Annotated in this window: 56 protein-coding genes and 1 pseudogene; 33 read left to right on the forward strand and 24 right to left on the reverse strand. The window is 60.8% G+C overall.

From position 1 onward, the window contains the following. Window positions 1–132 precede the first annotated feature (132 nt). From ACZ5YA_RS00005 to ACZ5YA_RS00035, 7 genes are all read left to right on the forward strand, one after another. On the forward strand, window positions 133–492 hold the full coding sequence (locus tag ACZ5YA_RS00005; RefSeq protein WP_079420805.1) for a single-stranded DNA-binding protein: 360 nt from the start codon (window positions 133–135) through the stop codon (window positions 490–492). A 3-nt stretch (window positions 493–495) separates the two neighbouring features. Continuing rightward, window positions 496–894, forward strand: coding sequence for a hypothetical protein (locus tag ACZ5YA_RS00010; RefSeq protein ID WP_079420803.1), 399 nt, complete (start codon window positions 496–498; stop codon window positions 892–894). Beyond that, window positions 891–1,682 carry a ParA family protein gene (locus ACZ5YA_RS00015; protein WP_412473092.1) on the forward strand — a complete coding sequence of 264 codons (792 nt, stop codon included), beginning with the start codon at window positions 891–893 and terminating at the stop codon, window positions 1,680–1,682. Before ACZ5YA_RS00010 ends, ACZ5YA_RS00015 begins: the two co-directional genes overlap by 4 nt. Continuing rightward, window positions 1,683–2,828, forward strand: a complete 1,146-nt coding sequence (locus ACZ5YA_RS00020; protein ID WP_173278883.1) for a ParB/RepB/Spo0J family partition protein — start codon at window positions 1,683–1,685, stop codon at window positions 2,826–2,828. It begins immediately after the preceding gene. 2 nt (window positions 2,829–2,830) lie between these two features. Further along, window positions 2,831–3,301 carry a DUF192 domain-containing protein gene (locus tag ACZ5YA_RS00025; protein WP_169836803.1) on the forward strand — a complete coding sequence of 157 codons (471 nt, stop codon included), beginning with the start codon at window positions 2,831–2,833 and terminating at the stop codon, window positions 3,299–3,301. Window positions 3,302–3,567: 266 nt separating this feature from the next. Next, the gene (locus ACZ5YA_RS00030) at window positions 3,568–4,107 is read left to right on the forward strand and encodes a plasmid mobilization relaxosome protein MobC (RefSeq protein ID WP_012274937.1); all 540 of its coding nucleotides are present in this window, start codon (window positions 3,568–3,570) and stop codon (window positions 4,105–4,107) included. Continuing rightward, on the forward strand, window positions 4,104–5,198 hold the full coding sequence (locus ACZ5YA_RS00035; protein ID WP_079420795.1) for a relaxase/mobilization nuclease domain-containing protein: 1,095 nt from the start codon (window positions 4,104–4,106) through the stop codon (window positions 5,196–5,198). The genes ACZ5YA_RS00030 and ACZ5YA_RS00035 overlap by 4 nt, the downstream gene beginning before the upstream one ends. A 54-nt stretch (window positions 5,199–5,252) precedes the next feature. On the opposite strand, the gene ACZ5YA_RS00040 is transcribed toward ACZ5YA_RS00035, so the two are convergent. From ACZ5YA_RS00040 to ACZ5YA_RS00145, 22 genes are all read right to left on the reverse strand, one after another. Continuing rightward, window positions 5,253–5,732: a hypothetical protein gene (locus tag ACZ5YA_RS00040; RefSeq protein WP_169836802.1), complete on the reverse strand. Its 480-nt coding sequence runs from the start codon at window positions 5,730–5,732 to the stop codon at window positions 5,253–5,255. 88 nt (window positions 5,733–5,820) lie between these two features. Further along, window positions 5,821–6,399, reverse strand: a complete 579-nt coding sequence (locus ACZ5YA_RS00045; RefSeq protein WP_079420793.1) for a TrbM/KikA/MpfK family conjugal transfer protein — start codon at window positions 6,397–6,399, stop codon at window positions 5,821–5,823. A gap of 13 nt (window positions 6,400–6,412) precedes the next feature. Beyond that, a complete protein-coding gene (locus ACZ5YA_RS00050) occupies window positions 6,413–6,973 on the reverse strand; it encodes an OmpA family protein (protein WP_169836801.1) in 561 nt (186 codons plus the stop codon). Between the two features lie 391 nt (window positions 6,974–7,364). Continuing rightward, entirely contained in the window at window positions 7,365–7,775 is a 411-nt protein-coding gene (locus tag ACZ5YA_RS00055) for a KfrB domain-containing protein (RefSeq protein ID WP_154048557.1), read from the reverse strand. After that, window positions 7,772–9,964 carry an LPD7 domain-containing protein gene (locus tag ACZ5YA_RS00060; RefSeq protein ID WP_173278882.1) on the reverse strand — a complete coding sequence of 731 codons (2,193 nt, stop codon included), beginning with the start codon at window positions 9,962–9,964 and terminating at the stop codon, window positions 7,772–7,774. The genes ACZ5YA_RS00055 and ACZ5YA_RS00060 overlap by 4 nt, the downstream gene beginning before the upstream one ends. A gap of 11 nt (window positions 9,965–9,975) precedes the next feature. Beyond that, entirely contained in the window at window positions 9,976–10,671 is a 696-nt protein-coding gene (locus ACZ5YA_RS00065) for a KfrB domain-containing protein (RefSeq protein ID WP_173278881.1), read from the reverse strand. A gap of 101 nt (window positions 10,672–10,772) precedes the next feature. Further along, the gene (locus ACZ5YA_RS00070) at window positions 10,773–13,277 is read right to left on the reverse strand and encodes a type IV secretory system conjugative DNA transfer family protein (RefSeq protein WP_154048556.1); all 2,505 of its coding nucleotides are present in this window, start codon (window positions 13,275–13,277) and stop codon (window positions 10,773–10,775) included. A gap of 547 nt (window positions 13,278–13,824) precedes the next feature. Continuing rightward, the gene (gene virB11, locus ACZ5YA_RS00075) at window positions 13,825–14,892 is read right to left on the reverse strand and encodes a P-type DNA transfer ATPase VirB11 (RefSeq protein ID WP_464090930.1); all 1,068 of its coding nucleotides are present in this window, start codon (window positions 14,890–14,892) and stop codon (window positions 13,825–13,827) included. After that, window positions 14,876–16,036 (reverse strand): type IV secretion system protein VirB10, encoded by a 1,161-nt coding sequence (virB10, locus tag ACZ5YA_RS00080; RefSeq protein WP_079420781.1) that lies wholly within the window; start codon window positions 16,034–16,036, stop codon window positions 14,876–14,878. The genes virB11 and virB10 overlap by 17 nt, the downstream gene beginning before the upstream one ends. Beyond that, a complete protein-coding gene (virB9, locus tag ACZ5YA_RS00085) occupies window positions 16,036–16,908 on the reverse strand; it encodes a P-type conjugative transfer protein VirB9 (RefSeq protein ID WP_311230477.1) in 873 nt (290 codons plus the stop codon). The genes virB10 and virB9 overlap by 1 nt, the downstream gene beginning before the upstream one ends. After that, on the reverse strand, window positions 16,905–17,615 hold the full coding sequence (locus tag ACZ5YA_RS00090; protein WP_173278879.1) for a VirB8 family type IV secretion system protein: 711 nt from the start codon (window positions 17,613–17,615) through the stop codon (window positions 16,905–16,907). Before ACZ5YA_RS00090 ends, virB9 begins: the two co-directional genes overlap by 4 nt. Before the next feature lie 5 nt (window positions 17,616–17,620). Then, window positions 17,621–17,785 (reverse strand): conjugal transfer protein TraI, encoded by a 165-nt coding sequence (locus ACZ5YA_RS00095; RefSeq protein ID WP_154048555.1) that lies wholly within the window; start codon window positions 17,783–17,785, stop codon window positions 17,621–17,623. A gap of 136 nt (window positions 17,786–17,921) precedes the next feature. After that, window positions 17,922–19,004 (reverse strand): TrbL/VirB6 family protein, encoded by a 1,083-nt coding sequence (locus tag ACZ5YA_RS00100; RefSeq protein WP_311230478.1) that lies wholly within the window; start codon window positions 19,002–19,004, stop codon window positions 17,922–17,924. 3 nt (window positions 19,005–19,007) lie between these two features. Beyond that, on the reverse strand, window positions 19,008–19,289 hold the full coding sequence (locus tag ACZ5YA_RS00105) for a type IV secretion system protein (protein ID WP_464090931.1): 282 nt from the start codon (window positions 19,287–19,289) through the stop codon (window positions 19,008–19,010). Window positions 19,290–19,299: 10 nt separating this feature from the next. After that, entirely contained in the window at window positions 19,300–19,596 is a 297-nt protein-coding gene (locus ACZ5YA_RS00110) for an EexN family lipoprotein (RefSeq protein ID WP_464090932.1), read from the reverse strand. Window positions 19,597–19,699: 103 nt separating this feature from the next. Then, entirely contained in the window at window positions 19,700–20,416 is a 717-nt protein-coding gene (gene virB5 / locus ACZ5YA_RS00115) for a P-type DNA transfer protein VirB5 (RefSeq protein ID WP_079420769.1), read from the reverse strand. 11 nt (window positions 20,417–20,427) lie between these two features. After that, complete coding sequence (locus ACZ5YA_RS00120; protein WP_464090933.1) at window positions 20,428–22,908, reverse strand: VirB4 family type IV secretion/conjugal transfer ATPase; 2,481 nt, start codon at window positions 22,906–22,908, stop codon at window positions 20,428–20,430. A 6-nt stretch (window positions 22,909–22,914) separates the two neighbouring features. After that, window positions 22,915–23,226, reverse strand: coding sequence for a VirB3 family type IV secretion system protein (locus ACZ5YA_RS00125; RefSeq protein ID WP_238824245.1), 312 nt, complete (start codon window positions 23,224–23,226; stop codon window positions 22,915–22,917). Window positions 23,227–23,247: 21 nt separating this feature from the next. Next, window positions 23,248–23,556 carry a TrbC/VirB2 family protein gene (locus tag ACZ5YA_RS00130; protein ID WP_079420765.1) on the reverse strand — a complete coding sequence of 103 codons (309 nt, stop codon included), beginning with the start codon at window positions 23,554–23,556 and terminating at the stop codon, window positions 23,248–23,250. 164 nt (window positions 23,557–23,720) lie between these two features. Continuing rightward, complete coding sequence (topA, locus tag ACZ5YA_RS00135) at window positions 23,721–26,036, reverse strand: type I DNA topoisomerase (RefSeq protein ID WP_464090923.1); 2,316 nt, start codon at window positions 26,034–26,036, stop codon at window positions 23,721–23,723. A 9-nt stretch (window positions 26,037–26,045) separates the two neighbouring features. Continuing rightward, window positions 26,046–26,807, reverse strand: coding sequence for a lytic transglycosylase domain-containing protein (locus tag ACZ5YA_RS00140; RefSeq protein WP_464090924.1), 762 nt, complete (start codon window positions 26,805–26,807; stop codon window positions 26,046–26,048). 57 nt (window positions 26,808–26,864) lie between these two features. Continuing rightward, a complete protein-coding gene (locus ACZ5YA_RS00145) occupies window positions 26,865–27,260 on the reverse strand; it encodes a hypothetical protein (RefSeq protein ID WP_311230482.1) in 396 nt (131 codons plus the stop codon). 1,089 nt (window positions 27,261–28,349) lie between these two features. Between ACZ5YA_RS00145 and ACZ5YA_RS00150 the strand changes: the two genes are divergently transcribed. The 12 genes from ACZ5YA_RS00150 (at window position 28,350) to ACZ5YA_RS00205 (ending at window position 32,144) form a co-directional block, all read left to right on the forward strand. Beyond that, on the forward strand, window positions 28,350–28,652 hold the full coding sequence (locus tag ACZ5YA_RS00150) for a hypothetical protein (RefSeq protein ID WP_079420757.1): 303 nt from the start codon (window positions 28,350–28,352) through the stop codon (window positions 28,650–28,652). Window positions 28,653–28,672: 20 nt separating this feature from the next. After that, the gene (locus ACZ5YA_RS00155; RefSeq protein WP_079420755.1) at window positions 28,673–29,221 is read left to right on the forward strand and encodes a hypothetical protein; all 549 of its coding nucleotides are present in this window, start codon (window positions 28,673–28,675) and stop codon (window positions 29,219–29,221) included. A gap of 108 nt (window positions 29,222–29,329) precedes the next feature. Continuing rightward, window positions 29,330–29,596: a hypothetical protein gene (locus ACZ5YA_RS00160; protein ID WP_173278878.1), complete on the forward strand. Its 267-nt coding sequence runs from the start codon at window positions 29,330–29,332 to the stop codon at window positions 29,594–29,596. An 87-nt stretch (window positions 29,597–29,683) separates the two neighbouring features. Beyond that, entirely contained in the window at window positions 29,684–29,824 is a 141-nt protein-coding gene (locus tag ACZ5YA_RS00165; RefSeq protein WP_012274961.1) for a hypothetical protein, read from the forward strand. Between the two features lie 23 nt (window positions 29,825–29,847). After that, entirely contained in the window at window positions 29,848–30,117 is a 270-nt protein-coding gene (locus ACZ5YA_RS00170) for a hypothetical protein (protein WP_464090925.1), read from the forward strand. Between the two features lie 9 nt (window positions 30,118–30,126). Continuing rightward, window positions 30,127–30,555: a hypothetical protein gene (locus tag ACZ5YA_RS00175; RefSeq protein WP_079420748.1), complete on the forward strand. Its 429-nt coding sequence runs from the start codon at window positions 30,127–30,129 to the stop codon at window positions 30,553–30,555. Beyond that, window positions 30,552–30,689: a hypothetical protein gene (locus ACZ5YA_RS00180; protein ID WP_010991815.1), complete on the forward strand. Its 138-nt coding sequence runs from the start codon at window positions 30,552–30,554 to the stop codon at window positions 30,687–30,689. The genes ACZ5YA_RS00175 and ACZ5YA_RS00180 overlap by 4 nt, the downstream gene beginning before the upstream one ends. 20 nt (window positions 30,690–30,709) lie before the next feature. Next, window positions 30,710–30,976 carry a hypothetical protein gene (locus ACZ5YA_RS00185; RefSeq protein ID WP_079420746.1) on the forward strand — a complete coding sequence of 89 codons (267 nt, stop codon included), beginning with the start codon at window positions 30,710–30,712 and terminating at the stop codon, window positions 30,974–30,976. A gap of 8 nt (window positions 30,977–30,984) precedes the next feature. After that, window positions 30,985–31,248 carry a hypothetical protein gene (locus ACZ5YA_RS00190; RefSeq protein WP_464090926.1) on the forward strand — a complete coding sequence of 88 codons (264 nt, stop codon included), beginning with the start codon at window positions 30,985–30,987 and terminating at the stop codon, window positions 31,246–31,248. 18 nt (window positions 31,249–31,266) lie between these two features. Next, complete coding sequence (locus ACZ5YA_RS00195; protein WP_010991818.1) at window positions 31,267–31,491, forward strand: hypothetical protein; 225 nt, start codon at window positions 31,267–31,269, stop codon at window positions 31,489–31,491. A gap of 10 nt (window positions 31,492–31,501) precedes the next feature. Next, on the forward strand, window positions 31,502–31,879 hold the full coding sequence (locus tag ACZ5YA_RS00200; protein WP_464090927.1) for a hypothetical protein: 378 nt from the start codon (window positions 31,502–31,504) through the stop codon (window positions 31,877–31,879). A 25-nt stretch (window positions 31,880–31,904) separates the two neighbouring features. Beyond that, complete coding sequence (locus ACZ5YA_RS00205; RefSeq protein WP_311230491.1) at window positions 31,905–32,144, forward strand: hypothetical protein; 240 nt, start codon at window positions 31,905–31,907, stop codon at window positions 32,142–32,144. Window positions 32,145–32,220: 76 nt separating this feature from the next. On the opposite strand, the gene ACZ5YA_RS00210 is transcribed toward ACZ5YA_RS00205, so the two are convergent. After that, window positions 32,221–32,901: a recombinase family protein gene (locus ACZ5YA_RS00210; RefSeq protein ID WP_154048551.1), complete on the reverse strand. Its 681-nt coding sequence runs from the start codon at window positions 32,899–32,901 to the stop codon at window positions 32,221–32,223. 109 nt (window positions 32,902–33,010) lie between these two features. Then, a complete protein-coding gene (locus tag ACZ5YA_RS00215) occupies window positions 33,011–33,577 on the reverse strand; it encodes a recombinase family protein (RefSeq protein WP_003159185.1) in 567 nt (188 codons plus the stop codon). Window positions 33,578–33,758: 181 nt separating this feature from the next. On the opposite strand from ACZ5YA_RS00215, the gene ACZ5YA_RS00220 reads away from it, so the two are divergent. The 14 genes and pseudogenes from ACZ5YA_RS00220 to ACZ5YA_RS00285 all read left to right on the forward strand — a co-directional run bounded on the left by ACZ5YA_RS00220 (window position 33,759) and on the right by ACZ5YA_RS00285 (window position 43,061). Beyond that, a complete protein-coding gene (locus ACZ5YA_RS00220) occupies window positions 33,759–34,010 on the forward strand; it encodes an AbrB/MazE/SpoVT family DNA-binding domain-containing protein (protein WP_003108276.1) in 252 nt (83 codons plus the stop codon). After that, window positions 34,007–34,402, forward strand: a complete 396-nt coding sequence (locus tag ACZ5YA_RS00225; RefSeq protein ID WP_003159186.1) for a type II toxin-antitoxin system VapC family toxin — start codon at window positions 34,007–34,009, stop codon at window positions 34,400–34,402. The genes ACZ5YA_RS00220 and ACZ5YA_RS00225 overlap by 4 nt, the downstream gene beginning before the upstream one ends. An 11-nt stretch (window positions 34,403–34,413) precedes the next feature. Beyond that, a complete protein-coding gene (locus ACZ5YA_RS00230; RefSeq protein ID WP_003159187.1) occupies window positions 34,414–34,950 on the forward strand; it encodes a hypothetical protein in 537 nt (178 codons plus the stop codon). A gap of 321 nt (window positions 34,951–35,271) precedes the next feature. Beyond that, window positions 35,272–35,607, forward strand: coding sequence for a hypothetical protein (locus tag ACZ5YA_RS00235; protein WP_464090928.1), 336 nt, complete (start codon window positions 35,272–35,274; stop codon window positions 35,605–35,607). Further along, complete coding sequence (locus ACZ5YA_RS00240) at window positions 35,582–36,562, forward strand: Fic family protein (protein WP_181362718.1); 981 nt, start codon at window positions 35,582–35,584, stop codon at window positions 36,560–36,562. Before ACZ5YA_RS00235 ends, ACZ5YA_RS00240 begins: the two co-directional genes overlap by 26 nt. Before the next feature lie 35 nt (window positions 36,563–36,597). Next, window positions 36,598–36,858, forward strand: coding sequence for a hypothetical protein (locus tag ACZ5YA_RS00245; protein WP_311230488.1), 261 nt, complete (start codon window positions 36,598–36,600; stop codon window positions 36,856–36,858). 70 nt (window positions 36,859–36,928) lie between these two features. Next, window positions 36,929–38,329, forward strand: a complete 1,401-nt coding sequence (locus ACZ5YA_RS00250; RefSeq protein ID WP_464090929.1) for a replication protein RepA — start codon at window positions 36,929–36,931, stop codon at window positions 38,327–38,329. Further along, entirely contained in the window at window positions 38,329–38,793 is a 465-nt protein-coding gene (locus ACZ5YA_RS00255; RefSeq protein ID WP_311230486.1) for a thermonuclease family protein, read from the forward strand. Before ACZ5YA_RS00250 ends, ACZ5YA_RS00255 begins: the two co-directional genes overlap by 1 nt. A gap of 966 nt (window positions 38,794–39,759) precedes the next feature. Beyond that, window positions 39,760–39,924, forward strand: a pseudogene (locus tag ACZ5YA_RS00260) (ArdC-like ssDNA-binding domain-containing protein); the annotation flags it as partial. 195 nt (window positions 39,925–40,119) lie between these two features. Continuing rightward, window positions 40,120–40,926, forward strand: coding sequence for a DUF3560 domain-containing protein (locus ACZ5YA_RS00265; RefSeq protein ID WP_464090934.1), 807 nt, complete (start codon window positions 40,120–40,122; stop codon window positions 40,924–40,926). An 81-nt stretch (window positions 40,927–41,007) separates the two neighbouring features. Beyond that, window positions 41,008–41,190: a hypothetical protein gene (locus ACZ5YA_RS00270; RefSeq protein WP_012274929.1), complete on the forward strand. Its 183-nt coding sequence runs from the start codon at window positions 41,008–41,010 to the stop codon at window positions 41,188–41,190. Window positions 41,191–41,193: 3 nt separating this feature from the next. After that, window positions 41,194–41,586: a class III extradiol ring-cleavage dioxygenase family protein gene (locus ACZ5YA_RS00275; RefSeq protein WP_012274930.1), complete on the forward strand. Its 393-nt coding sequence runs from the start codon at window positions 41,194–41,196 to the stop codon at window positions 41,584–41,586. 41 nt (window positions 41,587–41,627) lie between these two features. Continuing rightward, window positions 41,628–41,924 (forward strand): hypothetical protein, encoded by a 297-nt coding sequence (locus ACZ5YA_RS00280; RefSeq protein WP_412473091.1) that lies wholly within the window; start codon window positions 41,628–41,630, stop codon window positions 41,922–41,924. A gap of 102 nt (window positions 41,925–42,026) precedes the next feature. After that, complete coding sequence (locus tag ACZ5YA_RS00285; protein ID WP_079420807.1) at window positions 42,027–43,061, forward strand: DNA-binding protein; 1,035 nt, start codon at window positions 42,027–42,029, stop codon at window positions 43,059–43,061. Window positions 43,062–44,496: the final 1,435 nt, after the last annotated feature.

The raw sequence follows: 44,496 nt of genomic DNA on the forward strand, positions 1-44,496 counted from the left end.
CTAGGGGTTTCCCTGCCCTTTGCGGTTTCTCATTTGTTTTATTCTGTTTTATCGTTGTTGCATCGGTTGTTTTATGGGTGTTATAATGTGCTTACGGTCAATCCTGGCCGCGCGAACCGAAGGAGCTACACCATGCAGAAGAATGTTTTTGTCGGCAACCTTGCCCGGCCGGCCACCGTAACCGGCACTGGCGACCGCGCCGTGGCGCGTTTCACCTTGATTGCGAACGAGTACGCAGGCAAGGACAAGGACACCGGCCAGACCCGCGAACGTGCCGTTGCGATCCAGTTCACCGCCTTCCGCGCGAAGGCCGAGGCCATCGCAAAGAACGCCTTGAAGGGCGATCAACTCATCATTGACTACCGCGTCGAAAACAACGACTACGAGAAGAACGGCGAAACCGTGTACGGCTACAACTTCATCGTGGAAGACTTCGCATTCGGTGCGCCGGGCAAAGAGAAGCGCGACCAGTTCAGCCGGGCGGGTGAATAACTCATGACATCCCCTGCCCCAAGGATGGATGCCGCGCAATTTGAGCGCGTGGCGTCCAAATGCAAAAGATGGTCAGAGCGTTCCTTGGGCGTTGCAAAGGCGTTGATCGTTGAAGGTGTGTCGCTGTCCGAGGCGGCAGCGGCACACACGATGTCACCGCAGCAAGCGAACGTGATTCGTGGCCGTTTTCTCGCCAAGGCCGAAGACCTGCGCATTGAAGAATTCATGAGCCGGGAAAAACCCAAATTGGCGAGTTCAGCACTTGAGCCGTATTCCGCGCAGATGCAGACCCTTCGGGACAAGGGTTACACGGTTGACCAGATCGTGGCGTTTCTCAAAGAAAACGGCGTATCCACTTCACCGACAACAGTTCGGACTTTTTTAAGGAGCATTCGGGCATGAAAACTACAGTTCTCGCAAACCAAAAGGGCGGCGTGGGCAAGTCGGCCGTGGCCGTCCAGTTGGCCTACTTTTTTCACCTCATCATGGGCAAGCGCGTTTTGGTGATCGACTTCGACCACCAACGCAACAGCTCGAAGGCGATCAAGACCGGAGGCATTGCCACCGTGTCGCAGATGCCGGCCAGCCGCCTTTTGACTCACAAGGTCGGCGGCGTGGAAGACGCTGAATTTGTCTTGGTGGCGGCGGATAACGCCGAGCTGCTGAAAATGGAAAAGCAGGCCGACAGGCACAACAGCTTCGCGTCGAACCTGCAATCGTTTCTGCAAGCCGTGCATAACGACTTCGACGTTTGCATCATCGACACCAACCCGAACCCGGACATTCGACAGCTTTCGTCGCTGGTGGTCAGCGACTACGTTCTGTCGCCGCTGCAATTGAACCAGGAAGCCATCGACGGTATCGGCGACTTGCTCAATCACGACACCATCGGCATTCGCAAGATCAAGGCCGCGATCAATCCCAAGTTGGAATTGATTGGCATCCTGCCGAATCTGGTGGAGCCGACGCCCTTCCAGCGCGATAACTTCCGCGAGCTTTCGACGCACTTCGCCAAGCTGCTGATCCCGATGGATGCAGGCTTTGCCGCGATCAAGAAGACTACGGCCGTGCCCGAAGCCCAGGCCGCAGGCGTGCCAGTTTGGAAACTCGGCAAGACCAGCGGCCGCGATGCGTGGGCGCAGATCAAGCCGGTATTTGAAAAAATCGCTTCAATCATGGAGGTTCAATAAATGGCACTCGACCTTTCCGCACTGGAAGAAAAGCCCACTGCCCCGGCCGTGGCCGGGGCGGCGCAGCCGACCGGCAAGCCGCTGGACATTCCCCTTGCCGACATCGAGGAAGACCCCGACCAGCCGCGCAAGGAGTTCACGCCCGAAGCCATGCAGGAAATGACCGACAGCGTTCGGGCGCGAGGCGTGAAGACGCCGGTATCGGTTCGCACCCATCCGAGCAAGCCCGGCAAGTGGATGTTGAACTTTGGCGCGCGCCGCTATCGTGGTTCGCTTGCGGCTGGACGGGCGACCATCCCGGCATTCGTTGACGAAGCGCACGATGACTACGATCAAGTCATTGAGAACATCCAGCGCGACGACTTGAAGCCGATGGAGCTTGCGCTTTTCATCAAGAAGCGTTTGGACGCTGGCGACCAGAAGAAGGCCATCGCAAAGAACCTGGGCAAAGACGGCGCGATCATCACCCAGCACCTTGCCTTGATCGACCCGCCCGCGTGCATCGAAGACGCATACAGCAACGGCAAATGCACGTCGCCTAAAACCCTGTACGAGCTGCGCGGCTTGCATGAGAAGTTCCCCGAGCAAGTCGAAGCATGGTGCGCCGATGCAGTGGAGATTACGCGCAAGACCGTTGCCGATCTGGCCGACGAGTTGAAGGGCAAGAAGAAGCCCGCCCCGGCTCCCGCTGCTGGCGAAGGCCAGCAAAGCGGCGAGCAGGCGGGTAACGGTGAAGCCTCGAAATTTGGTCATGACCAAATTCCGGGCGGCGCTGGCGAAGGCCAGGGCGGCAACGGTGGCGGCGCTGGTGAAGCCGAAGGCGAAGGCAGCAAGACCAAGCCGGCCGGCAAGAAGGGCGGCGAAAACGACCAGGGCGAAGGTGCAGGCGCTGGCGAGGAAGGCGACGGCGGGCGTGATACCGGCGAGCTGACAAGCTGGCCCAAGGGCCGGGCCGTGTCCGATCCCGACCGCATGAGCAAGCCGCTTTTGCTGGTGGAGTTCGACGGGCGTTCGGCGGCCGTTTTGCTGAATCGTCGCCCTACCACTGCCGGCCTGATTCACATTCGCTTCGAGGACGGCGGCGGCGATCAAGAGGTAGATGCGGGCGCTTGCAAAATCAACCTGCTGACCGAAGCCGAGAAATGACCATGAAACCGGCGATCCTGAAAGGCGCTGCCGGCTTGATCGTGGCCGGTGCGTTGCTTGCGTTTGCTGCCAGCAGGCAGCAAGCGCAAGCCGCCGACGTGGCCGAAGTATGCGACCTGTCTTTTACCGGGAACGTCCAGCTTCGCGGCGTTCCCGTTGCACGAACGAAGGCCCAGCAGGCGAAAGGACTTTCCAACCGCGACGATGCCGGGCCGGGAATGTTGTTCGCCTTTGACCCACCGGGCAAGCTGGCCTTCTGGATGCGAGACACCCGAATTCCGTTATCTATCGCGTTCGTTTCCGAGGATGGAACTTTGTTTGCCATCGAGGACATGACGCCCCATTCCGACGAATACCATTTGTCGATGAAGCCCGCCAAGTACGCGCTTGAACTCGCACAGGGCCAGTTCCAGCGTAGAGGGCTTGCAGTCGGTTCCCGGCTGCTGAAAGAGGAATGCCGGCCTACGGAGTAGGCCGCATTAGACGTGACCGATACCGCCAAGTTTTGGCGGTTTTTTTTTGCCCGAGAACAATCCGTGCCTGAAATCCCGCACAGATGGTTCTATCGGGCGCTTTCAAGACCACGTTATCAATCCCAAGAGCAAAAAACGCTTGGTCATGACCAAAAGTGTGGGGGGGTGTGGGCTATTGCAGGATAGGCTAATCGCCGGTATAGTACGCGCGTAGTCCGCGCTTTGTTCCCCCCCACTTTTGTTGTCATTGACCTTGGAAGCCCGTTATGGAGAAAGAGAACCCTTATCTGAACCTGTACCTGGGTGCGTTGAAGAAACCGTGGTCGGACTATTGCGAAGCCCTGGGGAAAAAGCCCGGCGCAGCTCTGAAAGAGGCCATCGAGCAGCAGTTAGCGAAGGCGGCCAAGAATCCACCGCCGCCCTTGCGTCAGACGGGCGAAGCGCCCGACGACGAACCCAAGGTGCGGTTTGAAATCCTCATGACCAAATCCGAAAAGGCGGCCGTGCAGGAGCGCGCCAACCTTGAGCGTTGTTCACAACGTCGGTGGATCATCGACGCGATCCGGGCGGGCCTCACGCGCGAACCACAGTTCGGCATGAAGGAAATCGACGCGCTGGGCGAGTCGAACTATCAGTTGCTTGCCATCGGGCGCAACCTCAACCAAGTAGCCAAGGCCATGAACGAGGGGCGGCGCGATTCCGTCACGATTGAATCAATCGAACGGCTGCGCGGAATCATCGACGCGCATACGGAGAAAGTCAGCACCGCCATTCGTGCCAGCCTTGAACGGTGGAACATCGAATGAGCAAGACCGTAATCGACGGCATCATCAAGGATTGGGGCGAGCGCCTTCACTATTCGCCGGTCAAGGGGTCGAAGGGCCGCAACATCCGCAGCGGGGGCACCACCAGGGCCGCGAAGCCTTCGCCACCGAGCGGGCCAGCCACGAAAGAGAAGGTAGCCAGGACGGCCAAGAAGACGGCCGAAGTCATGGTGAAAATCTCGGGCGGCGGCAAGAACATGAAGCACATCAAAGCGCACATGGACTACATATCGCGCAATGGCGAGGTGGAGATAGAGGACGAAAACGGCGACATCCACCAGGGCATGGAGGCCGTGCGCGACGTGCGCGACTCATGGGCAAAGGGAAAAATCGGCATTCCCTACGAAGGCGAGAAGCGCAAGGAAGCCTTCAACATCGTTTTGTCGATGCCGCCCGGCACCGACCGGCAGGCCGTCAAGGACGCCGCGCGAGAGTTCGCCAAGCAGGAGTTCGGCAACCACCAGTATGTTTTCGCCGCCCATGACGACGAGAAGCACCCGCATGTTCACCTTGCCGTCAAGGCCGTTGGCAATGACGGCATCCGTTTGAACCCGAGGAAGGGCGACTTGCAGTATTGGCGAGAACAGTTCGCCGAGAAATTGCGCGACCAGGGCATAGAAGCGAATGCGACACCGCGCCGGGCGCGGGGTGTGGTGCAGAAGGCCGAGAAACAGGCCGTGCGTCACATTGACGCCGAATTCCAGCAGGGCAAGCGCCAGGAGCCGGCCCGCGTCACCAGGGCGAGAAAGCAGGACGCCGAAGCCGAGGTGAAGACAGGCAAAAAGCGCGCCAACCCAGCGCAAGACAATATCAGCGCGGCCCGGAAGGACACGCAGAAGGCATACGGCCAGATCGCGCGGGCGCTGGCGACCGGCGAGCCAGAGGACAAGCAAATTGCCCTCAACATCGTTCGACTGGTGCAGACCATGCCGCCAGTCGTGACGAAGCATGACGCGCTTGTGCAGAGCCTGCGCGGCACTGGCGGCCAGACCGCCGAGCGCGAGACGGAGCCAAAGCAGCCGCAACGCCAGGAGCAGGGCAGGGCGAATCCGGGCGACGAGCAGACCCGGTAAGCAGGCGAAAAAAAACGCGGATCATCCGCGTTTCTTTTTTGCGTTTCTCCCTTTTCAGCGGTACGAATCGCCCAATCTGGCCCGGTGGACTTCGTTGATATGGGCGACAGCGTTGCGGCCGTCCCTCACGTTCGCAATTGTTAGTTCGCTGGCCTTCGTGAAGCGATGGCCGACGCGGATCGAATAGGAGTTGAAAGCCCAGCTCACAAAGCCGGTGAAGAAAACGGCGTCCTCGATGTCCCGCCATTTCACGCCGATGATGCCTTTGTTCCAGGGCAGGACACCGCGAAAGAGCCAAACGCCGTCATCGTTGGTGAACAGGATCATGCTACGCAGGTACAGCACCTGATAGGCGAATATCGCCAGTGCTGCCAGGACGGCAACGACGCTCAAAGACTGATTCAGCGCGCCCAGGGCGACGGCCAGGGCCGAGAGGAAGAAGAACACCACCACGGCCCGGACGTATGCCACCCACGACAGCCGATATTGATTGAACGGTATGCCGCCCGATGTTTCGTTATCTGCTGATTCCATAGTTAGCCCATCCTAAAAAAACAGGGGAGAGCGGTTGCCCGCTTTCCCCTTGGGTTGTCGGCCCGCGAGCTGGGCCAGTCACGGAGGTTCAGGAGCCGCCGCCGCCGTAGTCGTTCGCGCGCCGTGCTGCGTCTTCGGCTGCAATGCGCTGGTTGTATTCCGCAAGGGCTGCGTCGTACTTGTCGGCCTCGACCCAATAGCCGCCGCGCTCAGGCACGCCGACATAGCGCGGTGCCTTGATGTCGGTGTAGGCGTTGCCGTTGTAGGCCGTGCAGTACGAAGGCAGGGCATTGCTGATGTAGCCCGCGCCGTCTTCGTAGCTGTTCCACACGCGCAGAGTCGAATTCAGCGAGGCGTAATCGCAACGGCCTGCGCCGTTGGTGATCGCGTCCACCAGGGCGACCATTTTCGCGTCTTGCGTTGCGGCCGGGCAGAGGTTCAAGAAGCTCTTGCGCTTCTTGATCGTGTCCGACAGCTTCTTTGCCGTGATGCTGAAATACTTCTGAATCGACGGCGTGCATTCGCTGGGCCGGGTTCCCGACGACAGGCAAAGCACGGCTTCGCAAGCGAGCCGCACGTCACCCGTGAAAAGGCCATCATCGGCATGCGCGGGCGCTGCCGTGATGAACATCGCGGCGAGCGCGGATGTGATGGCGAGACGTTTCATGAAAATCTTCCTCCTACTGGTTAAAAACTTCGATGTCCACGCGGCGATTCAGCGAGCGTCCGACCGCTGAAAAGTTATCCGCAACGTAATCACCGGCCGACACGTAGTTGACCGAAATGATGGCCGGTGAAACTCCTTGCCCGATCAAGAACCGTTGCGCAGCCAGGGCGCGATTCAGGGCTATTTTTTCGTCCGCAGTGCTGGGGCGTTGGCCGTCCGTGCGTCCGCGAACCTCGATCCGGCGCGCTTTGGCGAGCAGCGGCAGCAGTTGCGCGCTGTCGTCGGCGCTCAGATTGAAATTCGTGCCGTTGTAGGGGAAATGCACGCTGAACGTGCGAGAGCGTGCAGGCGGCGGCGGGGCAGGCTGCAAAACGGCCGGTGAAATCACCGGCCGGGCCTGTTCAACGCGAAGTTTTTCTTCTGCCTGCGCGAGCTTTGCACGAAGTGCAATCGTTTCGGCTGTCTCGGGAGTGTTGACGGCGTGACGATTTGACCCGTCCACCACTGGCGGCTTTGGCGGCGATGAACACGCGGCCAAAGCTAGGATGCTGGAAAGAACGACCAATTTGCGCATTGTGTGACTCCGATATGTGGCTTGTTGTAGAACCAAGATTATATATCTTGGCAAGCACTTTGTAATCATAAGGCGCGCTGAAACTGTCTTGCGCATCCGTGGTGTGCATTCCCAGCCACGGCGCAAATGACTTGCGCAGAGCATTGGCGACAACCCGGGCCGACCAGGGCGCGGGTTTTGTCACCAAGGAAGGCGGGCAGGGCGGGCGGTGCGGATTGGTGACAACAGATCCGCCGGCGCCGGCGGGATCTGTCACCATCGAGAAGGCCGCCAGGAATGGCGACAAAAGCGAGCTGGCCAGGTTGCCGCGGTGTCACCACGGCGCAGACCGCACAAAAGAAAAACGCCTTGTGTGACAAGGCGCTTTTCGATTTTCAAGACAGATTCAGCGTCAGCGTTCCAGCGTTTGCTCCCGGCCGACGACCTGCCCAGCGCCGCGCACATAGTCAACCTTCGTCATCGTGCCGATGGCGGGCGGTGCCTTGTACAACGCAAGATCATGCCGAACCATGTTCGACTTGCCTTTGTCGTTGGATTGGAGCTGATACACATGCTTTTTATCAACGTGCAGCACGTTGCCTTCAAAGGACTTTGTGGCCCCTGTCTTGCCCGGCCGTTCCGCGCCGGTCAAGTCATACAAGCCTTTGGGAAGGCCGCCGCGCGAGCCGATGTAATTCGACTGCCAAGCGCCGTCCACCACCTTATCGAGCAAGCGCGATTCGTTGGCGATCAAAAGCAGTTCGTGGCCTTCGGGCTTCAATTCCCTGCGGCCGTCCACTGGTGCCGTCGTCGGGCCGCTCATCGGGTGCGCTCCGCGTTGCGTTCGACCACTGGCCCGGTGCGTTCCGGCTGCTGCGACTTGGCAGGCGCTGCCTTGTCGTACACGGGCACGGCTGGCACCTTGTTGGCCTTTTCACGTTCGGCCATGCGAGCGCCGACAGCGGCTTTCAGGGCTTCACGTTGCGCAGGGTCTTTCACCTTGGAGTCGATGAAGGCCGAGGCGACGGCTTCGGCGACCTTTGCTTTGTCCGACTTTTGCACGTCCCACTGATTGCGGTTCGTCGTGATTTCCTCTTTGCCGATGACGTTGCCGGCCTTGTCCCGTTTCAGAGCTTCCACGGTGACAGGCGTATTGCCGCGATATTCCAGCTTCACATCGTCGCCGGCCTTCACCTTGCCTTCGGACATGGCGCGTTTCAGATCGACGCCCCAAACCGTTTTTTCGCCCTGGTCGGTTGCCAGCTTCACGAAGTAGTTCGGCTTTTCCTTCGGGTCATGGTTGAAGTTCGCCGCGCCGTGTTCAAGAACCCGGCCAGCGTAGGCCCGCAATGCCACCTTGGCGGCCGTTTCGACCGCCTGCCCTGCCAACCCCTTGCCTTCGGCCTTGTCGGCCGCTACGGGGCGTTCCTGGCGCGCTGAATCTGTCTTGCGGCCGGCGTCTTGGCGCTGCTGTTCCGGCTTGCGCTCGCGGGCCGTCTGGTCACGCTCAACGGTGTTGTGCATGGCTCGTTCGCGCTTGTCTTCGAGCAGCTTCAAATCCTGTTCCGTGGGCTTGTAGCCGCGCGCCTCGATGCCGCGCAAGCTGGCTTCCATCCAGACTTCCCGCTGAAAGTCGGGATGGCCGGAAACCTTGATGGTTTTCCAGCCCTTGGCTTCGGCCATCGTAGCCATAGCCTTTGCCACGCGGTCATCGTTGGAGGCCGACACCATGCGTTCGCCCTTGTCCTTCATGGCGAGCTTGCCCGGCTGATCCTTGAAGTAGAACTTCGCCCCGGCAACGCGGAATTGGCTATGAACCTGTTCCATCAATTCCACTTGCCGGTTTTTCTCGCGTTCTGTGAACTGCTGCGAATCCCGGTCAGTGGTGCCACCAGTCCGTTCGGCGATGTCGTTCGCGTCGTCCTGTTCCAGCGCCTTTTCGGACAGGTTTTCAACGTCGATGCGCTTGCCTTCGGCCTTGATGCCGAGGGCTTCTTGTTCGCGGGCCAGTTGCTCGCGTTCCCGTTGGCGAAGCAGGTTCGCGCGGGCGACGGCTTCCTTGCCGTCGATCACTTCGAGTTCTTTTTCCTTGACCGGCTCCACCATGTTTTTTTCGTCGGCCGCGTCAGGTTCGAGCTGTTCGAGCTGGATCAACTCGACGGCCTTGCGGGCTTCCTTCATGGCCGCGCGCCGGGCGCTTTCTTCCGGCGTCATGCCGTATTCGTTCATCAGGGCTTCGCCCTTCAACGATCCCTTGGCTTCGCCATGCTCCATGATGGCCTTGGCGTTCTTGTCGCCCACCGAGTCGGCCAGCGTGTCGGCGTCAATGTCCTTGAGCTTGCCCACGGTCTTGTTGCCCATATGGAACGAGACGTTGAACGCCTGTTCGCCGTCCTTTTCGCTGCGCTCGAAGCGGATCGACGTAACCGTTTTGTCGTTCAAGGTCATGACGCCATAAGCCGGGCCGCGTTCAGACGCATCCAGCACGGCCGCAATCTGCTTCGCTTCATCGTTCTGACGCTTCCATTCACGATCAACGAAGGTAGGGCCGGTAGTGCCCTTCGGCGCGTGTTCTTCCCAAGCCTTGGCGGCTTTCTCGAAATCGTTCTTCGAGAGCTGTTCCAGATCGTCATAAAGGCGGGGATCGAGCTTCGGTGCTGCCGACTGGTGCGCCGGCTTCGCGGCTTCCCAATCGGCCGCCTTGAGGCGTTCATTCACCGACTTGTCCAGGGCTTCGACATAGCCCGCGCGAAAGTCCTTATCGGCTTCCTTGTCGGAGTAGGGCAAGCCCTTCACGTAGCGCTTGCTGCCGTCTTCGTACTCGCCATGCACGGCGGTTTCGGCCATGAAACGGCCGCTACCACCAGGGCCAGTACCGGGGCCAGCCGGCATGCCATGAATAACGCCAGGGCGTTGCGTAATGTCGGCCTCGAAAAAGGCCGCGCCGGCTTCTTTGGCGCTCGCGTATCGCGTTTTGTTTGCGCCTACAACCACATCAAAAGTGTCTGCCATGATCCCGCTCCTTATCGTTCGATGCCGGTATCGGCTTGTTTAGCCTGCACAGGCGCGGGCGTGGATTTGGTGGCTTCCGGCTGCTTGTTGAAAGCCTGTTCGGTGACGTTGCCCAGGTGCTTCAAGAACGCCTCACGCTGGTTCGTGTTCTTGATGTTTTCCTTGGCGTAGTCGGCGGCCTGCTTCATGAAGTCTTCGGCCTTCATGGCTTCCTTCACAGGCGCTTGCTGGGGTGCTTTCTCTGGCGCGTCCTTGGCAGGATCGGCCGCTTGCTTGCTCTTGTCCGACCAGTGATAAGCCTTCGCCTTATCCCCGGTGTAGTGGACTTGAACATTGGTGCCGTTCATCGTCTTCTTGGCATCCAGCAGGGCAAGCGAAGCGCCTTGCAGAGCCACGTCGTCTTTGTGATGAACCACGGCCGAGAGCCGTTCTTTGCCGACCGCTTGAACAAGGAATTTTTCATTGTTCAGGATGACGGGGCCGTAGTAGCTGCCGTTTTCCTTTGCGGTGGAAATGCGGGCGGTGATGTTGTTGCCCTGGGCGTCTTTGATGCGTTCCCCGGCAGCATCAACCGGGTTTAGCTTGTTGATTGCGTAGTCCCGAACTTCCTTCGGCACTTCTTCAATCTTGTGCAAGTAGCCGCCGACAACTTTGGTGTTGCTGGCAGTACGTTGAACAGCCGGAGAACCGGCAGTGCGTTCATTCATGATTGGCTCCTAACGATAAAAAAATGTGACTCTCGATAAAGTCACTCTTGGGCTGCGCCCGCATTAGTCGCCGCTTAAAAAGCGACGACCAAATTCAATGCCTATTCCGCATTTTTGATTGAAGGAAGGGGCTTGTCAAGCACGCTCAAATCGAGTATTGGCGCGTCATTTTCGGCTTCCTCGACATACTCCGGCACCGCTTCCATTTCATCCAGTGCGGCCAGCATGTCGGCTTCATCCATCATCCCGTCATCGGGTGGCGTGAAGTCTTCCATCATTGCGGCAAGGTCTTCGTCCGTAGGCCCGTCCGGCTCAATGTCGGCTTGGTCATGACCAAGGCCGTGATCCGGTTCGGGTTCAGGTTCCGCGTGCGTTTCAGGCTTGGCGACAGAAGCGCCGCCAGGCCTCGATGCACTTGTCACCAATTCGTCGGCCGGTTCATCGTCGGCCGGCTCAATGCTATTCACCGCGACTTCCTGCCCGTCGTCGTCGGCCGCCTGCGCATCCAGTGCCGCAAGTTCGTCATCGCTTGGGCGTTCGCTGGCCCCGTCTTCATCCACTTCCGGCGCTTCGCTGTCGTCGTAGCTGTTTGTCGCGTCCAGGGCGTCAAAGAAGCCGTCAACGAACGCTTCCACCTGTTCCGGCTCGATGCCTGCACCTTCGGGCAATGGCACCTTGGAGAAGTCCAGGGCCAGCGTGCGAAGGTCGATGCCCTTCGCCACGTCGGCCGGCTTCAGTTCGCGCGTGCGGGCCTGCACGACCGCTTCATGTAGATCAAGGTTCAGGTATGGCACATCGACGGCGCATTCACCGGAACCCCAAGAGTCTTCAAGCTGCTTTTTCGTCGGCAGTTTCTTGCCGAGCTTTGCCAGCGACGGCGCAACCGACTTGAGGCGGTCGATAAAGACGTGATCCTGAAAGTAGGCGATCTTTTCGCACTTGATGGGCTTGGTGTTTTCAAGGTTGATGATCTGTTGCCGCTGACTCATTTCCTTGAGTTCTTGCGGCATGAGCAACGCCCGCTTTTGATCCGACTCGGATTCGCTTCGACCACCGGCCGCCTTGCCGCCGAGCTGGCGACTTAGACCCTTGGCCTTGAACGTGTAGGTGCCGAGCATTTCCGAATACTCGTTCGCGTCCTTTTGCTCGCGTGGCGTGTAGATGATCTGGCAAGCGTGGTTCGTTATCAGCGTGCGCGCGCTTTCACGACCATAGCCCTTGCGCGGTTCGGCCTCGATCTGGCCGGGCGACTGGATGATGGTCAGCAGCCGCAGACCGTAGCCGGCCATGTAGGCGTTTGCCTTGTCGATGATGCCGATCCGGCCGGGCGCGGCAAACTCATCCATGAGCAGCAGGCAGGAATATTTCAGCTCAGGTTTCGAGTGCAGCAGATCGTCGGTGTTGAGGTTAATCAACTGCGAGAAGAACAGGTTAATCAGCAACTCGGCTTCGGCCAGCTTGTTTGCCGGAATGCCGATGTAGATCGTCATGCGCTTCTTGCGCACGTCCCGAACGTCGAAGTCGTTCGCGGCCGTAGCGGCATCGACCAGCGGGCTAACCCAAATGGTCAACGGCACGTTGAACGATGCCAGGATGCTCGACAAGGTGTTGTCCGACGTGGACGTGAAGCGGTTCAGTGCGTCAACGCATTCCATCGACAGCGGCGGCAAGCCTTCGCCGTCCCATTGCTCAATCGGAACCAGCGTCACGACTTCTTCGCCGTCGTCGTCAATGGTGGTTTCTTCCCTGAAATTCCGGGCGGTAATCAGGTCTTGCAGATACTTTTTGATGGGCTGGCCCTTGCCCGAGGACTGGCGCAGCAGCTCGCCGATGGTGCGCGGCAATGCCGGCGTTTCGCAAAGGTAGAGGCACAGGCCCAGGAACAGGTTTCGAGCCGCATCGTCAAAGAAGGTGTCTTTGCCGCCGCCCGGATACAGGGCATAGCCGATTGCCAAGATTTCCGTCACGCGCTGGCGTGGATCGTCGCTGATGTAGCCCAGCGGGTTGTAGCGATGCGTTTGCCCATCCTTGGAAAACGGATTGAACAAAAACACTTCCTGGCCGTGCTTGGCCCGGAACTTCGACGTGATGAGAAAGTTTTCCAGCTTCACATCAAGGACGACGGCCGATTCGCTGTAGTTGAGCAGGTTCGGCACCACGATTCCGACGCCCTTGCCCGAGCGAGTCGGCGCGGCCAGCAAGACGAACTGCATGCCCGCGAACATCAAGAAGCGGTTTTTCAGCTTGCCGATGATGATGCCGGTATTGCCGAACAGCCCGGCCTTTTCAATCTCGCCGGCATTGGCGAAGCGGGCTTCACCATGCAGCGAACGCACTTCGCGCATAGCGGCAATCAGTGCCACGATGGGGGCACCGTAGGCCACCACGGCGGCCACGATGCCCGACACCTTGAGGCGCTTCGCAATCACCGGGTCAGCTTGGTAAAACTGCCAGTACGTCCACCACGTCGAGAAGTCGGTTTTGCCGAACGGGTTCGTCTTGCTGAAAGCGAAGAAGAAGAAGCCGGCCAGCCAGACAGCGCCGACCGTGGCGGCGATGAACACCACCACGCCCAACACCCATTTAAGCCACTTTGGCATTTCCATAAGTTGAGTCCTTATCGCGCATTGGTGACGGGCCACGCCACCAGGTTGCAGAGAGTTGTCGCCAATGGCGAGGATTGCCGGTCAGTTGATTGGTGACGATGCGACGACCTGGCCAGCTCGCGGCCGTCACCAAACCGACCCGGCCAGCGTGCCGGGTTTTTCGTTCCCGTCCACGTCGGGGCCGTGGCCGTGTCCTGGCTGGAATCGGCGTCAAGGGCGACACCGGAGGCCGCACGCGGAGCGCAGCCCGCAGGGCGAGCACCGAACGGGTGAGGATGGCGGGCGAAGCCTTCACCCTTGATGCTGATGGAGGCCATAGAGCCTATCGGCAAGGGGGTAGGACAAGGGCAACGCCCGCAGCGCCTGCCCCCGCAGACAGTCGGGCAAGAACCGACGCGGGATGCAACCGAAGCGGTTGCCCAAGCGAAGCGCGGAGGGTTCCCGATGGCGACAGAATCGCGCGATCGAGGAAGATCCGTTGTCACCAACGCAAACAGCGCGCACAAGGCGCGCTGATCCTGGCTGATGGCCTTCGCCCGCATGCCCCTTAGTCCTTCGGAGCCGGTGCGCGCTTCATCATCGGGTCATACCAGAGTTCGGTAATGTGCCGGCCTGCACCGCCTGTTAGATCGTTGTGGACATGCACCACGACATCCACCACCAGATACAGCAGCCGGCGAATCACCGGGTAAGGCAGTGTGCGGCCCTGGCGGTTCTGCAAGACCATCAAGGCCAGCCGTTCAAACGTCAGGTCGCACGATCCGGCATGGCAGCTTGTGATGCTGCCACCGTGGCCCGAGGCGGCCACGTTGATGAAGTCGAATGTCTCGCCGCTGCGCAGCTCGGCAAGCAAGATGCGCGTGGGTTTCATCCGCAGGCAGCTTTTCAGAAGCGCGGCGGCCGTGACCGGCGCGTTATCTTCTTCCTTCGCTTCGCTGGGATAGAACAGGTGGACGTGATTCGGATGGCTGGGCAAGAACAGTTCGGGCACGTCCTCAATCGTGATGATGCGCTGGTCAGCAGGAATTTCCTGCATCAAGGCTTTCATGAAGGTGGTCTTGCCCGAGCCGGTTTCGCCGGCCACCACGATGACCTTTTCGAGCTGGACGGCCCGGCGCAGGAAGTCGATGTAGTTCCCGTCTTCCTTGAGTCGCACCAGTTCCGTTTCTTGCTCCGTCAAGTCGCCAGTCAGCGGCTTGATGTGCTTGAAAAAGCCTTGCTTGTCGTAGTCGCCCAGGGTGCGAACATTGAATGACGGCTTACGGATCGTGACCGACACCGTTCCATGCTCGCAAGCAGGCGGCAGCACGATTTGCACGCGCTCACCGCCCGGCATGATGGCCGAGAGAATCGGCCGGTTTTCCGAAACGTCGTTGCTCGAAAACTTGGCCGTGGCCGTAGCCAGCGACAGCAAGTGATCTTGCGTCAGGCCCGGCACTTCGTGCCGTTCCCATACGTTTTGCCGCTCGCAGAAAACCTCAAACGGCCGGTTCACGCAGATTTCCGTGATGGTCGGGTCTTCCATCCATTCCTTGGCAAATTCAAGGTGGTAATTGACCGAGGCGGCCCGGTCAACGGAAGCGATGTATTCGTTGCTGTTATTGCGCTGCGACATCGTAAACACTCGAAAAGTCCAAGTCGCGGGCAACGTAGATACCGACTTGCTCGCCTTGGTTTTTGTAGAGGGTTGGCGGAATGTTGATGGTGTTCTTCAACGCTTCCGCCGCCATGTTTTGGGTGGCATCGCCAGTGCTGTTGAAATTGAACTGACTGTTGCCGCCGCTGCCGGTGTTGGAGGTCAGACCGCGTGCCACGTCATCAACCAAACTCAGCATGAGCGCACCGCCGAAGCGTTGCCAAAAGTGGTTGTCGATGTAGCCGGGAACACCACCGCCGCCGAGCTGGTCGGTGCCGGGCGAGTCCAGGGGAATGACGACACCGTTCGGCGTCTTGATGCGGCTCCACAGCACGAAGATGCGGGCCATGCCTTGGCGCATGTTGGCCTTGTATTCGCCCGTCACGGTCGAACCGCGTTCGATCAACAGCACCTTGCCGTTGTCGCTGTAGATGTTGCGCGTGATGACGCACGCAGTCATGCCGGGCACCGTGGAATCCAGGCGCGTTTGCAAGGCGCAGTCGATGAAGCTGCCCTTCGCCAAGATGAAGTTGCGGTTGCCGAGCATGCCGGCCTTGCGCGTACCCGTCCGCGTCGAAGTCAGCATTTCAGCCATGCCGCCCGAAGCGCCCAGGTCGCCGCCGCTGCCGGCACCTGCACCCGCGCCCGGTTGCCCGCCTTCACTGCCGCCCGCGTTCGTCTTGCTTGCAACGGCCATGAGAGAGGAACCCGACTTGTCCAGGGGCGGAACAGGCTTGCCATTGGACGCTACGGGGCCGCCAGACGCGCCAGGAAGGGCCGGAGCTACCCCGATAGGGGCCGCACCCGATGGGGCCGGCACAACGGGCGCAGCGCCCGGCAGAGGCGGTGCCTCTTTCGGCGCGGGCGGCTCTTGGAACGTGCGAGCCGGTACGGCGCTGGAGAGCTGCAAATTCTTTTGCGCCGCCGACTCGCTGGCTTTGGCCGCGTTCTTCTTGTACTTCCAGTAGCCGACGCCACCGGCCGCGCACAGGATCAACAGAATGACGATGACGATCAAGCCGCGCTTCGCGGTCGATGGCCCGGTTTCGTTGACGCTGGGCATGCCGCGTTCTTCGCCCGGCAGCGAATCAACGGCCTGTTCAGGATTGTTTTGATTGCTCATTAGTTGATCTCCCCGGCTTTGATGACGCGCTTCACGCCCGGAACCGTCGTGCCCTGATTGGCTGGCACGCCGTCAGGGTCGAAGCTGTCGTTGTAGATACCCACGACCGCGTTACCGAGGCGCAGAACCATTTCCTTCGACACACGTTGCAGAACCAACGTGTCCGGCACGGCCGGGTCGATATGGCTGTTCACAAGGCTTTCCGTCTTGTCAGCAGCCACCAAGAACGCCGAAGGGAAGTCCCGGTTGTTCGGGAACTTCAAGTAGGTGAAACGGCCGTCGTCATAGGCCATCGTCGGCGCGATGTTCTCCGAGGCGTCCCCGATCTGCATCGAGTAGTTCCAGTTCCGAGGTTCGGGCTTGGCATCGAGCTTCGCTTGCGCGCGATGCTTTTCAGCCAGCGCCTTTGCCGCCGCCAGTTCATCGGCCGGATACCTGTATTCGACGCGGTACGCGACACGGTTCGCAGGCGCTTTGCCGCTGTTGTTGCTCGGCAGCAGATGCAAGTCGATGTCGTACATGCGGAGGTTCGTTGTCACCATCAAGTTGGTGTCCCACTTGCCCGCTTCCGGTGCCATCGCCGGCACGCCCTGGCCGACGACGACCGACTTCGGTTTGATGTAGAGAATGTTCCGGCGATCCGAGAATTCCCAGCCTTGGGTAAAGCCCGAGGCGACATCCAGAATCGTTTCGCCAGGAGCGAAGACAACGCGGGCACCGAGGCCGGCCACCGCACGCACTACAACCACGTCGCCGGGGTTGTAGTTCACGTACTGGATGCGGTTGTCGAACTTCGAGCCTTGCGGCACGTCGGCCGCGTGGGCGGCACCAAAGGCCGCCGAGAGCGCAAGAATCAAGGCGAGTCGTTTCATTGGACGCTCCCCACCATTTCAGGGTCAACGCGGTAGGTCAGCACTTGAAAGCCGAAGGGGTTCACCAGTCGGGCGCTTTCCTTGATAAGCGCCGTGCTGCGGTACTCATAGGCCACCGTGGCGACCCACTTCGTCACCGTGCCCGGTGCGCCTTCCTGATCGACGCGCTTCGTCGTCTTGATGAAGCGAACGGTTCCGGTGTTCTTGCCGGTCGGAACCACGCTCAGGATTTCAACTGTCGCGCGAACCGTCTTGCCGTAGGTCTTGTCCAGGGCGTCTTTGCCTTCAAAGAGCTGGGCGTAGCCCTGGCCGACGTTCGCCGAGGACAGCAGGCCGACCGTGTTGTAGTCGCGTTGCAGCGTGTACCAGTCGTAGGTTTCGCGGGCGCGCACGTATTGGGCGAGCCAGTATTTATCCATGACCTCATCGCCCGTCACCGCCTTGTCGGTGATAGCCGTCACGATGTCAGGAACGCCTGTCGTGTTGTCCACGCGGATGACGTAGGGCACCGACTCTTTGAGCGGCATCATCATGGCGATGGCGGCAATCGCCAGGACAGCAACACCGACCGAAGCGAAGGCAACGCGCCATGCCCGGCGTTCGGATTTTTCAACGGAGAGCACCCGCGAGGACTCCCAATTGATCGCCTGCTCGAAGACAGGTTTTTCGTCAGTGGGCGTTTCCACCCCAGGTTTCTTTCCGAACATGCTTGTTACTCCCCTTTGGTTTCGTTGGTGACTGGTGCAGGAGCCGCAGGAACGGGCGCTTGCTGGTTGATCTTGACGCGGGGCTTGCCTTCGAGAGAAGGCAAGACCGCTTTGTTAGTCGCGCAGCCCGCGAGGGCGACGACCAACAAGACGACAAATGCTTGCTTCATGAGCGGAGTCCTTCATTGATGTTGACAGGTGCAGGCCAGATTATACTATCTTTGCGGCCAAAGTGCCCTATCTTGGTTATCGTCGGGCGAAAAAAAGCCGCCCTGTTTTTGGTAAAACAGGACGGCCTTTTTGCTCTTATTGCTTGACAGAACCGCCAGTGGCTTTGCCCCAGTTCTTGCCCATGTTCTGCATGACGTGCTGCCGATAGGCCGGGTTCCACATCGTGTTCCCCGCGACCAGATGGTTTGCCCGGCGAGCCGTGACCATCATCCCCGATTGCATGTCGCGCCGCGTGGTCATCGGGTTGGCGATGTTGCCCGCCGTCTTCGCGGCGTTCAGGCCGCCCGAAACCGGCGACATCAAGTGACGGATGCCCATAGCAGCCATCGAGACGCCACCGGCCAGCCCGGAGGCCATGCCGCCCGCTTGCAGGATGATCCAGCAGAGAACGCCCGTCAGCGCCCCGATTTGCAGAGCTGCAAACATCGGGTTGCTGTCACCATCGCCGGAGAAGTCAGCGCCGGCAATGAATGCGTCGTATGCCTTCATGGCGAAGGTCATCACGATTGCCATGATGACGATGGTCAGCACGTAGTTCATGACCTGGGAGAACCAGCTATCGAAGAACCGGGCCGTGGCCGGGAACATCAAGGCCACGATGAACAGCGGCCCAAGCGCGAACATCACCGCAAGCGAGAACTTCGCCACGATGACGACCGCGCCGCCGAGCATGGCGACCAACACCGTGCCAGCGGCCACCACGATACCGGCGATGGCCCAGCCCAACACAGAGCCGAAATTCCAGCCGGCTTCGTCGGCCCGCTGGAAGCAGATGCCGACCAGCTCGAAGCCCTTGCCCATCGACTGATCCAGCACTTGATAGATGTTCATCGGAGTGCCGCCGCTTGAGTTCATCGCCTGCGACAAGCCGCCTTCCAGGCCATTGATGGCACTCATCACGCCGCTGATGTAGCCGTCAGCGGTCAGGGCGAAGAAGGCAATGATGATGATCTTCAAGCACTGCTTTACGAACGTCCAAAACGGCGATTCGACGGCACCCGTCGAAATCGCATAGCCGGTCATGGTGATGTAGAGCGTTACCCCTGTCAGCACGACCATTTGCAGGGCGAACATGAGGCTGGACGCGGCCGGTTGCACGAACGCATCCGTCGCGTTCTTGACCGTCTCGCCAATGAATTGAAAAACCATCGGGTCCATAGTTCAACTCCCTGACTTATGTTGTGGTTGGATGCGAGATAGAGCGCGAACAACCTTCGTCGCCCAGCCGATGGATGTAATGACCTTGACCGCTTCGAGGCACAAGAACAGGAAGACGATTGCCTTGAAGGAGGCAAGAACGAACGACCAAAAGGGCGCGTCGATAGCGCCCGTTGACAACGCATAGCCCGTCAATGCGATATAGAGCGTGACGCCTGTAGCGAATAGGAATTTCATCGCCAAAAACAGCTCAAGAGCGACGGGCTGGATACTCATAAATTCCATGATTCCCCGCCTATTTTTTGTTGATGTCGTCAGCCGTCAATGGCTTGACCGGGCTGACGCCGCCGCCCTTCGCGCTCCATGTGGAGGACGAATCGGCGCGGCTGGCGTTCACGCAATTGGGCGTGGCGGCCAGCTCGCCGGGGTTCGCTTTGCACTTCGCCAGGACTTCGGCGCGTTCGGCCTTGTGGGCCTTGTACCAGTCCACGGTTTGAACGACTTCGGCCGGCGCTGCCGGCTTGTCTTCCTTGCACCCGGCCAACATCGACAGCGTGCCCGCTACAACCAGCAAAACGGTCAGTTTTTTCATTCGGTGAATCTCCTATTTGGGGACAGCGGGCGTGCTGCCCATCGTCATCGGGTTATGGTGACAGAAGCCGCACCAGGTGGCGCGGCTTCTGTCGCCAACTGGCTTAGTTGCTGAACGACAGCGGCTGCACCTGAATGGGCTTCTTTGCCGCCCAGGTCTTGGCCTGAATCTCGCGTTGCCGCTGGGCCTGCACCTTTTCTTCGGCCTGCGCGACCATCGCGTAGAGCTGCAACTTCGTTTGCTCGTTCTGGATGTTCGCCTGTTCGGCCGCGATCCGGCCTTGCAGTTCGGCGATGGCCTTCGGGTCGGACGTGTCGTTGATCTTGGCCATGAGCTGGTCAATCTGGTTGATCCGGCCCTTGGCCTTGTCGTAGGCGTCCAGGGCAAAGCCCTTGTCCTGCGATGCCTTCACGGCCCGCGCTTCGCACGCCTTGCGCTGATCGCCTGCACTGACGCGCTCGCAGCTATCGAAAATCTTGTTCGCGTCGTACACGGCCTTGGCCGTGCCGCTCAGACCGTCATAGCCGCCGTTTTTCACGGCGTCATAGACACCCTGCCAGTCGTTCGGCAGGTAATCCCGCAGCGCGGGATTGTTCATGATCGTGCCCAAGCCGCGCGAGCCAGTCAGCGATTCATATTGCTGCTTGGCCTGTTCGATCTGGCTCATCATTTGGTCATACTGCATCTTCCACTTCGCAATCGTTTCGACCTGCTGGGCGATGCTTTGCGCGATGGATGCGCCGTCAGTGACGGGAATTTGCGCGAACGCTGCCGAAGACATCAGCGCCGACAGCGTGACGCCGAGAAGAACCTTTTTCATTTTCATGCTGATTACCTCACCACTTGGAGTTTTGAAGACGCCACGCGAGCCTTGCGGCGCTCGTGGAACACTGGAAGCCAGTTGTCGGGGTTGTCGCCAACCTCGGCAATGACTTCATCCAGCAGTTCGTTGTTATCGAGACTGCCCGACAAAATAGCCAGCTCATCATCAAAGCCGCCAAGATCAAGACGCCCAATCATGGACGTGTGGCCTTGCTTGATAAGGAACATCCGGCTTTCCTCGCCCATGCTGCGGATGATTTCAAACTCCGCGACCGAGCATTTGAACCCTTCGGTGTATTCGATGAAGTCGGCCTTCGGATTAGGAAGGTAGATTTCAGTCGCCACCTGTTGCACCAGGGACGATGCGATTTTCGACTTCAACAAGCTGCTGGGCATTTGTGTCGCAAACACGCCCAGGCCGTTTTGCTTGCGGATGGTCAATTGCTTGTTGCCGGCGAACTCCGAGAACGCTTCGTCATCGACCCACTTCCACGCCTCATCCATGAAGTACATGAAGCGGCGGCCGTCGATGATCGTGTCCATGCGATGGAGCAGGTACATCGAAATGGGCGTGCGAACGTCGGCGTTATCGAGAAAGTCGGTGCCGTCGAAGCCGTAGTTGTTATGCGTGGTGAAGTCGATTTCATCGTTCGGGCAATCCAGCACCCACGCGAGCGGGCCTTGCTTGCCCCGGCCGTCGTCGTAGCACCACCGCGACAGGCGCTTTGCCACGCTGTTTTCGCGGTCTTCCTTGTCCGTGCCTTCGGTCATGTTTTGCAGCACGGTAGAGAGCCGGCGAAGCTGGCGAGGCATCCGCATGACGGTTCGCACCGCATGGCTGATGCGATGTTCATCCGTCGTGGTGACGCGGTTGTGTTCGCCGGACACCAGAACCTTAATCAGCTTTTCGAGGAAAAGGATGTTGGATTCGGTCGGCTCCATTTGCATTGGCTGGAAGCCGGTCGGCTTGCCGTTCTTCACGGACAGATACTTGCCGCCGATAGCCTTGATACACAGCTTCGCGCCTTCGTCCTTGTCGAAGAAAACCGTCGTGAAGCCCATCGGCGCATTGGTCTTGAACTTCTGCGACTCGACCAGCAGCGCGTTCAGCATCACGGTTTTACCCGCGCCGGACTGGCCGATCATGCGGGTATTGCCGAGCAGCTTTTTGTCGTAGGCGTCTTCGTCGCCCTTCGAGTAGTGAAAATTGAAGTACAGCGGCTGGCCCGAAGGCGTCTTGAACAGCGTCACGGCATCGCCCCAAGGGTTGCCGTCACGCTTGCCGGCCGTGAAGTTGTGGAACGACGAGAGGCCCGCAAAATTCTTGCTGGTCAGGCCCGCGATGCGAGGCCGGTACGACCAATTGCAAGGCAGTTGGGCATAGAACGCGGAATCGGTGGCCGTGGCGACCAGGGCGGCCAAAAAGCCGCGATCCTGAATGATCGTCATGGCCGACGTGGTGTTGCGGCGCACCTTTTCCACCGAGTCGCCAAAGATCATGAGCGAATAGTGATATTCGCCCATCGTGAACTCGCCCTGAATCAGTTGGTCGATGGCGGTCTTCATCTGCTGAATCTGCGTCGCGCTGCCGTCTTCGGCGTTCTGGAGCTGCTTCATTTGCTTTTCCAGAAACTCTTTGCCCTGGCGCTTCGCCATGAAGCTGTAGGACTGCGTGACGACGTACTCGTAATCCTCGTACATCAAGCCATTGAGAATCCCCGGCTCCGTGTGCGCGGTGTAGTCCTTGAAGTCCACACACTGCGCATAGCGGGTTTTGGTCGGCGAGCGAATTTCAATTGTCTCGGTGCCGACGAACACCCAGGCCGTGCCCAGGTATTCATTCAGCGGTGCCGATGGCACGCGCACTTTCTGCCATTCGCCAGAAATGAGGAAGTTCAAGAAGGTCAAAGCGTGCGAGCAAAGCACGCCGTTTTCATCTTCGTAGGTGGTCAGTTCTTCCAGCCCATAGCGGCGCATGCTGGATTCGATCTGATAGGCCACTTCGTCCAGCTTGCGGATTGCCGCGCGCTGATCGTTCATGATTTCAGCGTGCGAGCGGCGGGCCGTCTTCGCCATCGCCTTGTCCATGCGCGACGGCATGGGGCGATAAACGACCGTCAAATACAGCTCGTTTGCCATCATGCGATAGCCGGCAAAGCTGTCGAAATACTTCTTGTCGAAGTCGCGGCAGAAATTGTTCTCAAACGTCGATTTGAGCCTGTCCGAAGTCTGGCGGCGAACGCTATGCGACCACAGCGCGACGTGGTTCGACCCGATGGAGCGAAACAACGTGTTCAGTTGATCCTTGCGCAGAAGCATGTCTTCCGCGTCGGCCGTCTCGAAACTGATGCCGCTCAGTTTCCAGATACGCATGAAGTCACCGTCTTTGGTGACGATGGTGTTCGGCGAAACGTGGCTGCTGTACGGCACAAAGGGCGCGACCGCCCTTTCATTGCTTACTTGCTTGAGATATTTAGGTTGTGCAGACATATCGCCTCACTTGCGTTTTTTGAACGCGAAGGGGCTGTAGGCCGATGCCTTCCAGAACTTCGCGTTGTGGTTGTAGTTGACGCCGCGAAACAGCAGTTTCAGGCCCAAGAGCCTGAACTGCTGATCGTCCGACTTGGCGATTTGTCGCATCGTCAAGATGATGGGAACGAGCGTGGCCGCGAAAAACACCGTCGTCCAAACGCTCAGGAGGATCACCACGACCGAGACGGCGGCCAGCGGCACCAATGGCACGCCGAACATCATCGCCGGCCGCGTGCAACCCTTAAACAGCGGGTCGCGCGGATCGAATTCTTCCATTGGTGCCGACATACCCGCCCCTTAACCCAGCAGGTAGCCGGCCAGCTCGGCCGCGCCACCAATCAGCAGACCACCGGCCAAAATCTTGCCGCACTCGGCCATGTCGGCGTGCTTGAACAGGAACTTGTAGCCGGCCCACATGATGGCGATGGTGACGACACCAATCGAGATACCGCGCAGGACGACCAGCACGTTTTCGACGAAGGTATTCACCTTGTCCAAGCCGCCTTGCGCGAACGCAGGTTCGGCGGCCATGAGAGCGAGGCCCAGGAACACGGCCATGATGGAAAGCGCCTTGGCGGTGCTGTTGTTGTTGATCGTTGCTTGCATGTGAAAACTCCAAAAGTTGTTAGTCAGTGTCGGCGGGTTGTCCGGCCCGCCTATCCGGTTTGAAAGTTGTAGCCGCGTCATTGCATGGTCGATAGCTCCCCCTGATTGCGTTCCCCACATTATACGATAACCAACGCCAAAATATACCATCTTGGCAGGCAAATTTAGGCTTTCTTGGTGACGGCTTTCTTGGGCGCTCGCTTGACGGGCTTGCCCTTGTCGTCATCCATGATGTTCTTGCAGCCTTCCTTGAAGCCGCTGCAACCCCACCAGTAGCCGTACTGCCCTTTGCGCCGATACATCGGCTTCGAGCAGAGCGGGCAAGGTGCCGTTTTCACGGCGACAGGCTTGCCCTTTTCGTCGTCCAAGAAGGTCTTGCAGTCTTCGCCAGTGCAGAACCAGCCGAAGCCGCCCTTCGGCTTGCCGGTTTCCTTGTCCTTCTTCTGGTAGCGCCGCAAGGGTGCCGCCTTGCACTTCGGGCAGGTATGCACCGTGGGTTCGACGGGCTTGCCCTTGTCGTCGTCCATGAAGTGCTTGCAATCCTCAGTGGAGCAGGCCCACAGGAAGCCGCCGCCCGTCTTGCGCTTGAACCGGCGCATGGTGCCGGTGCCGCACTTCGTGCAGGCGTAGGTCTTGCGTTCAGCGGGCTTGTTGTCCACGTCATCCATGAAGGTCTTGCACTCGGCGTTCGTGCAGCACCAGAAAGGCGTCTTCCCGGCCGGCGAATAGCGCCGTAGGCCGCTTTCGCACTTCGGGCAAGGGAAGCGTGGCTTCATGGCCCCGCTGCTGCCTACGGCCTCAATATCGGCCTGCAACTGGACGAACGCGGGTTCGACCACCTCGACATAGCCGCAATTGCCATCGGCAATCACGTCAAGTTCTTCTTCCAGGCCGCGCGTGAAGGCCAGTTCGATGAAGGCAAATTCGGCCTTCACCAACTGATCGACCAGCAGCACGCCGGTTTCCGTGGGTTCAAGGAACCGCTTCACTTCGCCCAAGTAGCCCTTGCCCATGATGTTCTGCATGATGGCCGGGTAGGTGGACGGCCGCCCTACGCCTTCGGCTTCGAGCTTGGCAATCAAGCTGGCCTTGGTGAAGCGCGCGGGCGGCTTCGTCTCCTTGCGCAGCAGCTTGCCGGAATCGGCTTGCTTGGCCGATCCGACATCGAGCAAGGGCACCTTGCCGCCGCTGGCGTCGTCTTCGTCGCCGTCGCCGGCTTCCTCATCCTTCACCGCGTCCTTGGCGGTCAGCACGCGCCAACCCTGTTCAACGAGTACGCGGCCTTTGGCCTTGAACTCGAAGGTTTCCGCTCCGTCCGTGGCTTCCAGCGTGACGGTGTTCACCTTGTACCTGGCATCGGCCAGTTGCGAGGCAACCGACCGTTGCCAGATCAGCCGGTAAAGGGCGCGTTGCTTGTCGTCTTCCCCGGCTTCTTCCACGTCGATATGCGTCGGCCGGATGGCTTCGTGCGCCTCTTGCGCGTCACCCTTCGCCTTGAACTTGCGCGGCTTGTCCGGCAGCGCCCAGCCCTTGCCCTGGGCGAAGGTGCGAATCTCCGCGTTCGCTTCGTCGCTGAAATTCACGCTGTCGGTGCGGATGTAGGTAATCACGCCCTGTTCAAACAGCTTTTGCGCGAGCTTCGCCGTCACTTCCGGGTCAAGTTTCAGGCTCACGCTTGCCGCTTGCAGCAGCAAGGAAGTGGAGAACGGCGACGGCGGCGATTGCTTCGCCGGGCCGCTGTCCGCGTCCGTTACCCGGAACTGGCGGCAAGCCGCTGCACGGTTTGCCAGGGCTTCATCGAGCACATAGGGCTTGTCTTCGCTGACGAACGGCTTCGTGTTCCATTCGGCTTGCCAGGACTCGCCATCGAAGGCCACGACCGCGCCGAAATGGCTTGTCTTCTTGAACGCCTTGATGCGGCGTTCCTGATCGACCACAAGGCGCACGGCCGGGCTTTGCACGCGGCCGGCCGACAACGACATGCCCAGCATGTCGGAGAGCAGCGGCGACACCAGATAGCCGTACATGCGATCCAGGGCGCGGCGCGCTTCCTGGGCGTGCACAAGGTCATAGTCGATCTTGCGGGCCTTGTTCAAGGCCGCCTTAATCACGTCGGGCGTGATGGCGTCGAAGGTGACGCGCATGTACTCGGATTCGTCCAGGCCGAGCGTTTCTTTCAGGTGCCACGCGATGGCTTCGCCTTCACGATCCGGGTCGCTGGCGAGGTACACCATTTCGGCGTTTCTCGCTTCCTTGCGGATGCGTGCAACCCGTTCTTCACCACCCGGAAAGGTGCGGCCCTGCACCGTCGCGGGCGGGATGAATTCATAGTTGAGCGTGAAGCCCGGTTGCTCGATCCCCAGGTCATTGCGCGGCAAGTCGCGGATGTGGCCCACGCTTGCCATGACCTTCCAATCGCTGCCGAGAATGGATTCCAGCTTTTTGATTTTGTTCGGGCTTTCAACGACCATCAATTTCATAAATCCCCCTTAGAAAACAATGGCCGAGCTGGCCGGCGCGGGCTTGTCGGCCGGCGCTTCATTGGCGACACCTTCGGGCTGGCCAGGAGCTGCACCAGTCGCCAACGGTTGCAGCTTCGCCGCCCCGCTGTCGGCAGTTTTCGGACGAAGCAAAACCGGCGCATTGTCCGAAGGCAATGCAGCCGGTTGCGTGGGTTGAGCTTTGAGAGCAGCCGGGGCCGCTGCGCCGGCCGCCTTGTCAAACTGCGGCTTGGGGCCGCTGCCCGTCTGGATCGACGGGACTACGGGGATTGCCTGCGGCTGCACCCCGGCGCTGGCAAGCACCTTTTGCACATAGCTGGGCTTGCCGGCCACGTCGGGCTTGAAGCCGCGAGTGAAGTTCCCCGAGTAGTAGCAGGAGAAAGCCGCGTGCAACGCGGCTTGAGGCTCAGGCGTGCGCTTGGAGGCGCGAACGTAGCAGTCTTCGAGAATTTTCGAGCCGACTCGAAGACTGGTGCAAGCGTCGAACGCTTGCTCATAGGTGATTTGGTACTTCGGCAGGTTGTAGCGATTGACCTGCGCAACGCCCAGCGAAAAATTCCAACCATCCGATTCGAGCTGCTGCGCCGTGGCTACGGCTTCTTCGCGGCTCTTGGGTTGCCGAGCGAGTCGCCCGCCGACAACGCCGATTGCGTAGGGGTTATAGCTCGACTCGACATTGACGACGGCCGCCATAGTCTGCGGCGCTACCGTCGGGGCGCACTCTTGCGCGAGTGCCAGAAATTCCAACATGGTTCCGTCTCCAATTCGTCACATCTTGACGGGAACCATAATAGCATATCTTGGTAATCATAGATCACCTTTTTTGGTCGTCTTCTTGGCCTTCTTTTCCGGTTGTGGTACGGCGGTCACAGGGGCCGGTGGTTCGCCTGCTGGCGGTAACTGTTGGTTTCTCAAAATCTCTACGCTGTCCGTTGGATAAGCCATTTTCAGGTGATCGTTCAGGCGCTTTAAGTCCTTGAAAAGCCTGGGTTGATCGCGTTCGCGGCGAGTAGTCAGATACCACTCTTTGTTTCCCGCCCATTTCAATTGAGCTACGACATAGAACCCGTCCGGTGTTTCAGCAATGGTCAGTTTTTTCAACGTCTGCTGTTGCACGGCCAGTTCTAGATCGCCCTCCAAAATGCTGTTGGCGGGACTACATGGGGTTCGATTCATGTGTGTCCTGTCGTTGGGTGCGGTCATGTCTGAAAGCATCCTATTTTAAAGCCAAAACGATGTATTTTGGTAGTCGTTCATAAGTAATCCGGTCGAAAAATTGTTGCAAGTCTCAAGTAGCATGCTCGCCCCGGCCTTGCCGGGTACGGGCTTTCGTGCTGCGCATCGAGCCTTGTTCCAAGTCTCGACCCCTTCGGGCTTCAATCCCTCTCGGTTGCGCGACTCCGCGCGCTGGGCGGCACCTTGGCGACAGCCCTGCCGCCCTGGTTGCCCCTTCCTGTCGCCAAATTATAGCGTTTTGGCGACCAAAAGACGACAAGAAAGCCGTTTCTGTCACCAAAGCCGGCACCATTTCCTTGACACCGGCCTGACGCGCCGGTCTTCGGTTTTTTGCCTTGGAAAACTATAAAAAATAGTAGTTGCGGCTTGTGGAGCTTGTGGGCAACGGGCGACCTGTTGGCAGGGTGTGGGCAACCGCTTGCGGTTGTCCATCGCCCTGTCACCAGGGAACCGCGTAGCGGTTAGCACGGAATCCGGCCGCGCCGGATTGTCCATAAATCCACATGCTCTGACTCCCGCCCACGTCATCGACTTGGAGACACCGCGGCGACCTGGCCAGCTCCTTTTTGTCGCCAAAGACCCAGGCCCGCCGCCTTGGTGACAGATCCCGCCGGCGCCGGCGGATCTGTTGTCACCATCACCGGGCTTTGCCCTTCCAGGCACGCCGCGATGAATCGCCGCGTTCCAGGGGCACCGGCAGACTCGTTCCGAGACTGCCACCGGGCTTACGCCCTTGAACACCCCAAGGCGGGCGCTGCCCGCCTGTTACAGCGGTTCCCGCTGAATTAGGCCGTGGTCACGTCCAGGCCGCCTTGCTGCGGGTTGTGCGGCTTCGCTGAATACCTTTCGCCTGCCCTAAACGGTAGTCCGGCCATGCCATCGCTCCAAGGGCCGGGCTGCGCCCTGAAATCCTCACCCGTTCGCACTCGCTGCGCTCCCTTGCGCTGCGGCTTCCGGTTTCTCCCTTTCCGCGCTGTCCTGTCCGGCCCACCTACGGGCTTCACGGCGAAAGGCACTCAGCGAAGCAAGTTCACACAACGAAAGGCGGACACCGACATGACACACCAATCACAAATTCAAAAGCAAAACACCCCGGCTCAAGCATCTAGCAAAGCAAGTGTTGAAGCCCAAAACCTCAAGAGCTACCGCATCGAGGCCAGTGTCACGAACCCGGAAAACACCGCCGAGCGCGGCAACCTGCACGACTACCACGTCGCCATTGATCGCACGAAGGCCAACGGGCACGCGCGGAATTTCTGGCGTCAAGGCTATTGGGTGGAGGTGTACGACAACGAAACCAACGAGCTGATGGCCGGGCCTATCGACCCCGATGCCGCCCTGCCCTCTTACATCGTTTGATCGCCAAAGGAGCCTAGACCATGACCCGTTTCATTCCAGCCAACGCCGAAACCCGCGAATTCCCCGCCGCTGCCGTCGTCGCCTACTGCTACCAGAGCGACCGAGGCCCGGCATTTGTGGCCTACAAGGGCCGCCAGAGCAAGCCGGCCCGGTTCTATGCCTTCCCGAGCGAAGAACGCCGGGACGCGAACCTTGCCGACTTCGTGAAGCAGCAAACCGAGGCGGAAGACTGGAAGCGCGCCCGTCGTGAAACCGGGCATGGCTTGGCCGTGGGCGACATCGTTTATTCGTGCTGGGGCTACGAGCAAACCAACGTCGATTTTTTCGAGGTTGTCCGCGTGCCGTCTGGCCGGTCGGCCGTCGTGCGCCAGATCGAAAAGGAAGTCACCGAGAGCGGAGCGGGCAGCATGAGCGGCCGAGCCATTGCGAAGCCGGGCCAGTTCCAGGCGACCGCCAAGGAGGCCACGCACCGCGCGGCCGGCCTGCACTGCCTCACTGGTGGCAAGACGGCCCCTGGCAGTCTCAGCAAGTGGGATGGTCGGCCGCTTAGTGTGTCGTGGTACGCCTAACCGGCCACCACGTTTAGGCAGAAATAAAGCCGCGTTTGTGTGTTTTCATCTACCAAGATGGTATATAATGGAATCACACAACGGGCAATTTGGTAAGGAGCTACAGCCATGAACAACGAGCGCCGCAAGCAGATCGAGAACATCAAGGGCCGCATTGCCGCCCTGCTGTCCGAAGCCGAGAACATCAAGACCGACGTGGAGGCGATCCGCGACGACGAACAGGAGTACCGCGACAACATGCCGGAATCGTTCGGCGAGGGCGAGAAAGGCGAGAAGGCAGACGCCGCGATTGCCGCGCTTGAACAGGTCATTGAAGACCTTGAAAGCCTGATCGAAAACGACTTCGACGGCCAGCTCGACACCGCCGCCGAGTAAGCCCAGGACGCAGAAACAAGATTCCCCGGCATGGCTGCAACCATCCGGGGAGTGACCGCCAACCACCAGTTCTAAGGAAGTGAAGCGATGCCGGATATTAACAAGATTGCCGAACAGATTCGACTTGCCTTTGCGACGGGCAAGCCCTGCAAGGTGCCGTTGATGACCATGCGCGACTTCGGCCGGTTGCTTGACCTGCTGGAAGACGACGAGCGCGCAGCCGCCTAAGCGCAGCGCCGCGAAATTTGTCCATGACCAAATCGAACCACACCGGAGAAGCCGCCATGAGCCAGACCCCGAACACCATCGACATAACCCCGACGTGGGGCGAGTGGGCCAACATTTACCGCCGTCTGGCCGAGACGGGCGAAACCAAGGCCGTGCGCGAGCTGCGCGCCGACTTCGCCAAGGCGATGGCCGCCGCTGCTGCGCTGAATGCGATCCGCTCGACCTTCACCGACGCGCAGGCCGAAATCGTGAGCAAGACCGTCACGGCCGAGCTGTCGAAACAGGGCTACTAAGGGGCCGCCATGCGCTACGCAGACACCACCGAAGCAAAGGCCGTGCGGGCACGCCGGCAGGCATTGCGGCGCGGCCAGGGCATCGACCTTCTGGCCGAGCGGGCGCGACTGGTGGCGTTCTGGCGCAAGTGCGCCGAGACGAACCCGGCCTATCGCCCGCATAACGGCGCGTGGTGGTCGGTGTTCACTTGGAACCCCTGTTTTCGCCGCTTGCTCTTGCCGACGCTGCGCGCCCGGCAGGATGCACGCGACCGCGCGCACCGCGAGCAGTACGCCGCCGAGCTGCGCGAGTCGTCGCGCAAGTGGGAACAGCAGAAGGCCGAGCGCAAGGCCGCCAAAGCCCGCGCGAAGCTGCCCCAGCTCGATCTACTCGACTTGGCGACAGAAACGCCGCCAGGCCTCGATGCACCAGTCACCAAAGCAAGGGCAATGCAATGAAGGAATGGAATGTGTACGTGGACGGCCGCTATGTCGGCACCGTCAACGAAGAAACCGAAGCACTGGCGCGGCTCGCCGCGTTCAGCAAGTACGACGTACCGGACGACGCGGAATTGTCCGTGTCGCGCCGCTAACCCACTCAGGAGGCAAGACGATGGAAACCTATCAGCAGATACACGACTTCACCCCGACCGGCGCGGAGCGTTTCGCCGCGTTCCTGGCCGCCCAGGCCCGGCCCGACGTGAACGCCGAGGCGTGCCGCATGGAATGCCTTGGCGTCATGGAAGACAACTTGAACGGCAGCACCGCCGCGCCCCTGTCGTGGGAGCTGGGAGCCTTCGAGAGCGCCACCGGCAAGCCCGCGACCTTCACCGCCGAGCTGGCGGATTTGATCGTTGAAACCGTGAACCCGACCGAGTGAACCGCGCCATGCAGTCGATGACCCTTGAACAGCTTCGCACGACGTTTCACGCGGGCGGCTTGGCCGCCGCGCGAGTCGTGGCGACCGGCAAACGCTTTCATGCCGTGGCCGATACGAAGGGCGGCGACCGGGTTGTTTTGGTGCGCCATTCGGACACCACGGCCCGCGCTTTCAGTGACCCCGGCACCGCCCTTAAATTGCTGCGCGACATCGGCTTTCGGGTTGTCACCGTCGATATGACGGATTGGCAGCCAAGCCAAGGCGCGCTTTAGCTCAGGAGAGCCAACACCATGAAGACCCTGCGCATGATCGCCCTGCCCTTGCTGCTGGCCGTTCTCAGTGGCTGCGCCACGAACGGCGGCCCGTACTACTACGGCGGCACCGGCTACCGCATGCACAACATTGGCGGCCTGCCCGTGTCCGGTTCGCTGGGCGTCAATGTCACCCCGCGCGGCCTGATGTTCAATCCGAACATCGTGATTCGCCCCTCTTACGTCGATTGGAAGAAGAAGTGAGGTTTCGCCCATGTTCAAACTGATTTTGGTTGTCCTGGCCTTCGTCGCGGTTGCCGCGCTGGTTGACCTTGGCGGGTCGGACGAGCGCGCCGAGCAGGCCCGCTATGCAGCGCAGCGCATCGAGAGCCAGGACGCCATCTTGACCGGCCTACAGGCCATGAATGACGCCGCCGTGAGCGAGTTCGCCAGCGACTGGCGAAAGGCGTTCCCGGAGCCGTCGCCGGCCAAGCTGTCCGAGCTGCGCGACATCGAGCAGCGCATCAAGAACGACAAGGCCGCCGCCGTAAAAATGACGCGCGCCTACAAGATGAAGAACAGCCCGTTTTGCAATGGCGAGGTGAAGGCGGTTGTCTCGCTGTCGTCGCCAGATTGCCCGCCCGGTCTTTGACCCACCAACCACAGGAGAACCACCAATGAGCAATGAAAACTGGATTGCGCACGCCTACCCCTTGCAGCAAGTGACGATCAAGCTACAGGGCACGCGGCACAGCGACAAAGCCGCCATCGTCGCCCAGCTTGAAACCGTGCTTGCACGACTCAAGGCGGGCGACACGTCCGGGCAAGATCATGACGACGATTTCGGCTATGCCTTCGAGTACGTCCAGGCCGTGCCCGGCCCTTCGTTCTTCGATGCCCCGGCCGGCTCCGAGTGACCGCAGAATGCCGATGTCTTGCCCGGTTCGACCGGGCTTTTTTTCGCGCTGAAACTGTCTTGCGATGGTGACAGCCTCACGTCCTGGCCAGCTCGCCTTTGTCGCCAGCGTGCGCCCGCAGCAGCGCGCACACGCGCTTGACTTGGCTTTGACTGCATCCGGCCAGCTTCGCGGTTTCCGCGATGCTGTTGCCGCCCGCTCGCAGTGCCGCGATGCGTTCGTGCATGGCCGTGTCAGGCGTGCGGCCGGCGTAGCGGCCCGCAGCCTTCGCCAATTCGATGCCCTGGCGCTGGCGTTCGCGCCGGTCTTCGTAGTCGTCATGCGCCATTTGCAAGGCCAGCTTCAAGAGCATGTCTTGCACCGACTCAAGGACGATGCGGGCCACGCCCTGCGTGCCGGCCGCCAGTTCGCCCAGGTCGATGATGCCGGGCACCGCCAGACGTGCGCCCTTCGCGCGGATCGAGGCCACCAACTTTTCGGCGTCTTCCAGGGGCAAGCGGCTGATGCGGTCGATTTTCTCCGCAACCACGGCTTCACCGGGTTGCAGATCATCAATCATGCGCAGCAGCTCGACGCGATCCGCGCGAGCGCCCGACGCCTTTTCGCGGTAGATGCCGGCGACGTAGTAGCCCGCCGCCCTGGCCGACGTGGCGATGGCCTCTTGCCGGGCCAAGTCCTGCGCGTCAGTGCTGACCCGCATGTAGATGCGGGCCACCTTGACCGGCGCGGCCGGGGTGTCTGCTTTCTTTGTCGCCATCGTCTTAGCCTTTTTGGGTATACCCAAAATGACCAGGAGGCCCGCATGAAAGTCGCACGCATCTACCTGCGCGTGAGCTGTCATTTTCAGAAGACGACTGCACGGAATATCAGGAGTCGGCTGCACTGGTGGATTGCAGCGCGGTGTACAGGGCCGTCTTGCTCACCTTGAGCCGTGTAGCGGCCTCTCGGACATTAAGCCCGTTGGCGATGTGCTCCCGCGCTCGCTGCAACTTGTCGGCGGTGACAACCGGCTTTCGCCCGCCCTTCCTCCCACGAGCGGCGGCGGCAGTCAACCCGGCCTTGGTGCGCTCGCGGATCAAGTCGCGCTCGAACTGGCCCAGCGCGCCGAACACGTGGAAGATGAGCCGCCCGCCTGGCGTGGTGGTGTCGATGGCTTCCGTCAGAGAACGGAAGCCGACGCCTCGCGCTTCCAGCGCGCCTATCGTTTCGATTAGGTGCGGCATAGAGCGCCCGAGCCGATCCAGCCGCCAGACGGCCAGCACGTCGCCGTCGCGCAGGTAGGCCAGCGCATCAGCCAAGCCGGGGCGGTCGGCCTTGGCCCCGGAAGCCGTGTCCTCGAAAACGCGCTCGCAGCCTGCCTTGCGTAGCGCATCCGTCTGCAAGGCGGTGTCCTGTTCCGCCGTCGATACCCGCGCATAGCCGATCAGTGCCATTTGCCGCCTCTCTTGTCCGTCATTCCGTCCGCCTATCTTAATGTCCGACAACCCGTTGTGCAATAACTTTGCTGGACAGTGTCCGGCATGGCCGACTAATGATCGTTTGACGGACATTGACGGTAAGGCATTTTTGCATTACTATGTGAAGCATCAACCTTGATTGCGAGGGCAAACCACCATGACCACATTGACCGTTACCGCACGGGGACAAGTGACGTTTCGGAAGGACGTACTGCAACACCTCGGCATCAGGCCAGGCGACAAGATCGAGCTGGACTTGTTGCCAGACGGTCGGGGCGTGCTCAAGGCGGCACGGCCCGCAGGGACGATAGCCAGCTTTGTCGGCCTGCTCGCGGGCAAGACGCAGAAGGTTGCCACCATCGAAGAAATCAACGAGGCGGCGGCGCAAGGCTGGGCAGGTAAGCAATGAAGGTCGCAGTCGATACCAACGTCCTTGTGCGTGCGGTTGTGCGTGACGATCCCGCACAAGCGGACGTTGCCGCCGCAGTCTTGACCGACGCCGAGTTGATCGCGGTCGCGCTGCCGTGCCTATGCGAATTTGTTTGGGTGCTGCTGCGTGTCTACGGCTTCCAGCAAGCCGACGCGGCCAGCGCGATCCGGGCACTACTGGCCGCCGCGAATGTGGAAGTGAACCGGCCTGCCGTGGAGGCTGGCTTGCTGGTGCTCGACGCGGGCGGAGACTTTGCCGATGGCGTCATTGCCTACGAAGGCAACTGGCTTGGCGGGGAAACCTTCGTTTCCTTCGATAAGAAGGCGGTGGCACTTCTCACGGCGCAAGGGCAATCAACGCGCCTTTTGTGACGGACATGAGCATGAACGAATTCCGCCGACTGGCCGCGAAGATCGACCAACACATGCAGCAGCTTGCCGCCCAGGGTGTCAGCGAGGCCCATGCCATCATCAATCGCATGATGGGGTACGGGCCTGACCTGCACAGGATTTGGGTCGGCACATCCGATCAGCAGCTCATGGCGCTGTCCCGCGAGTTCCCAGGGTTCTACCGCTACGCCCGCATCATGGAAGAGGCATCCGAAGCCGAGCGCCGCAAGGCTTCGCGGCCCTATGACGGCATGGCCGAGTTCTCCGAACAGCACAAGCAAATGGGCGCGCAACTGCTGACCACGGCGGCCACGCTTGAGCGTGGCTACCAGGCGTTTCGTGCGAGCGGCAGTCTCCAAGACTTCCGGCCTCAGCTCGACGAGCTGGGCCGCCTGCATCGGCAATGGCTGTCCGACCTGGAAGCCTTCAAAGACTCGCTGCGCACGCAGGGCGCAGAACCCAAGGTGCTGGAATACGTGAACGAGGCTTTCGGCCGCCTGGCCGAGCGCATCAAGCAGCTTGCCGGTTGATCGCCGGAATTTTCGGCGGTTCCGGCTTTGTCGCGCCGTGCACAAGAGTTCTGAGCAATTCCGATCTCTCGCGGCGCTTCGTGCATAGAACTTCTGACCGTTCCCGGTCAGAAGTTCTATGCACACACGGCGGCCAGCCCAGTGAACTGGTGCAGTCGCCTTCTGAAAACGACACTAAATTGGCTACCCTGTTGTTAGCCACCCTAAATAGCCATGTATGTGCATTGACGATGCAATGCCCATACATTAAAATAGAGGCTGGCTTATAAGCCAATTTGCCAAATTTTGAAAGAGGTACACGCCATGTCCAAAGAAGTGCAAATGACGTTCCGCGTTGAGCCGGAATTGCGCGCCGAGTTTTCCGACGCCGCTTTGCTGGAAGACCGCCCCGCCGCCCAGGTGCTGCGCGAATTCATGCGGGCCTATGTCAACCAATCGCGCGAGCGCGGCCACAGCCCGGCCAACGATGTGATTTCCCCGGCAGAGAGCCGCCGCCGCGAAGCCGCCGTGAACTTCGCCCGTTCGTCCGTGGGTTTGGAAGGCTTCAAGCCTTCCAAAGCCGCCGAGACGGGCGCACGCCAATTCATCAAGGGCGACATCCAGCTTGCCGATTTTGTTCAGGTGAAGCCCGATGCAGAACAAGCCCACAGCCGCTAATGCGTTGACGGCCGAGCAGCGGCAGCAGCTCGAAGCCGATTACACGTTCAAGCGGGTTGTCGAGCTTGAGCTAGACCCGGTGCGCGGCAACTTCGACGCCGCCCACTTGAAGGAAGTCAATCGCCGCATCTTCCAGGACTTGCCGGGCGCTGGCTTCGATGACGTGACGCCGGGCGAGTTTCGCAAGCCGGTTGCCGATGGCTTGGACTGGATGAAACAGCGCGGCCTATCGACCGTGGACGGCCCGTTTTATGTCGCGTATTCGCGCATGGACGATGCCGCCACGGCCCGACTCGACAAGGCGCTTGAAGCGGCCAAGCCCGACGAGCTGCGCGGCTTGAAGACGCCGGAATTCACGGCGCGGCTCGCCAAGATTTACACCGAGCTGGACTATGTTCACCCGTTCAGTGACGGCAACAGCCGCACGCTTCGCACCTTCACCAAACAGCTTGCCAAGGAAGCGGGCTATGAAGTCGATTGGGAGCGGTTCGGCCGTAGCGATGTCGGCCGCGATCTGCTGTATATCGCCCGCGACCGCAGCGTGAACGAACTGGCGAAGCCGCACGTTCAACACGAAAACACCATGCGGAAAATCCTGCACACGCAGGACAGGCTAGAGGGCAACCGCGCCTTGCCCGATCTGCTGCGCGATGCAGTACGGCCGAGCCGCGCCGTTGCCTTCGAGCAGTTGAGCGAACGCGAAGCGTTGAAAGAGCATCCCGAGCTGCAAGAGGCATACAAGACGATGCACACGGCGGCGACCTACTTCGCATCAAAGATGCCGGGCAAGACCGAGGCCCAGGAGGCCGGCATTCAGTCGGTCATGAACCACGTTCAGAACCGCTTGAACGCTGGGGAGACGGCTAATTTTTCCCAGGGCCGCGAGTCGGCTCAGACTCAAAAAGAGGTTGCGCAGCCGGAGCGCCCCGCGCCTGACGCTGGCCGTGACCGATGAAGCAACGCAGTTTTCCCAACGTCAAAGGAGTTTCTATGTCTCGCATTTACGCAATCTGGAAAGCCTACGCCATGCTGGTGATCGAGGCGGTTTCGGCCTACTGCCGAAAGACCGAGGATTTGCCCGTCGTGGTGTCGCTGGGCCTGCTGCTGGTGCCCATGTTCGCGGCCGATTGGTTCTTGCCCCGCTGGGCTTCGCTGTCGCTGTATGCGGCCATCGGCTTGCCGCTGGCGTGGTTCCTTGGAACCCTGTTTTGGGTGTTCTTCACCCACGAATCGCAGCGGGCGAGCCGCTGAAAAGAAAAAAGCCAGCAGATGGGCGAATCTGCCGGCTTTTGCCATCAAACCACTTAAAGGGACGGGCCTAATGACTTCGGCTAAGACTACCACATTCGATGAAGTCGCGTACAGGGAAGACCTAGTGCGCGCGGGGCTTGACCCCGAAGACGCCGCCATTCTGGCGGCCAAGACGGCCGCCATTCGGCAGGCGGCCGTCGAAGGCGCAACGATGAAGCAGAGCTTGATAAAGGGCGGCATGCAGCCCGAGAAGGCAAAGCGCATGGCTGACGCGCATGTTCGCTGGCATCCAAGCAAGCCGAACATCATCGTGCGGGAGCCAGAGCCGCCGACCGTGCGCGTTGAAGGCTTCCAGTCGATGGGCGACATTTTCGGCCCGATCCAGGCGAAGGCACAGGCCGCCATGAAAACCCAGCCAGCGCCGCCAGAGGCGGCGAAGCCAGCCGCCGCCCCGGCAGTACCTGCCGAACCAGAAAAGCCCGCCACGGCCCGCAAAACGGCCCGGCGCGGCACCAAACGCGACGAACTCGGTTCGTCGGGCGCGATGGTTCCCATGTCGGCAGTCTTCGACTACCGAAACAGCGAGATACCGGAGCGCGTGCGCGAGCTGATCGAAACGCACCTTGCCATCGAGGCCCAGGACGCGAAAAGCGCCGGCTCCCTTGGGTTCATGACCCGTTCGCTTGCCATTGCCACCTTGCCGCACCGCAAGAGCGCCGATTTCCGGTTCGTGCGCCGCAACGGCGACTTCACCTTGACCATGATGACCGCGCATCCGCAGGGGCTGCCATACGGCACCCTGCCCCGGCTGCTGCTGACATGGGTTTGCACCGAGGTTGCACAGAAGCGCGAGCGCGTTCTATCGCTTGGCAACAATCTGGCCGCCTATCTGGCCGAGCTGGGCTTGCACAACACTGGCGGCAAACGCGGCGACATCACGCGCTTGAAGCACGCCATGACGACCCTGTTCAGTTCCGTCATTTCATGCCACTACGAGGGCAAAGATTCCTTCGTGCTGCAAAACGTGTTGCTGGCCGACAAGGTGGATTGGTGGACGCCGCAGAACCCGGAAGAAGCCGGGCAATGGCAATCGTCGCTGATGCTGTCAGAGCCGTTTTTCAAAGAGTGCATCGAACACGTTTTGCCGTTCGACATGCGGGCCGTGCGTGGCCTTCGCCAGTCCCCGCTTGCCCTCGATATTTATGTCTGGCTGACCTACCGCATGAGCTACCTATCGAAGCGCACAACGATTCCTTGGGTTGCCCTGGCCGGGCAATTCGGTTCCGGCTATGCCATGACCGAGCAGGGCTTGCGCGACTTCAAGCGCGCCTTCCTGCGCGAGCTGAAACACGTTCTTGTTATCTACCCGCAAGCCAAGGTTTCCGATGGCGTCAACGGACTGGTGATGTACCCCAGCCCGCCGCACGTTGCCTACAAATCGACGCCGATTCAAAAGGGGCTTGGCTTCTGATGCGCGCCCTTCGCTCCCTGTTTGCGTGCGCCCTGCTGGCTGTCTGTTCGGCCGCGTGGGCTGATTTTTCCGGCTCAGTCGTCGGCGTGATCGACGGCGACACCATCGACGTGCTTGTAGAGAACCGCCCGGTTCGCGTCCGCTTGGCGCAGATCGACGCCCCGGAGCGCGCGCAAGCCTTTGGAACCCGTTCGCGGCAAGCACTTTCCGCGATGGTCTTTCGGCAGGCCGTCACCGTGGCCGAGGCCGGCCCGGATCGCTACGGCCGCACGCTGGGCACCGTCTTTGTCGCTGGCGTGAACGTGAACGCGGCCATGATCGACCAGGGCATGGCGTGGGCCTACCGTCAGTACGTCACCGACCGTTCGTTGATCCAGTTGGAAGCACAGGCCCGCGCCGCACGTCGTGGCCTTTGGGCTGATCCTGCGCCGGTTGAACCCTGGCTTTTCCGCAGAACCAAATAGCCATGCTCGCCCCGGCCGTGCCGGGTACGGGCTTTCGTGCTGCGCATCGAGCCTTGTTCCAAGTCTCGACCCCTTCGGGCTTCAATCCCTCTCGTTGCGCCGTCCCGGCGCTAGTCCCCTGACCACATACCCACCGCCGCGACGGTCTTAGTAGTGACCTTTGCGCCCGTGGATATGTGGACAGCGGTTCATGCGGCCACTTGGTGACGCTGCGCCGCACCAGGTGGCCAACATTTGTCACCATCGGCAGGCCGGCCGCTTGGAGACACCGCGGCGACCTGGCCAGCTCCTTTTTGTCGCCAAAGACCCAGGCCCGCCGCCTTGGTGACAGATCCCGCCGGCGCCGGCGGATCTGTTGTCACCATCACCGGGCTTTGCCCTTCCAGGCACGCCGCGATGAATCGCCGCGTTCCAGGGGCACCGGCAGACTCGTTCCGAGACTGCCACCGGGCTTACGCCCTTGAACACCCCAAGGCGGGCGCTGCCCGCCTGTTACAGCGGTTCCCGCTGAATTAGGCCGTGGTCACGTCCAGGCCGCCTTGCTGCGGGTTGTGCGGCTTCGCTGAATACCTTTCGCCTGCCCTAAACGGTAGTCCGGCCATGCCATCGCTCCAAGGGCCGGGCTGCGCCCTGAAATCCTCACCCGTTCGCACTCGCTGCGCTCCCTTGCGCTGCGGCTTCCGGTTTCTCCCTTTCCGCGCTGTCCTGTCCGGCCCACCTACGGGCTTCACGGCGAAAGGCACTCAGCGAAGCAAGTTCACACAACGAAAGGCGGACACCGACATGACACACCAATCACAAATTCAAAAGCAAAACACCCCGGCTCAAGCATCTAGCAAAGCAAGGTTCAACAGCCAAAAACCAAAGGCCGAGCTGCAACAGAAAGCCCTTGAAAATGCCGTGTCTGGTGAAAGCCTTGCGAACTATCAAGCGATCTTCGACGGGTTCGCCGCGATGGGCATCGACATGGCAGACGTTGAACCGCGCGTGAACGTGTTTACCTTCAATGCGTGGAAGGCGCTGGGCCGCGTGGTGAAGAAGGGACAGCATGGCGTCAAGATTGTGACCGTGATCCCTTGCACCAAGAAAGACCGCGAGACGGGCGACGAAGTGCCGGTGAAGAAGGTCAAGACCACGACCGTTTTTCACGTATCGCAGACCGAGGAAATCGGAGGCGAACCGACCGACGAGAAGGCCAGCGCCGACGCCGTGACCGAGGAAGCCGAAGCGCCAGAAGCAGCGCCGGAGGCCGCCGAGCAGGCAGCAGCGCAAGCCGTGGCCGTGATCGAGCAGGCCGAGCCGGCAGCGGCCGACGAACCGCGCGAATTGAACGCCTACGAGGCACGCATTGAGGCCAAGCGCGAACGGTACGAAGCGCGTGCAGGCAAGGCCCAGGACGAAAGCCGGGCACTGTATAGCCGGGCGCGTGGTATGGCCGAGGTGATCCCCTTCGGGCAACCGATCCTTGTCGGGCACCACAGCGAAGGCCGCGACCGCAACTATCGCAACCGGATTCACAACACCTTCGGCAAAGCCTTTGCCGCCCAGGACAAGGCAGCGCACTACGCACAGAAGGCCGCGAGCGTGGGCACTGGTGGCATTTCCAGCGATGACCCGGACGCCATCAAGAAGCTGCGCGCCGAGCTGGCAAGCGCCGAGAAGTCGCAAGAGATGATGAAGGCCGCGAACAAGGCCATTCGTGCGAACAAAACACCGGAAACGCAGACCGCCGCCCTTGTGGCCCTTGGCTTCACCGAAGCCCAGGCGGCCGAGGCGATCAAGCCGGACTTTGCCCGCCGTGTCGGTTTCCCGTCCTATGCCTTGTCGAACAACAACGCCAACATGAACCGCATCAAGGGCCGCATTGCCGAGCTGGAGAAGCGCAGCCAGCGGGCCGACGTGGAGAAGGCCGGCGACGGCTACACCTACCGCGAGGACACCACCGAAAACCGCGTGATGTTCATTTTCGACGGCAAGCCGGACGAGGCAACCCGCGCCATCTTGAAGCGTGAAGCCTTCAAATGGTCGCCAAGTCGGGGCGCGTGGGTGCGGCAGTTGAACAACGCCGGAATCTGGGCAGCCAAGCAGGTGATAGAGCGTTTTAATGTTGCCAAAGTTGGTGACGCGCACTAACCAAGATGGTATAATTTGGACAGTTGGAAGTGACCAAACTAGCCGGGAAATCCGGCTAGGAACCCACCGGGAGAACCAGCCATGAAATTCATAGATGACCTGATCGTGACCCTTGCCCTTCGCGTGCTTCGTGCCGTGATGGCAATCGGAACCGGGCTTGTGTACGTCCAGTTTTTCGCCCTGGCTTTTCTGGTGGCGATGGCTGGAACCGTCACGCTGGCCGTGATGCTGGCGGCAGCGAAAAGCGCCTTACTTGGAGGTTAAAGAATGGCAACGAAGAAGAACCACACGGCCGAGCTGGCGAAGCTGGCGGCCGACGTGCCCGGCCTGATCGACACCTTGGAAGGCGAGATTGCCGAGGTTGTCGCCGGCATGGCCGCGCTGAAAAAGGCGGGCTTGATCTACGCAACGGAGCATTGGCGCAAGGGTTCGGACGGCCAGCCGAAATACTTCTATCTGCTGTATCCGCAGAAGAACGGCGAGCCGCGCCGCCGCGATTACGTCGGCTGCGACTCCGAGCGGATCGAGGAGGCCCGCGCCGGCATCGTGCGTGCCGAGCAATACGACCGACTGGCCGCGCAGCATTCGGCCCTTGAATGCCGCGTGCGCCGCATCGCCGAGGCGCTGCGCGAGGCCCGCCGCTATCTGGCCGGCAACTGACCACCACAGACACCAGCAACAGCCACAGGGAGAACGACCCCATGCACAAGATGCTTGAACCCCAAGAATGGATGCGCCAATCACTGGACGCGGGCGCTTTGGCTTTGCGTGCCGTCATCGACGGCCGCGCCCTGCCCGTCGATGACCTCATTGCCGGCACGATGGCCGTCGAGCTGCTGACCGCCCCAGGCCGCTACGCTTCGCCGTTCGACCTGTACGACATCCTGCACCGTGCCCGCCTGCTGCTGAATGTGCCGGCCTTTGCTTGCCAGCCCGAAGGCCGCGCCGAAGCGGGCCGCCTGCTGCCGATGTTTGAGCGCATCCGCGCCGACCAGTGACCACCCGGCCGGGACACCACCGGCCCTTTTTTTAAGTAGCGTAGTAGTAATAGTAGTAGTATAATTATTATTATTCCTACCCAATCCGAAGGAGTTCGCAAAATGGCCTTATCCCAAGACATCAAAGAGCGCATCTTTGCCGCCGCCGACGCCCTGCACGCGGCCAGCGAAACCGGCGAGTTCCCGAGCGTGGAGGCCGTGCGCCAGGAGAGCCGCGCCGGCATGAACAACGTGGTGGAGGCCATGAAGGAATGGCGGCAGAACCAGCGCAAGCAGGTTCAGGCCGTGCGCGAGCCGTTGCCGGTGGAACTGCATGGCGTGGTGCAGAGCATGGGGCAAAGCCTTTGGGAGACGGCGCAGCAACTGGCAAACGAATCGCTAGACGCGGCCAAGGTGGCCTTTGAAACCGAGAAAAGCGACCTCATCCAGCTATCGGCCGAACAGTCCGAAGCCTTCGAGGCCCAGGCCGCCGAGCTGGATGCCGCCCAGGCGCGCATTGCCGAGCTGGAACGCCAAGCCACGGCCGCCGCAGCAGCAGCCCAGGCGACCGCCCAGGAGCTGGACGAGACGCGCCGCGCCCGGCTGGCCGCCGAGCAGGACGCCGCCCTTGCCAAGCAACGGGCCGAGGAAATCGAGCGCCGGGCCGCCGAGCTGCGCGCCGAACTCGACCACGCACACGCCGAGGCCGAAACCGCCGCAGCCCAGGCCAAGGCGACGGCCGACAGCCTGCGCGCCGATGCTGATCGCCTGCGCACCGAGCGCGACAAGGCCCAGCAGCGCCAGGAGCTGGCCGAAGCCGAAGGCGTCAAGCTGGCCGCCAGTCTGGCCGCTGCCCAGGGCGAAACGGCCAAGGCACAAGCCGCCCTTGCCGGCGTCACGGCCAAGGCCGAGGCCGCCGAGCAGGCGCACGCCGACCAGCGCAAGCGCGCGGCCGAAGAAGTCCACCGCAGCGCCGAGCGCATGACGAAGGCAGAGACGGAGCGCGACAAGGCCCGCTCAGAGGCCGCCACAGCCCGCGAGGAAGCCGCAGCCCTGCGCGGCGAGCTGGAGGCCACCAAGACCCAAAACGCCGGCTTGCTGGCCGCGTTGAAGCCCTCCCCTGCCCCGAAGGGCAAGGGCGGCACCGCCAAGGATTGATTGGCGACAGCTTCACGACCTGGCCAGCTCGCGGCCGTCACCAAACCGACCCGGCCAGCGTGCCGGGTTTTTCGTTCCCGTCCACGTCGGGGCCGTGGCCGTGTCCTGGCTGGAATCGGCGTCAAGGGCGACACCGGAGGCCGCACGCGGAGCGCAGCCCGCAGGGCGAGCACCGAACGGGTGAGGATGGCGGGCGAAGCCTTCACCCTTGATGCTGATGGAGGCCATAGAGCCTATCGGCAAGGGGGTAGGACAAGGGCAACGCCCGCAGCGCCTGCCCCCGCAGACAGTCGGGCAAGAACCGACGCGGGATGCAACCGAAGCGGTTGCCCAAGCGAAGCGCGGAGGGTTCCCGATGGCGACAGAATCGCGCGATCGAGGACGGGCCGCCGTCACCAACCAAGACGCCCAAATTTGGCGCTTGCTTGTGGATAACCTTGTGGATGACGAAAGTTATCCACGCTGAAAGTGTCTTGCATGCAAGCCGTTGATTTGTAAGGCATTAAATCCGCTATCCACAGAAACGCACGCTGAAAGTGTCTTGCGCGTTACGCTGAAACTGTCTTGCGTTTACGCTGAAACTGTCTTGCGATCCAAGGCCCAAAAAGCGCGCAAAGCCTTACCAGCATTGGCTATTCTGGCCGTCGTGCGGCCTGCCCCCTGTAGTTCTTGCCTTTAGGTTTTTTTTTCCTTTAAAAAATATACCTAGTAGTTGGAGCCGCCGCCGTTGTGAACAACGTCGAAAAAGCTGCCGCGAAGCGCGGCAATCACCGCCTACCCTCCGGTCGCTTCGCTCCCTGCGCCCCGTCGCTTCGCGCCGGCCTGAACAATGGATGGCCTTCGGCCATGCCGATCTAAGCGCGGCACTTGCCGCGCGGTGCGGCACCACCGCCGCAGCCAGGAACAGGCATCACCTGGGCGCACAGGCCGAGGAAATCCAAAACCAACAGCCAAACAGCCAGAAGGCATCTAACGGCTGGCCTACGGCCAGGACGTGAAGAACGAAGCGCGGCACTTGCCGCGCGTGGCAGTTCGACGGCCGAGGTAAGGCATGGTCTAAGCGTCCCGACCGGCAAGCCGGCCGGCATGGCCGCAAGCGGCCACCCCTGCGGGGCGCTAAGACCGGGACAAATCACGCCCGGCCGACAAGTCGGCCGCCCGCTCAGCCCGGCGCGTGTGCGCGCCATGCCGGAAAGGTTCGTGGTGATCGAGAGGCCGCAAAAAACCGTCTATCAGGAAGAAGGGGCTTGCCCTGCCCTCGATTGTGCCCCGTAGCCTGCGCAGGAGGCCCGCCACGGCCTTTTCTCGACTGTCCCGATACCGAGGGTGCGGCAAGGGCGAAAGGCGCTTAAATCGCGTTCTATGGCCGTTTGCGTTCGCGTGGCGGTTTTCCGTGGTGTCTGCTGCTGGCGATTGCCGCAAAAGCCGCCTATTA

The sequence above is a fragment of the Achromobacter sp. JCM 18799 genome (assembly GCF_055395645.1).

Excerpts from the sequence above, each read along its gene's own strand:
- ACZ5YA_RS00160 (WP_173278878.1), top strand. The coding sequence starts at position 29,330 with ATGAACAACGAGCGCCGCAAGCAGATCGAGAACATCAAGGGCCGCATT.
- ACZ5YA_RS00125 (WP_238824245.1), bottom strand. The coding sequence starts at position 23,226 with ATGGAAGAATTCGATCCGCGCGACCCGCTGTTTAAGGGTTGCACGCGG.
- ACZ5YA_RS00145 (WP_311230482.1), bottom strand. The coding sequence starts at position 27,260 with ATGACCGCACCCAACGACAGGACACACATGAATCGAACCCCATGTAGT.
- ACZ5YA_RS00220 (WP_003108276.1), top strand. The coding sequence starts at position 33,759 with ATGACCACATTGACCGTTACCGCACGGGGACAAGTGACGTTTCGGAAG.
- ACZ5YA_RS00025 (WP_169836803.1), top strand. The coding sequence starts at position 2,831 with ATGAAACCGGCGATCCTGAAAGGCGCTGCCGGCTTGATCGTGGCCGGT.
- ACZ5YA_RS00200 (WP_464090927.1), top strand. The coding sequence starts at position 31,502 with ATGTTCAAACTGATTTTGGTTGTCCTGGCCTTCGTCGCGGTTGCCGCG.
- ACZ5YA_RS00010 (WP_079420803.1), top strand. The coding sequence starts at position 496 with ATGACATCCCCTGCCCCAAGGATGGATGCCGCGCAATTTGAGCGCGTG.
- ACZ5YA_RS00285 (WP_079420807.1), top strand. The coding sequence starts at position 42,027 with ATGGCCTTATCCCAAGACATCAAAGAGCGCATCTTTGCCGCCGCCGAC.
- ACZ5YA_RS00090 (WP_173278879.1), bottom strand. The coding sequence starts at position 17,615 with ATGTTCGGAAAGAAACCTGGGGTGGAAACGCCCACTGACGAAAAACCT.
- ACZ5YA_RS00255 (WP_311230486.1), top strand. The coding sequence starts at position 38,329 with ATGCGCGCCCTTCGCTCCCTGTTTGCGTGCGCCCTGCTGGCTGTCTGT.
- ACZ5YA_RS00225 (WP_003159186.1), top strand. The coding sequence starts at position 34,007 with ATGAAGGTCGCAGTCGATACCAACGTCCTTGTGCGTGCGGTTGTGCGT.
- ACZ5YA_RS00060 (WP_173278882.1), bottom strand. The coding sequence starts at position 9,964 with ATGGCAGACACTTTTGATGTGGTTGTAGGCGCAAACAAAACGCGATAC.
- virB11 (WP_464090930.1), bottom strand. The coding sequence starts at position 14,892 with ATGTCGCAGCGCAATAACAGCAACGAATACATCGCTTCCGTTGACCGG.
- ACZ5YA_RS00175 (WP_079420748.1), top strand. The coding sequence starts at position 30,127 with ATGCGCTACGCAGACACCACCGAAGCAAAGGCCGTGCGGGCACGCCGG.
- ACZ5YA_RS00020 (WP_173278883.1), top strand. The coding sequence starts at position 1,683 with ATGGCACTCGACCTTTCCGCACTGGAAGAAAAGCCCACTGCCCCGGCC.
- ACZ5YA_RS00130 (WP_079420765.1), bottom strand. The coding sequence starts at position 23,556 with ATGCAAGCAACGATCAACAACAACAGCACCGCCAAGGCGCTTTCCATC.
- ACZ5YA_RS00105 (WP_464090931.1), bottom strand. The coding sequence starts at position 19,289 with ATGGAATTTATGAGTATCCAGCCCGTCGCTCTTGAGCTGTTTTTGGCG.
- ACZ5YA_RS00190 (WP_464090926.1), top strand. The coding sequence starts at position 30,985 with ATGCAGTCGATGACCCTTGAACAGCTTCGCACGACGTTTCACGCGGGC.
- ACZ5YA_RS00110 (WP_464090932.1), bottom strand. The coding sequence starts at position 19,596 with ATGAAAAAACTGACCGTTTTGCTGGTTGTAGCGGGCACGCTGTCGATG.
- ACZ5YA_RS00170 (WP_464090925.1), top strand. The coding sequence starts at position 29,848 with ATGACCAAATCGAACCACACCGGAGAAGCCGCCATGAGCCAGACCCCG.
- ACZ5YA_RS00055 (WP_154048557.1), bottom strand. The coding sequence starts at position 7,775 with ATGAGCGGCCCGACGACGGCACCAGTGGACGGCCGCAGGGAATTGAAG.
- virB9 (WP_311230477.1), bottom strand. The coding sequence starts at position 16,908 with ATGAAACGACTCGCCTTGATTCTTGCGCTCTCGGCGGCCTTTGGTGCC.
- ACZ5YA_RS00210 (WP_154048551.1), bottom strand. The coding sequence starts at position 32,901 with ATGGCGACAAAGAAAGCAGACACCCCGGCCGCGCCGGTCAAGGTGGCC.
- ACZ5YA_RS00165 (WP_012274961.1), top strand. The coding sequence starts at position 29,684 with ATGCCGGATATTAACAAGATTGCCGAACAGATTCGACTTGCCTTTGCG.
- ACZ5YA_RS00095 (WP_154048555.1), bottom strand. The coding sequence starts at position 17,785 with ATGAAGCAAGCATTTGTCGTCTTGTTGGTCGTCGCCCTCGCGGGCTGC.
- ACZ5YA_RS00235 (WP_464090928.1), top strand. The coding sequence starts at position 35,272 with ATGACGTTCCGCGTTGAGCCGGAATTGCGCGCCGAGTTTTCCGACGCC.
- virB5 (WP_079420769.1), bottom strand. The coding sequence starts at position 20,416 with ATGAAAAAGGTTCTTCTCGGCGTCACGCTGTCGGCGCTGATGTCTTCG.
- ACZ5YA_RS00155 (WP_079420755.1), top strand. The coding sequence starts at position 28,673 with ATGACCCGTTTCATTCCAGCCAACGCCGAAACCCGCGAATTCCCCGCC.
- ACZ5YA_RS00050 (WP_169836801.1), bottom strand. The coding sequence starts at position 6,973 with ATGCGCAAATTGGTCGTTCTTTCCAGCATCCTAGCTTTGGCCGCGTGT.
- ACZ5YA_RS00140 (WP_464090924.1), bottom strand. The coding sequence starts at position 26,807 with ATGTTGGAATTTCTGGCACTCGCGCAAGAGTGCGCCCCGACGGTAGCG.
- ACZ5YA_RS00120 (WP_464090933.1), bottom strand. The coding sequence starts at position 22,908 with ATGTCTGCACAACCTAAATATCTCAAGCAAGTAAGCAATGAAAGGGCG.
- ACZ5YA_RS00280 (WP_412473091.1), top strand. The coding sequence starts at position 41,628 with ATGCACAAGATGCTTGAACCCCAAGAATGGATGCGCCAATCACTGGAC.
- ACZ5YA_RS00245 (WP_311230488.1), top strand. The coding sequence starts at position 36,598 with ATGTCTCGCATTTACGCAATCTGGAAAGCCTACGCCATGCTGGTGATC.
- ACZ5YA_RS00100 (WP_311230478.1), bottom strand. The coding sequence starts at position 19,004 with ATGGACCCGATGGTTTTTCAATTCATTGGCGAGACGGTCAAGAACGCG.
- ACZ5YA_RS00035 (WP_079420795.1), top strand. The coding sequence starts at position 4,104 with ATGAGCAAGACCGTAATCGACGGCATCATCAAGGATTGGGGCGAGCGC.
- ACZ5YA_RS00070 (WP_154048556.1), bottom strand. The coding sequence starts at position 13,277 with ATGGAAATGCCAAAGTGGCTTAAATGGGTGTTGGGCGTGGTGGTGTTC.
- ACZ5YA_RS00215 (WP_003159185.1), bottom strand. The coding sequence starts at position 33,577 with ATGGCACTGATCGGCTATGCGCGGGTATCGACGGCGGAACAGGACACC.
- ACZ5YA_RS00195 (WP_010991818.1), top strand. The coding sequence starts at position 31,267 with ATGAAGACCCTGCGCATGATCGCCCTGCCCTTGCTGCTGGCCGTTCTC.
- ACZ5YA_RS00230 (WP_003159187.1), top strand. The coding sequence starts at position 34,414 with ATGAACGAATTCCGCCGACTGGCCGCGAAGATCGACCAACACATGCAG.
- ACZ5YA_RS00030 (WP_012274937.1), top strand. The coding sequence starts at position 3,568 with ATGGAGAAAGAGAACCCTTATCTGAACCTGTACCTGGGTGCGTTGAAG.
- ACZ5YA_RS00185 (WP_079420746.1), top strand. The coding sequence starts at position 30,710 with ATGGAAACCTATCAGCAGATACACGACTTCACCCCGACCGGCGCGGAG.
- ACZ5YA_RS00045 (WP_079420793.1), bottom strand. The coding sequence starts at position 6,399 with ATGAAACGTCTCGCCATCACATCCGCGCTCGCCGCGATGTTCATCACG.
- ACZ5YA_RS00240 (WP_181362718.1), top strand. The coding sequence starts at position 35,582 with ATGCAGAACAAGCCCACAGCCGCTAATGCGTTGACGGCCGAGCAGCGG.
- ACZ5YA_RS00015 (WP_412473092.1), top strand. The coding sequence starts at position 891 with ATGAAAACTACAGTTCTCGCAAACCAAAAGGGCGGCGTGGGCAAGTCG.
- topA (WP_464090923.1), bottom strand. The coding sequence starts at position 26,036 with ATGAAATTGATGGTCGTTGAAAGCCCGAACAAAATCAAAAAGCTGGAA.
- ACZ5YA_RS00250 (WP_464090929.1), top strand. The coding sequence starts at position 36,929 with ATGACTTCGGCTAAGACTACCACATTCGATGAAGTCGCGTACAGGGAA.
- ACZ5YA_RS00205 (WP_311230491.1), top strand. The coding sequence starts at position 31,905 with ATGAGCAATGAAAACTGGATTGCGCACGCCTACCCCTTGCAGCAAGTG.
- ACZ5YA_RS00150 (WP_079420757.1), top strand. The coding sequence starts at position 28,350 with ATGACACACCAATCACAAATTCAAAAGCAAAACACCCCGGCTCAAGCA.
- ACZ5YA_RS00270 (WP_012274929.1), top strand. The coding sequence starts at position 41,008 with ATGAAATTCATAGATGACCTGATCGTGACCCTTGCCCTTCGCGTGCTT.
- ACZ5YA_RS00005 (WP_079420805.1), top strand. The coding sequence starts at position 133 with ATGCAGAAGAATGTTTTTGTCGGCAACCTTGCCCGGCCGGCCACCGTA.
- ACZ5YA_RS00180 (WP_010991815.1), top strand. The coding sequence starts at position 30,552 with ATGAAGGAATGGAATGTGTACGTGGACGGCCGCTATGTCGGCACCGTC.
- ACZ5YA_RS00065 (WP_173278881.1), bottom strand. The coding sequence starts at position 10,671 with ATGAATGAACGCACTGCCGGTTCTCCGGCTGTTCAACGTACTGCCAGC.
- virB10 (WP_079420781.1), bottom strand. The coding sequence starts at position 16,036 with ATGAGCAATCAAAACAATCCTGAACAGGCCGTTGATTCGCTGCCGGGC.
- ACZ5YA_RS00275 (WP_012274930.1), top strand. The coding sequence starts at position 41,194 with ATGGCAACGAAGAAGAACCACACGGCCGAGCTGGCGAAGCTGGCGGCC.
- ACZ5YA_RS00040 (WP_169836802.1), bottom strand. The coding sequence starts at position 5,732 with ATGGAATCAGCAGATAACGAAACATCGGGCGGCATACCGTTCAATCAA.